Origin of the sequence: uncultured Microbulbifer sp. (genome assembly GCF_947498635.1) — a bacterium.
Taxonomy (GTDB): domain Bacteria; phylum Pseudomonadota; class Gammaproteobacteria; order Pseudomonadales; family Cellvibrionaceae; genus Microbulbifer; species Microbulbifer echini.
Map to the genome: position 1 here is coordinate 1 of NZ_CANMKV010000010.1, position 57,671 is coordinate 57,671.

Consider the following 57,671-nt stretch of genomic DNA (forward strand, 5'->3'; position numbering starts at 1 on the left):
TCTTTAATTACAGCGTATGATCTGCGGTGCAGCATGAGCGCCAAAGGTAATTGCTATGATAACGCTTGTGCAGAAACATTCTTCCACTCACTTAAAGTAGAAGCAATTCATGGTAACCGCTTTCCCACAAGGCGCCTCATGAGAGAAACCGTATTTGAGTATATAGAGATAGACTACAATCGAAATCGCCTACACAGCGCCAATGGCTATCTCAGCCCTGAGGCGTTTGAGGAACAACTAGTCGCTTAGTGGTGTGTCCGTCGTTGGTGGGTAGGATCACTTTAGTACAGCGTCAATGATGATCTTAGAAGAGTACTTGTCACCTAAAAAGGGATACGCAGATTGCTTAGGGTGTTTTGGCATTTCTGAGTATGCTTGGCATTCTTCCGGACTTCTCGATGGATCCCTATGTAGTTTTCGGCCATATCTTTAAAGCTGACGGCTTTTGCCTTGTTTTGTGCAATCGCTCTTCAGTGTCACCTTACCGATGTATTCTCTACTGGTTTCTGGCCTCTCATTGGGTTTTCCACTTGATCGTGGATTTGATAGGAGAAGCCTGGATGGTTTTGGATGAAATAAAATGTACACCCCTGGTTATTACTGGGTGTTGTGGGGCTGGAAGTCATTTTGGCAGGCGATCTAACCTCCAAAAGCCCGGCTTATGTCGGGCTTTTTTGTATTCAGTCCACGAATCCATCCGTATCAATACTCTTCCCGGATCAAACCTTTTAAGGATAGTGATGTAGAGGCGCCCTAAGCCAAAATATTGCTAGGGGCTGCAGTATTGCGCTGAAGTTACTGCGTAACCAGCGACAATGTAGTTTCTTTCTTAATCTGTGTTTTTGACGTGTGCCTCTGGTGGGTTGCTACGGTTCTGTCGGTTGCTTGCCAAGAAGGTAAGTGAATTAATGGTCTGGTCTAGTAGTAGCGGTGTCGCGCACTATTTTGGAGGAGGGTTTCAGTAGGTTTTTATTTTTAATAATTTGTATTGATTGATTGATTATAGAGCATTTGAGTTGTTAATTGTTTTGGTGTCAAGTGAATAGATTATGCCTGCCTGTAATGGATTTGATGAGTATCCTGTCTTGTTAATATGTCTTCTGCCTAGTTAACCCTCCTTGTATGGAAAGGGAGGAAATGAGTGAATTTTTGTTTTTATGTATTTAAAACTCTGCGTTAGTCAGACTGCTTATCAGGGCGAAGTGTTGCCTTGTAACGTTGGCTGGGGTGCATAATTGTATTCTCTGCTATGTGCTTAACCAGAAGCTTCTGCAGGTTAGGTTTCATGGAAGTAAACTTCAATTATGTTAATGGGGGTGCAAGTGAAAGCTCTAAATAGAGTCGCTGGAATTTCGGCCATATGTATGGCGTTGCTTTACATTATTGCGTTTATTTTTTTTGGTTTTGTGTGGTCGTTTCCTTCGGGTGGTAGTCCTGCTGAGAAAATGAATTTCCTTGTTGAAAATCAATTTTCATTCAATGTTATTTATACCTTGATGTACTTGGTATTTGCTATTTTTCTCTGCTGTATGGTTGTGGGGTTGTATGAGAAGTTTAAGGGTGAAAGTCCAGCGATAACATCTATAGGGTCTCTGTTTGGGGCCATTTGGGTGGGGCTAGTTATCGCTAGCGGTATGATCGCGAATATTGGATTGGCTTATGCCATCAGCCTTATGGAGGTCAGCCTGGAAAAGGCCTTTGATGCTTGGGGGATTATTTATCTCATGGTCGAAAGCCTCGGGGGAGGCAATGAGTTAGTGGGCGGGTTATGGGTGTTGCTAATCAGTATCGCGGCTCTGCGGGTAGGAGTGTTTTCTCGGTACCTGAATATACTGGGCCTGTTTGTGGGTATGGCAGGTATTGCTACCACCTATCCTGATGAAATTTTCACGGAAATATTTGGTATCACGCAGATAGGCTGGTTCATCTGGATTGGTGTCTCCCTGCTTGGGCGTGAAAGCGACAGCAAGGATTGGCAGCTGGCGAAGGTCGCTAAGGTATAAGTTTCACAGTGGAGGTTTGTGGGGGCGGGTAGCCAGGCACGAAAAGACTTTTCTTGGATAGTGCGCCAAAAATGAAAAATGCGTCTATTCTTTCAGTGGGCCAGGCAGTCTTTAAAAGGACGCCCTGGTTAGCGTTTCCGCTGTCATAGAGCTGGTGTGCAGGTTGGACTTTAGTGTTGGCGAGCTGTTCATTGCGCTTACTGAAGTGACCGATTGGTGCTCACTCACCAGCTCCAGGGAAGCGAGCGGATTGCACATTACCTGCAGTTGATTCACAGGGTTATACCCTGGAAACTTGGAGATTTTATTGTGAAAAGCACGTATTACATCCTTCCCTTGGTAATTGCCAGTCTTGCTGCTTCTGCTGCCTTGGCGGATAAACATCCAAAGAAGCCGGCAAAGGACTGGACCTGTGCAGATTTTCTGGCCATTGATGATGAATTCAAGCCGAAAGCAGTTTACTGGGCGGCGGCTTACTCAAAGCGTGGCAAGGAAGAGGGTGATATGTTGGATATCGATGGCACTGAAAAGGTGACACCGATGATTATTACCGCTTGTACTAAAGCGCCGAAGGAGTCCTTCTGGGCCAAGTTCAAGGATGAATGGCATAAGATGGGGCGTCACGATAAGAGTGGTAAGGATAAGTCGAAGCCGATGATGAATATGCAGGGTGGTAGCGGTAGCAACAATTCGGGCAATGCCCCAAGTGACAGTAGCGACAACAGCGGTAGCAATAACATGCAGAAGCAAAAACAGAAGCAGTAGCTGCTGTGAGTTGCTCAGCATAAATCGCTCTGGCGGTATAGAGGGAAACCCGGCTCAGGTCGGGTTTTCTTTATTCTGTAATGGGGCAGCCAGTGCGGTAATGACTGCGGTCTGCTGTCGAATTTTTATGCTGCTGGCAATTAAAGCTGCTATTGTTGCCCGATAGCACGGATCAAATGGAGTTGGGCTGTGGGGAAGACGGCAAGGGATGAGGTGAAACGGGGCAGAAGTATTAACCGCTCGGCTAGAATGTTTTGGGGCGGTGTGCTTTTGGCAGGCCTTTTTCTGGCGCTTTTTATGCACTCGGCGAAGGCGCTTGGGATATAGGCCAATTGAGCTATTGAAAAAGAGTGGCAGTAAATGGCGCCCCCGGGTGGACTCGAACCACCAGTCCGGACTTAGGAGGTCCGTGGTTTATCCTGTTAACCGACGGGGGCGGAGAGCAGCTGACTATGAAGGGCGGCTATTCTATCTGTTGCGGCGGTAAATGTCATGTCGTGTTTGAATCTCGCCTACCCCTGGGTTCATCTCCCTCCTTCTCACCAGAGAACAAATGCTTGTCACCTGGGGTAACATGGTGGCGGCTGAGTTACCGCATTTCCCGTCGTCTCTCCTTTCTTTTGATTTCGGCAAATCTTCATATTCCTTTCGTTAAATCCCGTTAAATTCATAATGCACTGAGCCCCTGCCGGCGGATAATTTTGCTTGATCAGATCTTCACAATGTCTGCAATAAGCCTGTCATAGTTCCCCTGTAAAATTCTGCTTGACCAGGATTGTTTGGCATCGCTAATCTGCTACTGCACCGTAAAGTGCGATAAGGATATTTCTGCTTTCACGGATCAAGATTATGGAGTTTCGTATGAACGTTAACGAAAAGCACATGGTTTTTGATAGTGTGGACATTCCACAAGTTGCAACTGAAGTACTAAGGCAAGCTACATCTCAACCACCGCGCGATGCACGTCGTATGATAGAGGATAAATTGGAGGAGAGGCGTTTAAGTCGTGAATTAATGGAATACGATTTTGATGCTTAGTAAAAAATAAGTCATTAAGTCTTGGGATCGTGCGGTACATACCAGGCTTGCGTAGTAGTTTCAAAACGTCAGCAGGATGTTCCGCACAGTCAAATCAATCACCTCCTTTCTTACCATTCCTTATAGTCTGAAGCTCTTTCGCAACAGCAGCCACTTCTCGATTCCTTCACCCAAAATGCTCTCTGTATTCTCTGAATAATTACCGGCGTGCTGATGGAATGACGCACGGAAAGGGCACGCATGCCGACTATGAGCCGGCATGCGGCTGCGAAATACCATGAATTATGCGTTCTGGGGCTACATTTCACGGGCAATAAAATAGGTGGGGCTCTCCTATTTTATTGCCGAGCTAGATTTACATTCGGGTAGCAGGATCTTTCTTTTCTTCTTTTTGATTGCCGCCAAGCCAGCCCATCAATTGCTTTAGCTTGTGTGAGAGCTTGCCCCGCTTGGCCTTGCGCTCCTTGTCGGCGGCGCTCACCAGCCAGGCAACTTGAATAACCAGCCGTTGGCCTTCAAAGGGGAGATGGCCGTGGAAGGAATTTTCCGCGCGTTTGAAGGCGGCGAGTGTGCCGTAGGAGGGGGGGACTTCGGGGGCGACAGTATCCTCAAAGTCATCGATGCGCTTCAGAAAGCGCAGACAGCCTTTGCCATCAAGGGTCCACTCTGGATTGAGGTAGAGCAGGGCGGTGGCAATCTTTGATTTGCCGTCGGTGTGAATTCTGCCGTGGCGTTTTTTTAAAGTGCGGCTAATAGAGACGTAGGTTGGATATTGGGAGAGTTTTTCAATGCCCAGGTTATCCCCAATCGTATCGGCAAACTCCGGAGTGATAAATTGTTCGATCAGGGTGTTGATAGAATCTCCGCACGCATCTTTTTCGTGGGGGAGATAACCGGCACCTTTTAGATGTGGGAAATCCTCCAGAAAGGAGGGCATCATCTCTTTGTTTAAAACATTACGGGCAACAAAAAACGGGAAGGGTTGGCGATTGATCAGGATATCGTCGTTGTTTATGGCGCGGGTATCGAGCCAGCGGCTGGTGTCCACAGCAGGGCTAGTCATTATTGTGCATCCTTACAGGCGGGTTCGGTGCTTTTATTAATCACCGGGTCACATCAAAAGTTTCTGTTGATGTCGACTACAGAGTTCCCCTAGGTCCACATAGAGGTTGTGGCGCAGGGGCCAACTCACGACCCAGCGAAAATATCAGAGCTTGGCCGCGGGGCCAATACTAGCGTACAAAAACGCAATGATTTCCCGCAGAGACTTGTTTGAAATCAAGCCATGAAAGATCGGTAGTGTTGAATATCATGCAATTAGCCCAAGTGCCGGTATAATGCCGTTCAGATTTTCGTCAGAGCGGTTTTATCCAAGCAATGTCTGTGACTAACAAGTCCCCAGCTGTATTGCAAGTGCGCGACCTGGCCTGTGAAAGGGACGGCAGGCGCTTGTTTGAGGGCCTTGACTTTACACTCGGCGCCGGCGCCGCAATTCAGGTGAAAGGCGGTAACGGCGCGGGTAAGACCACATTGCTGCGCACCTTGATTGGCAGTACCAGTGACTACAGTGGAGAGATCCTCTGGCGCGGCCAGGTATTTCCGCAGGGGCTTCGCGCTATGCGTGAAGCCCTGCTGTATATCGGTCATCGCGGTGGTGTCCGGGGAGGCCTCACGCCATTAGAGAATCTCACTTGGTATGGGGCTACAAAGACATCAGCCCTGGAGGCTCTGGAAAGAGTGGATCTTTTCGGCTTTGAAGACTCCCTGTGCAACAGTCTATCGGCCGGCCAGAATCGTCGGGTGGCGCTTGCGCGGATGTTCCTGCCGCAGGCGCCCTGCCTGTGGATTCTCGATGAACCTCTGACAGCACTGGATGTGGCTGGCGTTGCGGCACTGGAAAAGCAAATGACCACTCACCTGGGCGGCGGTGGCTCCCTTCTCCTGACCTCCCACCAACCCCTCAACATAATGGGGCTGAATTTTGTCGATCTCTCGGACTGCCTGGTCGAGGAATCTTTTAGCGATACCGGGGGAGAGCATGTCTTTAACTGATGTCCAATCTCCGGTGAGCGAAACGCGCGCGACCCCAGGTTTTCGGGCGCTTTTTAGGATTGAAATGCTCCTTGCCCTACGCAAGAGAGCGGATATTGCCAATCCACTATTATTTTTTGTAACGGTGCTGGCCCTTTTGCCATTAGGCGTGGGACCTGAGCCCGATCTGTTGGCTAAAATGGCGCCAGGCATGATTTGGGTTATGGCGCTACTCGCCACCATGCTCTCCCAGGAGAGTCTGTTTCGCGGTGACTTTGAGGATGGCACCCTGGAGCAGTTGGCGCTGTTGCCCCAGCCCCTGTATTTCGCCGTATTGGCGAAGTCGCTGGTGCATTGGATTGCAACGGGCCTCCCCTTGGCGCTCTTATCTCCGCTCTTGGCGTTGATGCTAAATCTGCCTACCGAGGGGTACTTTTGCTTGTTTGTGTCACTGTTTCTCGGGACTGCGAGTCTCAGTTTGATCGGCGCTATAGGTGCCGCTCTCACGGTAGCTTTGCGTCGCCCCGGACTGCTGTTGGCGCTAATTGTTATGCCGCTGTATGTGCCCGTGCTAATCTTCGGCACCGGTGCGGTGCAGGCGGCAATAGATGGCTATGCCTACAGCGCGCAGCTGGCGATTCTGGCCGCTCTGCTGGCTGCCGCCGCAGCTCTGGCTCCACTGGCTGCAGCGGGGGCAATACGTATCAGCCTGGATAATTGATTCGGAGGTCTTCTTGGCTTGGCAATGGTTTCACCGCTTGGGTTCACCCCGTTGGTTCTATCAAAAAACCAGCGGGTGGTTACCCTGGTTGGCACTGGTCAGTATTGTTTTGCTGGCAGCGGGTACGGTTTGGGGGCTGGGGTTTGCACCCGAGGATGCCAAGCAGGGCAATAGCTACCGCATTATCTTTATCCACGTGCCGGCGGCTTTTCTGGCCCTGGCGGGCTACTACATTATGGCGATCAGCGGCGCTATAGGCCTTATCTGGAAGATGAAACTCTCCTTCGCCGTTATGCGCGCTGCAGCCCCAATTGGTGCGGTGCTCACCTTTATTTCTCTCTTTACCGGCGCTGTCTGGGGCAAACCTACCTGGGGAACCTATTGGGTTTGGGATGCCAGGATCACTTCGATGCTGATCCTGCTCTTTTTGTATATCGGGGTGATGGCCCTGTCCCAGGCGGTCAGTCGCGAGCAGGTAGCGGATAAGGCCAGCGCGCTGTTGGCTCTGGTTGGCACTGTGAATATCCCGATCATCTATAAGTCGGTGGATTGGTGGTTCACCCTGCACCAGCCGGCGACTATTCGTCTGACTGAATCCAGCAGTATCGATCCCAGTATGTTTTATCCGCTGTTGATAATGATCATCGGTTTCTATTGCCTGTATGCCTGGACCCTACTCACGCATACTCGCACGCTGTTACTGCGCCGCGAGATCCGAACTCAATGGGCGCAACAGGAACTCGCCGGGGAGAATTAAAGTGCAGTTTCAGTTTTCTAGTTTCGCAGATTTTCTGGCGATGGATGGGCACGGCATTTATGTTTGGATTTCCTTTGCTGTAACTTTTATCGCCCTCGCCGCTATGGCCCTTTACCCGCGCTTGGCACGACGCCACCTACAGCGGGAATTACTCAATCAGCAGCGCATAGAGCAGCGCCGCCGTAAGGTAAAAGCGCAGCGGACGGTTGTGCAGGAGAATGCTTAGGCGCACGCCTAGCTGCAATCGATACGGATTTTAGCCCGGCGGCTACTTGCGGCCGGGCGGATAAGATCAAAAACTTATGGAGTTCACTCAAAAATGCATCCGGTACGCAAGCAACGCTTGATCTTGATACTTGTCTTGGTCGCCCTGTCCAGCGCCGCAGTCGGTTTTGTCACCTATGCGATGCGTGAGAATATGGATTATTTCTATGCGCCCAGCGCTTTTGCCGCTGGCGAGGTGCCTTTTGAAAAGCGCATTCGCGCTGGTGGCTGTGTCGTACCGGGCAGCGTACAGCGCGCGGGAAACAGTCTGGATGTGCAGTTTGTTATTACCGATGGTGAGGCAGAGCTGGCCGTAGTGTTTGACAAAATCCTACCGGATCTATTTGCAGAGGGTGAAGCTGCAGTAATTAGCGGTCAGTTGATGCAAAGTGGGATCATGCGCGCAGACCAGGTGCTAGCCAAGCACGATGAAAATTATACTCCGCCGGAAGTCGCGGAAAGTATGGTCTCCCAGAAAGGCTGCACCGATGGAGCGAAAATATGATCCCTGAACTGGGGCATTTTGCTCTGATTATTGGCTTACTGCTTTCTTTTGCTTTATCTGTACTGCCGATTGCAGGCAGCTATAGTGCGCGTCCCCTGTGGATGGAGGCCGGTAGGCCCCTGGCCCTAGGCGTTTTTACCTTTGTGTCGATTGCCTTTGCCTGCCTGACAATCGCCTTTGTGCAGAGTGATTTTACGGTCAATTACGTCGCGCAGAACTCCAATAGTATTCTTCCGGTGTACTACAAAGTTACCGCCGTGTGGGGTGGCCACGAGGGGTCAATTCTCCTGTGGTTACTAATTCAGGCGGGCTGGGCCGCGGCGGTTGCCCTGTTTGGACGCCAGTTGCCACCAGAGCTATTGGCTCGGGTACTCTCTGTATTGGGCATGGTGCTGATCGGTTTCTTCCTGTTTATCCTGCTCACTTCCAACCCCTTTGATCGCACTTTGCCATTTCCGCCGATGGAGGGTTCCGACTTGAACCCGCTGTTGCAGGATCCGGGTATGATTTTCCATCCGCCCCTGCTTTATATGGGCTATGTGGGATTTTCGGTGGCCTTTGCCTTTGCCATTGCGGCGCTTTTAGGCGGTCAATTGGATGCGGTGTGGGCACGTTGGGCCCGACCTTGGACGGCGGTTGCCTGGGCATTTCTTACCCTTGGCATCGCGCTTGGTAGTTGGTGGGCTTATTACGAACTGGGCTGGGGTGGCTGGTGGTTCTGGGACCCGGTAGAAAACGCTTCACTTATGCCCTGGTTGGTGGGTACCGCACTGATGCACTCTCTGGCCGTGACAGAAAAGCGCGGCCTGTTTAAGAGCTGGACCATTTTATTGGCGATTTTCGCCTTTAGCTTGAGCCTGCTGGGTACCTTCCTGGTGCGCTCGGGGGTGATTACCTCAGTGCATGCCTTTGCGACTGATCCGTTGCGCGGCAGCTTTATTTTGGCATTCCTGGCCGTAGTTGTAGGGCTTTCCCTATTGCTGTTCGCACTGCGAGCCCCCTCAGTCAGTGCGCGCAGTGTGTTCTCCTTCCGTTCATTGGAGACGTTCCTGCTCGGCAACAATATTCTGCTGATCCTGATTATGGCGATGGTATTGACGGGTACCTTGTATCCGCTGGTGGCGGACGCGCTAAACTTGGGCAAAATCAGCGTAGGTGCCCCCTTCTTTAACCTGTTCTTTGTGCCCCTGATGGTGTTGCTCTGCCTGTTACTGGGTATGGGGGTACACGCTAACTGGAAAGACAGCCGCTGGGACAAACTCTTCAGTGCCTGGCGTCTGCCATTTCTGGCAGCACTGGTGGTGGCGTTGGTCTGGCCTCTGGCGTTTGATCACTACCACTGGGGCGCAGTACTCGGCATCTTTGTTGGCGCCTGGGTATTTTGTGCATGCCTTGCGGATATCGTGGCCAAGACCCGCAATGCCAGTTCCTTTTTTGCCGGCCTCAAGCGCCAGCGGGCCAGTTACTACGGCATGCACTTTGCGCATATTGGACTCGCGGTGGCAGTACTCGGTGTGGTGCTGACTACGGTGTATAGCGTGGAAAAAGATCTGCGTATGGGCGCAGGGGACAGCTACCAGGTGGCGGGCTATGACTTTGACTTTGGGGGGGTGCGCCTCGCCCAGGGGCCAAACTACCGCGCTTTCGAAGGGGTCTTGCACGTGAGTAAGAATGGCGAGCCAGTTGCCGAGTTATATCCGCAGAAGCGCAACTATTTCTCCGGCGGTAACACCATGACCGAGGCGGCTATCGATACCGGTTTGTTCCGCGATATTTATGTGGCCCTGGGCGAACCGTTAGATCGCAGTAACCCCAGCGGGGATTGGGCGGTGCGGCTTCAGTACAAAGCTTTCGTGGTATGGATCTGGTTGGGCGCACTTTTAATGGCCATTGGCGGTGGTATCTCTGTGGCAGATAAGCGCTACCGCAAGGCCAAAGCGGCGCGCCAAGCATCGCTTAGTGGCAATTTGGCGACCGCTTAAGTTTTGGGAAGGACGAAATGTCGAGATTAAAATTATTTTTTCCCCTGATTATTTTTGTGGCTCTGGCGCTATTGTTCTGGCGTGGTTTATTTTTAAACCCTCAGGAAATGCCTTCGGCACTGCTGAATAAGCCGGTGCCGGAGTTCTCCTTGGATAAGGTTGCCGATAATAACCAGGTTATGCAAAAAGGTGATCTGCCGAAGGGCCCACATCTGCTCAACGTCTGGGCGACTTGGTGTGTAGCTTGCCGGGTTGAGCATCCCTACCTGAATGCCCTGGCTGAGGAGGGCGTGCCGATTATTGGTGTGAACCTCAAAGATGATGATTCCGCGGCGATAAAGTGGCTGGATAAATTCCACAACCCCTATCTGTTTAGTGTTGCGGATAGGGATGGACGCTTGGCGCTGGATCTGGGGGTGTTCGGCGCGCCGGAAACCTTCCTGGTGGACGCCGAAGGCACTATCCGCTGTAAACACGTAGGTGTAGTGGATGCGAAGGTTTGGCAGACCAAGTTGCAGCCTCTGTATGAAAAATTAAAAAGCCAGCACTGGGACGCATTTGCCGGTGACCTATCAGATTCCCTCGTCTCCCGTTGTCAGTGAGACTGAAGAGAAGAAAAGCCGTTTTATCTGTTGGCTGGGTCCAGTAGCGGATAAAGCGGCTTTTCTGCATCAGCTTAATCAAATTCGAGCGCGTTATCCGGACGCCAGCCACCACTGTACCGCCCTGGTAATCGGCAACCCCGCAAATCCTGAGGTAATGCAGGCCGATGATGATGGCGAGCCAGGTGGTAGTGCCGGGCGTCCAATGTTGGAGTTACTCCTAAAGCAGGGGGTGGGTAATGTGGGTGCCGTTGTCACTCGCTATTTTGGCGGAACCAAACTAGGGGTTGGCGGCCTGATGCGCGCTTACCGCGGCTCGGTGGGGGCCGCCTTACAGGCGGTGAACCTGGAGACTTTTGTGCCGCTGCAACATGTTTCCGTAGGCTGTAATTTCGCCCAGGAATCCCGACTGCGCTTTCTTGTGAGGCGTCACCTGGGGTGTTGTGGACAGGCGGAATATGCCAATAAAGTTACCGTGTCGATTGCTTTGCCCCAGGATCAGTGGGTTCCCCTGGTGAAGGTGCTTCAGGCAGAGGGTTTTGAGTTTCAAGAGCAATAAAGCACTTTCTGCAGTTTTGGGGCCGAGGACATTGATTCTCAGGTATTTTATTACTTGAAGCCGCAGCTGTTGCTCACCGTTAGATTTCGTATTTAAACACCGCTAATGTGGCGGCGCGATCAGAGTAAGAACGCCGTTATGTTGGAATTGGAAAATACCATGATATAAGTCACCGGCCCTGACATCAGGGCAGAGATCGCGAGTTAGGGTCAGTGTCAGCTTTTGCGCTAAAGGGTCTATATACAAGATTTCGGCATCGAGAAAGTCAAAATATTGCTGAACTTTGGCGTAGAGAGCTTTAAATAGGCTCTCCTTGATCGAGAAGGCGATAGTTAACCAGTGCTCTGGTGCGATGCCGGCTTGGGAAAATCGTATTTCTTCCGCCGTGCAGACAATAGTATTTTTAATCTCAGCGGCCGTTTCAGTGGGAATCGGTAATTCAAAATCGACACCAAGGGCAAGGGGTCCTCTGGTAAGTGCGCAGATAGCGATATCTCCGCCATGGGAAATAGAGCCGCTGATATCCGTGGGCCATAGAGGGCTGCGGTTGGGGCCAATGGGGACCTGAACATTTGCAAAGCCTAGCTGCTTCAGCGCCTGGGCTGCACAGTATCTTCCCGCCAGGAATTCGGCTTTGCGCTTTTTACAGGCACGTCGGATTTCCTCTGGTAGATGAACACTTAATGTGTCGAATAGGGAATCTTGGTAAAGCGCTAGATCAAAGCGACATTGTAAGAAAACCCCAAAAAAATCGATTGAGGAACCCGTTTCTAAAAAGGTAATAAATCCATGCCCACTTTCCATTAGCGGTTGTTGGATAGGTGGTTGTTCGAGAGGTTCCATCATGATGCGGTTACCCTGTAGGCTGCTTACTCTTATTAGTGTGAGTGGGTGGTTACACAGAACGGTGATCAATCAGCTTGGCTTGGGCAAAGTACAGAGTTTCTGAAAGTGAATCAAAACTTTCCTCAGGAGATTCATCCCAAGGTATAAGAGGTTGTCTCCAACAATATTCCAAGCTGCCACAGGTGGCCTGTATTAGGGTTTTAGGGATTGTGTTCGGCGCATCTAAAATCGGTTGCGCCGAACTCTGAGGCTTGTCTACCAAGGCTAAAAATCTAGCGGGTTACTTTGATTCTTTATACGTTTCGCAGGTCGGCTGTGATTGTGCCAAAGGTAGCGGCTTCCTCTTCGTGGATCGTCTCCCTCCACGGCTCTTGAATTGCATCCGTTAACCATTTTTTCATTGAGGGTAGGTTGTGGATCAGCGCTATATACTCCTTGGCGGTTTTGCCAAGGGGTAAATTATAGTTTTTTACCCTGATGGTAACCGGGGCAAAGAAGGCATCGACAGCGGTAAATTCCTGGCCGGCGAGAAATGGGCCCCCAAATTGTTGAATCCCCTCGATCCACAGTTCATCAACCCGTTTTAAATCTCTTTGCAGCGAATTTGAGATCTCATTCAGCGTTACCTTCAAACTGCAATTCATTGGGCACATATTCCTAAGGCTGGAAAAGCCGGAGTGCATTTCTGCCGAAGCACAACGAGACCATGCGCGGGCCTGTCGATCCGTTGCCCAGACTTGTGAGAAATCCTCCGCGAGATATTCGGTGATTGCCAGGGAATCCCAAACCGTAGTGGTATCTGTTTTCAAGCAGGGTACTTGTCCGGTTGGGGAGAAAGTATGAAATTTCTCCCAGCTGCCACCTTCCTCGAAAGTTACCAGCTTTTCAACAAAGGGGATTTCCAGGTGGTGCATTAACAACCAGGGTCTAAGTGACCAGGAAGAATAATTTTTGTTTCCAATAAATAATTGATACATAAGTGTCCTATCTGTGGGTGTTCTGAAGCTGAAGCCTTGGAAAATCAGCTGTCGATAGTTGAATCGGCGAGTTCCCGTCAATTTCATCGTCTGATCCATAGTCTCCTCGCAATTTACTTCGGCAGCGATTGGCTTGAAGGCCAATAATCGTTAACTTTGCGCCAGTTGCTCTTTTCCAAAGGGAATGGAGAGGAGTCGCGGGGCGGCTGACTAGTAAGAGGAGATTGTCATGCGTGTTGCCATATTAGCCCACAGCGAGGTTGCGCTATTTGAGTTGGGTTGTGCCACGGAGCTGTTTTGTCAGCGGCGCGCAGAGACTGAAGGCTTGTATTACGGTGAAGTAGTGACCTTTGCGGAGAGACCGCCCACAACGGCAGGTGGCCTGTCGCTACAGTGTCGGCAAGTAGAGGGTCTGATGGAGTATGACTTGTTGGTTATTCCGAATTGGCCAACAGTACCGCAGCCAATGGATGTCTATAGAGCGCGTGTGCATCGGGCAGTTACTGAGTTTGCGACCTGTGGCCGAAAAATTTTGACCTTTTGCTCGGGAGCTTTCCTGCCTGCGGAGCTCGGCCTGTTGGATGGTAGAAAGGCCACTACCCACTGGCGCTATGCGGAGTCCTTTCGGAGGCGTTTTCCCCTGGTTGAGTATGTGGGAGATGTTCTCTATGTCTGGCACAACCTATTGGCCTGTGCCGCGGGAAGTTCTGCGGCGATTGATTTGGGGATTGAATTTCTGCGGCAGACCTACGGCGTTGAGTTAGCCAGTTCAGTGGCCCGGCGCTTGGTGATGGCGCCCCACAGGCAGGGTGGGCAGGCCCAATTTGTAGAGACTCCGGTGTCAAAACGTCCCGACTTTTTTGCCAGTGCCTTAGATTGGGCTCTGGCTAACTTACAGGGTTCGATTTCAGTGGATGACTGGGCTGCACAGGCACATCACTCCCGTCGCAGTTTTGATCGTAAGTTTCGCCGGTCTCTAGGAGTTTCACCGAAGACGTGGTTAATCCAGCAGCGATTGCGTGTGGTGCAGAAGGCGTTGGAGTCAGGTGAGGCCTCTTTAGATCGGGCGGCGCAACTGGCGGGCTTTGCGAGCAGTACCACTATGCGCCACCATTTCCGCAAGGTATTTGGGGTTTCTCCCAGTCAGTATCGGCGCCAATTTTCCAGGAGGCCGGGCATTACTTGACGGGTAATACAAATATGACGGTCGAGGAAAGGGCGTGAGGGTGAAGAAAGGTCGATACCTTCGGTTGATACAACCCCGGCCACGAACAGGTTATGATTCCTCCTTTATTGCCTGAACTCAGTACGGAAAACGAAGGATTTATGAGCAAACAGCGCGTATTGACCGGTATCACGACCACCGGTACTCCCCACCTGGGTAACTATGTTGGTGCGATCCGCCCGGCCATTTCTGCAAGCCAGGACGAGAACAACCAGTCCTTTTATTTCCTGGCGGATTATCACGCGTTGATTAAGTGCCAGGACCCGGAACAAGTGCATCAATCCACTCTGGAGATTGCCGCTACCTGGTTGGCTTTGGGCCTCAATACCGACAATGTGGTGTTCTACCGTCAATCCGACATTCATGAAATTCCCGAGCTGACCTGGCTCCTTACCTGTATGACCGGCAAAGGCTTGATGAATCGTGCCCATGCCTACAAGGCGGCCGTAGATGCTAACCGCGCCGATGGTGAGGACTCCGATTTTGGCGTCACCATGGGGCTCTACAGCTACCCCATCCTAATGGCTGCAGACATTCTCATGTTCAATGCCAACAAGGTGCCGGTGGGTAAGGATCAGGTTCAGCATATTGAGATGGCCCGCGATATCGCTCAGCGATTTAACCATCACTATAGCGAGCACTTCGCTCTGCCTGAGGCGGTGGTCGATGACCATGTGGCTGTGCTGCAGGGGCTCGATGGCCGCAAGATGAGTAAGAGCTATGGCAATACCATTCCTCTATTTCTGCCAGAGAAAAAGCTGAAAAAGCATATCAACAAGATTAAGACCAATCTGTTGGAGCCGGGTGAGCCCAAAGACCCGGATACCTCAACGGTTTTCCAAATTTGGCAGGCCTTTGCGACGCAAGAGCAAACTGCGGAGATGCGCAAGGCGTTCGAAGAGGGCATTGCCTGGGGGGAGGCCAAGAAGCAGCTATTTGAGTTGGTAAACGAACAGATTGGTGAGGCGCGGGAGCGTTATAACAAGCTGCTTGAAAACCCAGCACAGATTGAAGAGGAACTGGAGAAAGGAGCGGCCAAAGCGCGGGCTTACTCTGCTCCATTTATCGAAAAGTTGCGACGTGCGGTAGGTATCCGCAAGATCGGGCAATAGTTTTTTTAAAAAAAATTGGGGGGCTATGGCTTCCGTAGCCGTCCCCTATCTATAAGAGTATTGATCAGAAAATAACACATATAAAAATAACCAAAATACAGGGCTTCATTATGGAAAATGTTCAAACAGACCCTGCCGCAGGCATTGATACCAATAAGAATGGTTGGATCAACCGGGCGCTTAATTTTATTGAAGTGGTGGGGAATAAACTTCCCGATCCAGCGGTACTCTTTCTTGTTTTGATGGTGGCTATCTGGGTGCTTTCCTGGATTTTGTCTGGAGTGAGTTTTGAGACATTGCACCCTGCGACGGGTGAGGCTATCCAAGTAACCAACCTTCTCTCCAGTAGCGAACTCGCTCGATTTTTATCCAGTATGGTCACGACCTTTACCAGCTTTGCGCCTCTTGGGGTAGTGCTTGTGGCTATGCTGGGTGTGGGGGTGGCGGAGCAGAGTGGCTTTATCAATGCGGTTTTGAAAAAGCTGCTGGCAGTGACTCCGCAGATGTTGCTCACTCCAATGCTGATTCTGGTGGCGATTGTCAGCCACACCGCCGTAGATGCGGGCTATGTCTTGGTGATCCCTCTGGGCGGAGTGATCTTCTATGCGGCTGGGCGTCACCCCTTGGCGGGTATTGCGGCGGCTTTCGCCGGTGTCTCCGGCGGTTTCTCCGCGAACTTTGTGCCCTCTGCAATCGATCCTTTGCTGCAGGGCTTTACTCAGACCGCTGCGCAGATTGTCGATCCAGAGATGCAGGTAAACCCGTTGAACAACTGGTTCTTCACCTCGGCGTCCTGCTTGGTGGTGACTATGCTGGGCTGGTGGCTCACCGACAAGGTGATCGAGCCCCGCTTGAAAAGTGTGGCTATCGATGGCGATAAAGACGATATGCCGGTGATGCAGGAGTTGGGCGCCCGCGAAAAGAAAGCCATGTATCTAGCGGCCACTGTCATGATTGCTGGGATTGTTGGTCTCATCACCTGGATGCTACCGGAGACTTCTGCCTTACGTGATGCCGAGGGTCAGTTAGCCTCCTTCGGTGCGCCGGTCATGAAGTCCATTGTGCCGTTAATCTTCCTGCTGTTTATTATTCCCGGGGTCGTGTTTGGCTTTGCCGCGGGCACCTTCCGGCAGAGTAAGGACGTGATTGATGCGATGTCCAAGACCATGGGTTCCATGGCGTATTACATCGTGATGGCCTTTTTCTGTGCGCTGTTTATTTCTGAATTTGCCCGCTCTGGGCTGGGCACCTTGCTATCGGTAGAGGGGGGTAGTCTGTTAGCGGCCATGGATATGCCGGGGCCCATCACCCTGATGGGGATCATTCTGCTGGTGGCATTTATCAACCTGTTTGTTGGGTCTGCTTCGGCAAAATGGGCGCTGCTCTCACCAATTTTTGTGCCCATGTTGATGCAGATCGGCTTCTCTCCGGACCTGACTCAGGCGGCCTATCGGGTTGGTGACTCCTCCACGAATATCATTACCCCACTAATGCCTTACTTCCCGCTGGTGGTGGTCTACTGTCAGCGTTACGTGAAAGGCACGGGTATCGGCACCCTGGTATCTATCATGCTGCCTTATTCGGTGGTGTTCCTGATCTGCTGGTCTCTGTTCCTGGTGATTTACTGGAGTCTTGGTATGCCTCTTGGGCTTCAAGCGAGCTACACCTACCCAACGCCTTAAGTACTGCCCCGGTGTGAAATATTTTGTTCCGGGGTACTTTTTTCATAGGCTCTGTCCAGGGGTGCTTCCGACAGCGGAAGCGCCTTCTCTCTCTAGAATTTCCTGCCGAGTTAAAAACCACTTGGAGAGTGAGCGCTGCTTTCTGCAACGCTCCATTAACAGAAAAATATCGATCAAACGCACTCCCTTGTTGGGTCGGTGCGGCGCCTAGGTCCAAGAGTCTTTTTGTTTAATTTCCCTCTCGTATAACGCGAAATGTGCCAGGTATTGCCGGTGCTGGCCCACACATTCCTCTGGGTTAAGCCTGCAGGGCGGACAGTGTTAGTAAAAAAATGTTCCAATAATATTGCAAGTGATAACGATTCCTATTAAGATCCGTGTCAGTTTATGTCGTCAGCTGTCGCTGCGACACCATAATTCCAATGAATGTTGAGGGATCTCAATGGGCACCGCTCGCTTCCAAGGTTTACGCCAAAACGCCTCTCCTGTTTTCTCCGGACTTAGCCGCTCACTATTGGCGCTGGCTATTGCTGCAGGCAGCTCTGCCTCTTACGCGGCGAACGAAAAAAGTGAGACTCTAGAAGAGGTTAACGTAACAGGCGAGCTGAACCTGTCCCGCCAGACTTCGATTGGCAAGCTGGATATTCCGGTTGATGAAACTCCCTTCTCTATCTCTCTGCGTGATAAAGACTTTTTTGATGTTACTGGCTCTAAGACTGTACAAGATATCCTGCAATATTCTGCTGGTGTGAATGGTGGCTTGTTTGGCGTTGATGCCCGCGGTGACTGGTCTACCGTCCGTGCCGTTGAGCCAATTATGTTTGTCGATGGACTCAAAACAACTTTCGGTAGCTATACCGGTTCACGTGCAAACCTCTTTGCCTTCGAGCGTGTGGAAATCCTTAAGGGACCTTCCTCAGTACTTTATGGACAGGGTTCTACAGGTGGTATCGTCAATCTGGTTTCCAAGCGCCCCAAAGAGGAGTTTGGTGGTGAGCTGATGGTGCAGGGCGGTGACTATGATCGCAAGGTAATTGCTGGAGATGTTACCGGGGCCTTGGACAGTGATGGAGAGTGGCTCTATCGCGTAGTGGGTTATGCCCGCGATGCCGATGCCCAGGTTGATCATGTCGATGACGACAGCACTTTGTTTATGCCTTCCATTTCCTGGCGCCCCAGTGCGGATACCGAGATTACTTTCTTGGTGAACCATCAAGAAGAAAAGACCGGTACCACTGCTGCCTTCCTACCCTGGGGCGGCACTGTTGTTGATAACGTAAACGGTGAAATCCCGACCGATACCTTTATTAGTGAGCCAGGTTGGGATAAATACAACACCGAGCAAACCGCTTATAGCTTGTGGATTGATCACCGCTTAAATGATAGCTGGGGTATCAATGCGGGTCTTCGTTATTCAAAAGGGGATGTCGACTACAACTCGATGTATGCTGATTATAATGAACTACGCATACAAAAAGATCTCCGTGAAGTATCGCGGACCGTCTATATGAAAGACGCGAAAAGCGATCTTTTGATTTTTGACCTGCGCCTGTCTGGCGAGCTGACTACAGGGGCTCTCGAGCATCAGATCACAGTTGGTATTGATAGCCAGAATGCAGAAATTGATAACAGTATTTTGAGAATGCGCGGCCTCGGTGGTGTTATTGATATTTTTGATCCGGTTTATGGCTATGTGCCAGAGGGGCTGGACGGAATGGGGAGAGAAAATACCGATGTTAATGCTGAACAAGTAGGTGTTTATTTCCAAGACCAGATTAGCCTTGGCAACTTTATTTTTAATCTGGGCTTGCGTGAAGATAGATTGTCATCGAGAACACAAAGTAATAATTCTGAAAAGTTAAGTGGCAAGCAGAGAGAGACGGAAGTCACGAAAAGATTTGGCCTAATGTACGCCTTCGACAGCGGTGTATCGCCTTATGTTAGCTATTCAGAATCTTTTGAGGCTGTTTTAGCTGACCCGAATAATCAGAGTAGTGTCTACGAGCCGGTTAAAGGGGAGCAAGTTGAAGTTGGTATTAAATACCAGCCAGAAGGCACTAATATCCTGATGACGGCTTCAGCTTTTGAAATCAACCAGAAAAATCGCTTAACTCTCGGTCTCGACAGATCCTTCCGGCAAATTGGAGAGGCGCAGATTGATGGATTTGAGTTTGAGGCCAGTGGGCAGTGGGGTAATCTGACGCTAGTGGCTAATTACAGCCAGATGGATACTGAAATACTTGAAAGCAGCGATCCATTTGAGGTTGGCACTGAAATTGAGACTGTGCCTGAGGAGCAATTCTCTCTTTGGGGGAACTATGACTTTAGTGAATGGGTTCCTGGTCTAAGCGTTGGAGTAGGCGCTCGTCATGTTGGTGAAAGTTATACCGGTATTGATAAAGTAACTCCATTGTACGCACTTTATTATGGCGACCTGGCTGCTGACTTAGCGGATTTTCCCACAGAGAATCCATCCTACACCTTATATGACGCAACCATTGGCTACGCCCTAGAGAGCTGGAAGTTCCAGTTCAATGTAAAGAACTTGACCGACGAAGTTCACACCACTTCCTGCTTGAGTCGTGGTGATTGCTTCTACGGCGAGCGTCGCTACGTGACTGCAGAGGCACGTTACACTTTCTAAGTTAGAGTAGACTGGGAGTTTGTCCGCAGGGGGAGTCTGTGGGCAAACTCCCTTTTTTGCGTTTCACCATCAGGTGGGAGCCAAAATCTCCCAGTGTGATATTTATGCCGAGTTCCTTCTACATCGTTGCCGGATTGGCCAGTATTTTTACCTTTGCGGGTATCGCCAGCCTGTATTCAGCCTGGCTTCGTAGCGGACCTCAACCACTGCGCAGCTGGCTCGGTTGGGGTTTGTTGTTGCTATCGGCTTTCGGCTGGAGTGCGGTGGTGGGGGTGGAATATGGAGTGAGTATCGCCACACTCCTGGTGATGATCGGTGCTCTCTCTCTGCTTGCTATAAAAGGTGACTGGCCGAGTGGCCCTCCCAGGCAGGAAAAAAAGCGAACAGGAAGTCCTGCTCCCTCTGAAGCCTTGCTCCAATTGTGGTTGCGAGGCACTTTGCGTTTCCTGGCTATCGCTTTATTGCCGACAGCAAGTGGCTTGCTGGCTGGACTTCTTTATTTCGGGTTTGCCAGTTCTGGTGAAAGTGCTCGCCTAGTGGGTGGCGCCTTCGTTTCGGTGATTGTTTGGACGCTGGCTATGGTCTGGTGCAGCGCAGATCGGAAGCTCCTGCGCCCCAGTGCCGGCCTCCTGATATTTTCACTAGCCAGTGGTTTGGTCTTAATGCCTACCGCGGCATAAGTATCCGACGCCCTTAGAACCCATGGATCCCTAGTAGGAACTCAACGTGAAATTTTCCCTAAAGCCAACGCCTGCTTTTGTGCGCGATATGACCGATGGACACTCAGTTCTAGGTCTGGCCGTATCGACACTGCTATATATTGTCTGTGTCAGCGGTACCCTCGCGGTTTTTTACAACGAGTTTGAACGCTGGGAGCAGGCTTCAGAGCTGGAAAATCTCGAAGTGAGTCCCTCTGCCTATCAGCTTGCTACAGAACAGGCAGTAGCGCTGGCGAAAGAAGAAAAAGAAGAGTTCGACTCGATAAAATTCACAATCCCCAATACCGATATGCCCAGGCTAACGGTTGAGGTGGGGGATATTGAGCGCTACGTTGCTGCCGATGGTTCTCTACTGGGGAAAGTTGAGCACGAGTGGACGCACTTTCTCGCCTATTTGCACTTTGCCCTCAATCTTCCCTTGGGCCTGGGTGTGCCGCTAGTTGGTCTAATTGGCGTTCTGATGGCAGCGCTGATCCTCTCTGGGTTGCTGGCGCACCCTAAAATCATTAAGGATGCTTTCTCTTTCCGGCTGACAGGTTCAAAGCGCTTGCAGCAAGTGGACTTGCACAACAGGTTGGGAGTCTGGGCGTCACCCTTCCACTTGGCGATCGCCATTACTGGTGCATTTATTGGTCTCTCCCAGGTCGCGGCCTTTGCGATCGCGGGCCTTTTCTTTGATGGCGATACGGAGAGAGTTGAGCATATTCTCTATCGCGAACACCCGATCATGGAGGAGAATGCCCCGGAGATGCCGCTTCCGGATTTTGCAGAAATTCTTGCGCAAATGGAGCGAATTGCTCCGAATGAGGAGCGCACGAAGCTGGAAGTAGCTTTCCCTGGCCGCGAGGGGCAGGTTGTGGAAATCTGGACTCGTGTCCCCGAGAAGCTGGTTTGGGGCGAGCGCTACCACTTTAACCCGGATGGCAGTCTGATTGAAAAAGAGGGGTGGTCTGAAGGGGATGCGGCCAAGCAGGTATATCTATCCACCTTCCGACTGCACTTTGGCCACTTTTCTGGTTTCCCGGTAAAGATTGCCTATTTCCTGCTAGGCATTGGTATGTGTGTGCTGGTTGTGTCCGGCATCAATATCTGGTTAGTGCGTAAGCGCCAGCGCGGCCAGCCTGCCAAGCGACTGGAGCGCGTCTGGATGGCTCAGGTTTGGGGGATCCCTTTTGCGATCGCTTTAAGCGCCGTAACCTATCTGGCCTTCGCAGTGCCTGCAGCTCAGGTGTTCTGGGGGACCACCGTGGTGTTGAGTGTGGTCGCTGCCTTTGCGGGAACGGTTGCCGGTTGGTCAATGTTGCTCCGCGGGGCGACCATCGCCGCCTGCGTGCTGGCAGTGATCGTCCACACTTCGATTTTTGGTGCAGACTCCTTTGTACACGCATCTCTGGTTGCCAATGCCGTGTGGTTACTGATTGCCGCGGGGATTGCCGCCTCGTGCCTTTATACCTGGGTGCGGCGCCGGGATGGCGCCTTTGCTTCATCGGTAGGCAGTGCTGTCGGAAGCCGCTGAAAACGAAGATGCCCGGTATTATTCTGATGCCGGGCGCAGCATTTCTATATGGGGTATACCGTCTTCATCGTAAGGGGCGGATACCCGCTCAAAGCCAAACGCCCCATAAAACCTGTCTAGGTGTTCTTGCGCAGAAATACGAATGCTCATGCCGGGGTAGGTCGCCTGAGTTTGTTCAACGGCACGGCGAATGAGCTCTTTACCCAGGCCTGTACCACGGCTGGGCTCTGTAGTAAGCACCCGGCCTATGGAAGGCTCCGGGTATTTTTTTCCGGGAAATACTACGCGCAGGTACGCCATCAGCCGAGGGGGTTCGTTGTCTTTATCCCAGCAGATCAGGTGCCATGCAGACTGGTCTTTACCGTCGGCATCCTGATAGGGGCAATCCTGCTCCACGGTAAAGACCTCCTGCCGCATCCGCAGAATTTCGTAGAGTTGATCAATAGAGAGTTGATGAAAGCTACACCACTGCCACTGCACTTTGTATGCCTCTATATTTGGGGAGCTGGAATTTCTAAAGTTTGCTTATCCAGATATTAAACTGGCTTGGTGGGGAAAAAAAGCCAGTGCGAAGCGGGTCGATGGACTTTCCCTCGACCCGATGGCGGTAGGTTGTAGCTTAGTGAGCTTGGGATTTTGGGGGGCTTCTTGCAAAGGTGCCGTGCTCCAGGTAGTGGAGTACCTGGGCAATCACTTTTTTGTCCTTCATCATAAAGACATGGGTTACAGGCATTTCCAGGTGGTCTTTCATACCCTCTAGCTTGGTGCTTGTAACGGAGACTTTGCCATCATCGGTCTCGGGAATCAGCCGTGAAAGTATCAGATTGATGCTGCGTGTGCCTGCGATGATGCCCACATCAAAATCAGCCCTCCCCAATTGATTGGGAACACTCAGCTCACCAGTGCCAAGCTGTAAGCCCGCATCCCCAAAGGCAAATTCGAAGCCAGGAAAATCGCCGAGTTTATCTACCACTTCGCTACCTTTGTTGGGCGGGCCCAGCATCACGACGCGATTGAGGTTTTCAATTTTCACTTGGCTGAGATATTGGCGCACCAATATGCCGCCCATTGAATGGGTGACAAAGTTGATTTCACTATGGCCAACACAAGCATCGAGTGCGGGGGCGATGGCGCTGCCGGCCAGTTGTTCGATAGGGAAGCGAGTGGAGGGATAATCCACATTGACAGTCTTGTAACCGGCGTCACCGATCGCGCGTTCTAACTTGGCCATGGAACTGTCTGATTTAGCCAGGCCGTGCAGCAGTATCACGCAGGCGGAGTGGGCGTTCGCTGAGAGAGAGCCCAGGAGTATTGAGCCCATAAGTAGCGTGAGGGTTAAAAGCAGCTTTTTCATTGATGTCCTGTTAATGGCGGCCTTACCGTCGGCAGTATGCGGCGACATCAAAAAAAATCCAAGATACCGGCTTGGGTTGGTTGAGTTTCACCGAGCCGGCTACCGGGTCACTCGATTTTCTGGCGCAGCATTTCGATCATGCGTGCGGGATTATCTGGAGTGATTACTAGGGTTTTACCGGGGAAGCGCAAAACGACAGCCTTCTGCTGGTCTGTGGCAAAGGCGCGAAAGCGGCCTAGCGGTTTATTCTGGAACAGGCCGATATAGCCAAAGAGGCCTGAATTACCAAAAATACGGACCGATCCTTGCATAGCTGCAGGGTCGGCTTTAGCCTCGTGTAGCCCCTCCAGGGAAATCGAGGTCTTCCAGCCGGGTCTCAGAATTTGCAGGCGATTGTGGTCCAGGCTGTAGCCACGAATGGAGAAACCAGCACCCAGAAGTAAAATCACCGGAGGTAGTGCAATGGCCAGGCTAAACAGGAGTGAGGGTGTTTGCGGGGACTTGGCCAGCAGGATAACTGGGATTGCTAAAAGCAGCGCAGCGCTCAACAGGCTGATTATTTTCAGCTGGCGGCTCCAGGGGGCTTGAAAAACAACAGGGTGCATAGATAACTCAATAAACAATGGGCGGTTTGAATGCCTCAATCATAGTGCTGATGGAATCCGCTTGGCAAAGCCGCAGTGAAAAGTACTGTTCTTTGGTTTGCTGAAAGGATTCAAAGTCCCGTGGAGGGGTATGTCATCGGCGTGTGGCATGAGTTTTGAGTAGTAGTAATTTTTCAACGATGGATGAATGATGGCAAGTGGGATTAAAGAGCGGGAGCGACAGTCGGCCCTGGTCGTAGAGGGTGGGGCTATGCGCGGTATTTTTGCCGCAGGTGTGTTGGATGCTTTTATTGAGGTGGATTTTTACCCCTTTGACTTCGCTATCGGTGTTTCCGCAGGTTCAACCAACCTGATTGGCTACTTGGCGGGGGATCACGGACGCAGCCGCCAGATTTTACTCGATCACGCCACGCGAGCAGACTTCATTGATTGGCGGCGCTATCTGAGAGGAGGGCACTTTTGTGATATCAACTGGTTGTGGCACGCGTCCTATAAGGATGTTCCTCTAAGTATTACGCGCTATACGGAAAATGGTGTTCCCCTTTATGCGGTAACTACCAGTATCACCAGTGGGCAGCCTCACTATGTGTGTGTGACGCCTGAGAATATGCACGAAGTTTTTCCTGCATCATGCGCGATTCCCATGGCCTACCGGGACTTTCCGTCAGTTGCTGGAGAGCCCATGACCGATGGCGGCCTTGCGGATTCGATCCCGGTTATTCGAGCCTACGAACAGGGTGCCCGCGATATCACTGTGATCCTGTCGCGCCCTTTGGGCTATAGAAAGCCTGTCGGCTCGGCCCCGAAATTCATCAAGCAGTTTTTCCACGACCATGCCCGTTTGTTTGAGGCGGTACTGGATAGGGGGGAGCGCTATAATCGTGCCCTGGATTTTATTAAGGCGCCACCGAAGGACTGTCGAGTGTCGGTGATTGCACCCCCCGCGGATTTCCCGGTAAAGCGCTTTACCCAGGAAATTGAATTATTGGAAACGGGTTATGAAATTGGCGGTGCATTGGGCAGACAGTTTTTGAGTAACCCTGTTGATGAGGCGCCGCCGCTAACGCCCAAGAGCTAGCTAAGTGAGGGGCAGGTAAATCCTTGTCTATCAGGAGTCGCTCCTGATCAATCATTTTGAGGTATTTATCTTGGCTCTTAATTTAGGCTGCCCGATTATTGGCATTTACTTCCTTTGTCGCTTGTAGGAGTCTTGTGTGAGGAGTGGATAATATTGCTAACCTAATACGATTTCGCGCAGGATTTTGAATAACAAACTGAAGGGAAGGAGGGAGGTATGAATGGAAAGTGCCTTTGTGGTGCTGTTGAGTTTCAATTGGATGGGCCCTTGCCGGACCTCTATCAGTGTCACTGCTCGCTTTGTCGCAAGCTGAGTGGCTCTGCCTCAGATACGGCCATGTTTATTGGTCGGGATCAGTTTCGCTGGGTGCGCGGGCTGGATAAAATTTCCTCCTATCGCAAAACTACGGGCTTCAGGGCGGACTTTTGTGGCAGCTGTGGCAGTACGGTCCCCCACCTGATGAGTAACACTACGCACTTCTGGGTCCCCGCGGGTCTGCTTGATGGGGAGTTCTCCGGAAAAGTGGCGGTCCACCTGCATGTTAATTCCAAGGCCTGCTGGGATGAAATAGGCGGGCAGGGGGAGCACTTTGCGGAAATGCCAGAAATAGAAGAATTGAGCCGGCTTCTACATGAAGATGTTGAAAAGGTGGAGGGAGAATTGGTGGAAACTTGAGGTGGGGGTTTTGTAAAAATTTTTAATGCTTACCTTTAAATATGCTTTAAGTACATACAAAAAAGCCCCGCTCTTGCGAGCAGGGCTTTTTTGTATGTGGCGGACCGGACGGGACTCGAACCCGCGACCTCCGGCGTGACAGGCCGGCATTCTAACCAACTGAACTACCGGTCCGCATTCCTGCTTCTCTTTAAATATCTTGCCGGGCAAGAGTAAGAGAAGTGGTGGGTGGTACAGGGGTCGAACCTGTGACCTACGGCTTGTAAGGCCGTCGCTCTCCCAACTGAGCTAACCACCCCGTGTCAGGAGCTGCGTATCTTAATGATATTTTTTTTACGGTCAACTGCTTTCACAAAAAAATTCTTAAAAATAATTTTTGAATAAAAATTAATCAAGTCCCTGTAATAATTTTGAGGCATGCCTGGCTGAATTTTTTTCGACACAAAAAAATAGTTTTTTATTTTTTTAGTACGCGGCGACAAATTGACCGCAAAAAATATATTGCGAGTTAGGGTCCACTATTTTTTGAGGTCAAATACATTTTTGTTGGTGGAGTTGCGGTTGCATTACCACTCAAGGACAGCTCAATTGGGTGGGGTTACGAATATACCGCTTAAGTGATCGTGGGGATTTGCAGTTTGTTTTTTGGGGAGCGCGAAGTGGGGTGAGTGCACATACAAAAAAGCCCCGCTCTTGCGAGCAGGGCTTTTCTGTATGTGGCGGACCGGACGGGACTCGAACCCGCGACCTCCGGCGTGACAGGCCGGCATTCTAACCAACTGAACTACCGGTCCGCATTCCTGCTTCTCTTTAAATATCTTACCGGGCAAGAGTAAGAGAAGTGGTGGGTGGTACAGGGGTCGAACCTGTGACCTACGGCTTGTAAGGCCGTCGCTCTCCCAACTGAGCTAACCACCCCGTGTCAGGAGCTGCGTATCTTAATGATATTCTTTGCTGCGTCAACGCCTTTTTTGAATTTTTTTTTGTCTTTCAATGAGTTAAGGCATTTACGCAGGTGTAGTTGGGCGTGTCCGGCGGGAGGTGACACTGCTATAATCGCGAAAATTTCCAGGGTATAAGCGTGGAACAAGCCGTGAAAGAAAAGCGTTGGCTGGGGCAATTTCTACTTGGACTTGGTGCGTTGTGCCTGTCTGTGGTCGTGCAGGCCGTAGTGGAGACGGAAAAGCTGTCCTCTCCAGAATTGGAAGCACGCTATCGGGTGCTGATTGAGGAAATGCGTTGTCCAAAATGCCAGAACCAAAACTTGGCTGGCTCGGATGCGTCAATTTCCGCAGACCTGCGCCGGGAGATCCGTCGCCTGCTGGAAGAGGGGTTTACGGACCAAGAAATAGTCGACTACATGGTGGCCCGTTATGGGGACTTTGTACTCTATAGGCCCCCGGTACAGCGCAACACTTTGGCATTGTGGTTGGCCCCCGGCGTTTTTGCCTTGCTGGGTCTGTTGGCCCTTATTGTGATTGTGGTGCGCTCCCGCAGCGGGACCGGCGCCGGGCAGGACGATGCCAGTGGCGAGTTGACGGAAGATGAAAAGCATCGCCTGAAAAAACTCCTGGGCGATGACGGGGATGATTTGACTGAGCGTGGGAAGAAAAGCAAATGACTGATATTTGGTTTGGTTTGGCGATCCTGCTGTTATTGCTGGCTCTTGTTTTTCTCTTGCCGGGCCTGCGGGCTGCGGGGGCACGCCGTGCGGGTGTAGATAAGCGCGCGGCATTGGCGGAGATTTATCGCGAGCGCTCCCGTGAGTTGCGTGCCGCAATGCAAAGTGGCGCTATCGATGAGCAGCAGTTTAACCAGCTTGAGGCGGAAATGACTCGTGAACTCCTCAGTGCCGAGACGGAAACCGCTGCTGCGGCTCCATCACGGCGCGGTGCAGGTCTGCTAATAAGCTTGGCTGTTTTGTTCCCAGCGATGGCGGTGGGCGCCTATGTTCTATCCGAGCGCCCTGCAGAGGTGTCTCTGTATCGCGAGATGATGGCCAGTCAGCAGGGGCAGACAGACCCGTCGAGTGAAGAGCGTATCACCCAGCAACTGAAACAGCGTGCCGAGTCTCACCCAGAGGATTTGAGTAGTCGCTTCGTATTGGCGCAGAGGCTCCTGGTCAGTGGCGATATAGCCGGTGCCGTGGATGGCTATCGCTTTGTGTTGGAGCGTGAACCCGAGGCGGTGTCGGTCAAAGCCGAGCTGGCCCAGGCCCTGTTCTTTGCGGGTGGTTCCAAAATCACGGACGAGATTCGCACGCTGATCCATCAGGTACTAGAGGCTCAGCCCAACAACGGCACTGCTTTGGGTCTAGCAGGCATCGCCGCTTATGAAGATAAAAATTATCGCCAGGCACGCGATCATTGGCAGGGTGCCCTGGTGCAATTAGCTCCGGGAACGGCCGCGGCCGAGGCTTTAGCGGCGGGGGTGGCCCGTGCAGAAAAGGCCCTGGCAGAGCGCGGTGAACCGGTCGTTGCCGAGACCGCAGTTGAGGTCCAGGAAGGGGCGCAGATTCGCATTGCGGTGAGTTTGAGTGGCAACGTTGCCGCGGATCCTTCGACTCCAGTCTTTATTTACGCTCGCAGTGCTGATAGCCCGATGCCTTTGGCGATTGTGCGATTGACTGCGGGACAGCTGCCGGCGGAGGTGGTGCTGGATGAATCACGGGCGATGATGCCGGGTCGTTCAATTTCTACGGTGGACTCTGTGCAGTTGGTTGCGCGTTTGGCTTTGCGCGGTGACGCGCGCCCCGCATCGGGCGACTGGCAGGGCACCATTAAAACTCTGCCCAAGTCGCGCTGGGGTGATCAGCAGTCCATCGTGATTGACCGGGAACTCTAGGCTTTTAGGTAAATACAAACCGCGCCGTTCAGGGCCAATATTCTAAAGGATATGGTGCCCTGAGAACTATTTTACGCGTTGGTGGTCACAGGCGCGCGCGGCAAAAATAGAGGTTTTTCTTTTCCCTGCCGCTGGCGATTTCATACAGCTTGAGATGTTGGCATTGGGTACCAGTTGCGGCGGTTGTGCGATCTTGACTTGACCATCGGCCATTCCGGCCGATAATCCGCCTGCAACGATACTGTGAAGAATCGCGCTGAAAGCCCTGGTGGCGCCATGTACAATTGAGCGTTTGGTGATCGGGCCGGCAAAGATAAAAAATACCGAGTTTAAGAATACATGCGTCTGAAGTGCATCAAGCTTGCGGGTTTCAAGTCCTTTGTTGACCCCACCACTGTTTATTTCCCGACAAACCTCAACTCGGTGGTTGGTCCCAACGGGTGCGGCAAATCCAATACGATTGATGCCGTGCGCTGGGTGATGGGGGAGTCGTCGGCAAAAAACCTGCGCGGCGATTCGATGACCGATGTGATATTTAATGGCTCCAGCGGGCGCAAACCCGTTGGCCAGGCCTCTATTGAATTGGTATTCGATAATTCTGCCGGAAAATTAACCGGCGCTTATGCCGCTTTCACCGAGGTCTCTGTGAAGCGCAAAGTGACCCGCGAAGGGCAGAACAATTACTACCTTAATGGAGAGAAGTGCCGGCGCCGCGATGTGACCGACCTGTTCCTTGGAACTGGCCTCGGACCGCGCAGCTACGCGATTATCGAACAGGGCATGATCTCAAAGTTGATTGAGGCCAAGCCAGAAGAGCTCAGGGTTTTTATCGAAGAAGCCGCCGGTATTTCCAAATACAAGGAGCGTCGTCGCGATACAGAAAATCGCATGCGTCGGACTTCGGAAAACCTGGAGCGACTCACCGATATTCGCGATGAGCTGGAACGACAATTGTCGCGTTTGGAGCGTCAATCTGCCGCAGCCGAGAAATACAGTCGGTTTAAAGGAGAAGAGCGCAGTCACAAAGCAAATCTGCAGGCGCTGAAATACCGCGATCTCAATGAAAAATCCTCCGCCAAGCAGCAACAGATCGGCGAGCTGGAGCTGACTGTGGAGGAGCTGGTAACCCGGCAGGTGAATTGCGATACGGGCATTGAGCAAAAACGCGTGGGCTATCACGAGTTGTCCGACAGTTTTAATGAGGTACAGGGGCGCTTCTATGCTGTGGGCGCGGATATCGCCCGCCTCGAACAGAGCATTGCTCACGCTCGCGAGCGCTCGACCCGCCTGCAATCAGACCTGGGACAGACGGAACAGGAATTCCGCGAGGCGGAAACCAACCTGGAGGTGGATCGCGAGAAAGCCGCCCAGTTTGAGGAAGAGCTGGAAATTATCGTGCCGGATCTTGAGATGGTGCTCGCTGCGGAGGAAGACTCCGCCAGTGGTCTGCTCGAAGCCGAGGAGCAGATGCGCAACTGGCAAAACGAGTGGGATCAGTTTAACCAGGGGGCCTCCGGCTCGCGCCAAATGGCGGAGGTACAGCAGTCGCGTATCCAGCACCTGGAAACCTCTGGGCAGAGACTGCTAGAACGAATTAACAAGCTTGTCGCAGAGCAATCTGGCCTACAGGTCTCCGAAGATGATGAGGAAACCCTGCAATTAAATGAGCAACTCGCCGAACTGGAAATGCAGGTGCAGGAGCGCCGCGAAGAAACTGCTGAGCGTGGTGAATCTCTGCAAGAGCGGCGCAGTCGAGAGCGGGAACTGGCTAGCGAGCTGGACCAGCTGCGCCTTCAGTTACAAACCAGCCGGGGCCGCCAGGCATCCCTTGAGGCACTGCAGCAGGCCGCGTTGGGGCAGGGCAAAGCCGTAGAGAATTGGCTGCAGCAACAGTCGCTGGCCGATAGGCCCCGACTCGCCGACCAGATCCAGGCGGAAGCCGGCTGGGAGACTGCCGTGGAAACGGTACTGGGCCAGCAGTTGCAGGCGGTTTGTATCGAGCAGTTGGAAAATTTGGCCGAGGGTTTGGATCAACTGCAAAGTGGTCAGGCGATCTTTATCGATGGCAGTGCCGTAAACCCCACGGCTGTCGGACAGCTGCCATCTTTGACCCGTGTGGTGCAGGGGCCGGCATCTCTCACCGGCCTGCTCGCCGGCATTTACACAACGGAAACTCTCAATGAGGCTCTGACACAGCGCAGTGCTCTGCAGCCCCATGAGTCCATAGTGACTCGTGACGGACTCTGGCTCGGCCCCAACTGGCTGCGGGTGAGTCGCGCCAGCGACGCGGAGTCCGGCGTCTTGGCTCGCAAGCAGGAGCTGGAAATCCTGGAGAGAGAGATCTCCCTGTGTGAAGAACAGATAGAGCAGGGTACCGAGCAGCGTGAGACACTGCGCAATCAGGTCACTGACCTGGAGCGCGCGATTGAGCAGGCGCGCAATGATTCCGAACAACTCGCTCGCCGCGAAGCTGAAATGCGCAGCCAACTCTCTGCCCGCCGCGCTCGCGCCGAGCAGATGAGTGAGCGTCGCCATCGGATTGAGCAGGAAATTGCCGAGGTGCGCGAGCAGCAGGAACTTGAAGGCGAGTCTCTTTCGGAGGCGCGCCTGATGCTGCAAGAAGCTGTTGAAGCCATGAGCGATGATACCGATCGCCGTGAAACGCTTATGGCGCGGCGCGAAGAATTGCGCGAGGCCCTGGATGCCGCGCGGCTGCGTGCCCGCGAAGACAAGGATCGCGCCCACGAACTGGCTATGCGCGAGCAGTCGGTGCGCACTCAAATGGTTTCCCTGGAGCGCACCCTACAGGTGATGAGTGAGCAGCTTGAGCGCCTGCGCACCCGCCGTACACAGCTGCAGGAGCAGATGGCCGAAACCCAGGATCCCTCCCAGGATTTCCAGATGGAGCTGGAGGAAAAACTGGGTGAGCGTATCGAGGTGGAAACAGAGCTGGTCGAGGCGCGTAAAAAACTTGAAGAGGTGGAAACCGGCCTGCGTGAGCAGGAGCAGGAGCGACACAAAGTGGAGGCGGCCCTGCAGGGGGTGCGTGTCCAGTTGGAGCAGGAGCGCCTCTCCGCACAGACGCTCGATGTGCAGCGCAACGGTCTGGTGGAGCAGCTGCGCGAGAGTGACCACGATGTGGACCAACTACTCGAGCAACTTCCGCGGGATCTGAGCATCGCCCAGGTACAGGAAGATCTGGAGCTGGTCGCCGCACGTATCTCTCGCCTGGGGCCGATCAACCTCGCGGCCATTGATGAATACAAACAGGAGTCTGAGCGCAAAAACTACTTAGACCGCCAGCATGGCGATCTGATGGAGGCGCTGGAGACTCTGGAAAATGCAATTAAGAAAATCGACAAAGAGACGAGAAGCCGCTTTAAAGAGACCTTCGATCAGGTCAATGCGGGTTTGCAGGAGCTCTTCCCGAAAGTCTTCGGGGGCGGTAATGCCTACTTGGAGCTAACGGGTGAAGACCTGCTCGATACTGGTATCGCGATCATGGCGCGCCCGCCGGGTAAGCGCAATAGCACGATTCACCTGCTTTCCGGTGGGGAAAAAGCGCTGACCGCGATTGCCCTGGTATTTTCGATTTTCCGCTTGAATCCAGCACCTTTCTGTATGCTGGACGAGGTGGATGCTCCTCTCGATGACGCTAACGTAGGTCGCTACGCACGAATGGTTAAAGAAATGTCAGAACATGTTCAGTTCATCTATATTACTCACAACAAGATTGCAATGGAGATGGCGGATCAGCTGTTGGGTGTAACCATGCATGAGCCGGGTGTATCTCGCCTGGTGTCGGTCAATGTGGAAGAAGCTGCAGAGCTGGCTTCTGCATAAGGCGTAAAAGGAGGGGCGCTTAAATGGATAACTGGCTGGTTACAATCCTCGTTGTGGTGCTGCTTGTAGTGGTGCTCGATGGCATACGCCGCGCAATCTTGCGGCAGAAAGCTGCAGTGAAGGTATCCCGGAATCTATCCAAGGCTATGCAATCCGATATCGGGGCCGATGCGGACCCCCTTATCCGGGAGCCGAAGCACTCGCCCGAGGTGAGTGAGAGTAGCGACGATTTTGAAGAGGAGCCCAAACCACGGGCGGCAACCAGTGAGTTGCCGGGGCAGGTGCGGGTTGTGCAGCGGCGTGCCCTGGAGGATGCGCTGCATGTGAATCGCCAGGTACAGGAGAGTTTTATTTCCTCGCGCAAACCTCTGGCCGGAAGTGCGCCGCAGCGCAGTGCACAGGAACAGGGGATGCTGGATCTGGATGATCAGGTGCCCACCCTGATGGATTCTGTAGGCGAGGAGTCTCGCTTTGAGCCCGAGCTGAATGAGTCCCAAAGCCTCGATGTGTTCGGAGCGGAGCACGCTGTACAGAGTGAGGAGCCTGAGTACTTTCGCGAGTCCGCTGCACAGGTATCCCCTGGCGCAGGCCCCTCAGCAGAAAAAATGCCGGTGCGCGATGAGGTGCTGGTGATAAATGTTATGGCCCCCGAGGGAGATTTTTTCGAAGGCAATGACCTTCTTCGGGTGATGGTGGCCTCGGGCATGCGCTTTGGTGAGATGAATATCTTCCACTATCACGAGGGTGGCGGTGCCGATGGTGCGGTAATTTTCAGCCTGGCGAACATTGTTGTGCCGGGGGTTTTCGATCTCGCACAAATGGAGGAGTTTGCCACTCCGGGGGTCAGCCTATTCCTGGCGCTGCCAGTTGAGGGTGAGGCGATACAAGCTTTCGATCAGTTGCTCTCCACCGCTTACAAAATTTCCGAACTGCTCGGTGGTGAGCTAAAGGATGAAAATCGTAGTGTTTTTACGGCACAGACTGCCGAGCACTACCGTCAGCGCGTGGTGGAATACCAGCGCCGCCGTGCCCTGAGCCAGGCGCAAAGCTGACAGTCCTGATATTTGCAGCAACGTAATAGCGGCCCCAGGCCGCGGTTGAGCCCGAGGGGGCTTTCCGCGAGCTGGGGCCGCTGTTGCATCTGAACTCTATTTTTTGATTTATTTTCACTTGAACAATCGATGACCAATCAAGTTATTCCCGAATCGGTACGCGAACGGGTGCAGGCGTTGCACGAGCTGCTTCTCCGCGCTAATTATCAATATTATGTACTGGATAACCCCGAGTTACCGGATGCGGAATACGACCGTCGTCTGAGGGAGTTACAGGATATCGAGCGGCAGTATCCCGAGCTGCTGAGCCCGGACTCCCCCAGTCAGCGGGTTGGTGCCGAGCCGCTGTCCTCTTTTGCCGAGGTGCGTCACGAGGTGCCTATGTTGTCCCTGGACAACACCTTCAGCGATGAGGAACTGCTCGAGTTTGATCGCCGTGTTGGCGAGCGCCTGAATAGCCGAGAGCCGATTCAATATGCCTGTGAGCCGAAGCTGGATGGCATTGCGATCAGTCTGCTTTACCGCGATGGTATTCTCGAGCGTGCGGCCACGCGCGGCGATGGCGCCACGGGTGAGGACATTACTCAAAATGTGCGCACTATCGGTTCGGTGCCTTTGCGATTGCGCCGGGATAAGAGCATTCCCAAGCCCCCGGCAGTGCTGGAAGTGCGTGGCGAAATCTATATGCCCAAGGCGGGCTTTGCCGAATTGAATCGCAAAGCGGCTGCAGCCGGCGAAAAGATATTTGTCAACCCGCGCAATGCGGCCGCGGGCAGTTTACGTCAGCTGGACTCCCGCATCACTGCGCAGCGCCCTTTGGAACTCTGTGTTTACGGAGCAGGTCTAGTGGAGGGGGCTTCCCTGCCGGCAGAACATGTGGCAATACTCGAGTTGCTGGGGCAGTGGGGGTTTCGCATCAATAGCGAAATGCATGTGGCGGCAGATATTCAGGACTGTATTGAGTATCACCGCGCGCTCGGAGAGAAGCGCGCGGCGTTGCCCTACGATATCGATGGCATTGTTTTTAAGGTCAACAGTATTCCCCTGCAGCGCCGCCTGGGCTTTGTTGCCAGGGCGCCGCGCTGGGCCATGGCTTACAAGTTTCCCGCCCAGGAGGAAATGACACAGCTTGAAGATGTGGAGTTTCAGGTGGGGCGCACCGGTGCGGTGACTCCGGTAGCCCGGCTCAAGCCGGTATTTGTCGGCGGCGTGACTGTCTCCAATGCAACCTTGCACAACCGCGATGAAATTGAGCGCCTAGGTGTGATGATTGGCGATACCGTGATTATTCGTCGCGCGGGCGATGTGATTCCCCAGGTTGTCTCCGTAGTGGAGAGTAAGCGTCCACAAAATGCCCGTGTAATTGAGTTCCCCATCCATTGCCCGGTGTGTGATTCGCCGGTGGAATCAACTCCCGGAGAGGCTGTGGCCCGCTGTAGCGGCGGTTTGATCTGCAGTGCCCAGCGCAAGCAGGCGATCAAACATTTCGCTTCACGCAAGGCCATGGATATTGATGGCCTGGGGGATAAACTGGTGGAGCAGCTGGTAGATGAGGGCCTGTTGCACTCAGTTTCCGGTCTTTACCACCTCAATTTTGAGGCGTTGGTGGGGTTGGAGCGTATGGGGCAAAAATCCGCGCAAAACCTGCTCGATGCTCTAGAGCACAGTAAAGATACGACCTTGCCAAAGTTCCTCTATGCGCTTGGTATTCGCGAGGTGGGAGAGGCCACGGCGCGCAACCTGGCGCGCTATTTTGGCAAGTTGGAATCTCTTGCGGGGGCCACGGAGGAAGCACTGCAAGACGTGGAAGATGTGGGCCCGGTCGTGGCGCACTTTGTCGCAGAGTTTTTCCAACAATCCCACGCTCAAGAGGAGATTGAGGCCCTGCGTCAGGCGGGCGTGCACTGGCCGGCGGAGGAAAGTGCCGGTGAAGAGCAGCCTCTGTCGGGCCAGACCTGGGTACTCACCGGTAAGCTCGAGACCCTATCCCGCAGCGAGGCCAAGGATTATTTACAGCAACTTGGCGCTAAGGTGGCGGGCAGTGTCTCGGCAAAAACCCACCATGTTGTGGCGGGCCCTGGAGCTGGTTCGAAATTAAATAAGGCGCGGGAGTTGGAAATTCCGGTGATGGATGAAGAGGGTCTGATGGAAATGTTGCGCGAGCGGGGTTTCGAAATTTAATCTCAGGTCCGCGGGCACTGTGAGGTGGTGCCCGTTTTAGCCGTTAAACCCCGCAATAAAATTATGGGTAAAGCGCTGAATTTCCATGCAATGTCGGTGATCGCCCGTGGAGTTATGGCTTTCTGTCTGCTTCGCCGTTAAAGTGCATCTCCTAGATCTTTTTTGCCCTGGGTACCTGATGTCCGGCGGCGCTGCGGTAAGGAATGGAATTAATGCTTCAGGGCGATCAGGAATCCATAGTCTACGGTTGTATCAAAGACAGCAACAGCCTCGCCGGAGGCAGTGAACGCCGTCGAATAAACCGCAATGCGGTGCTCGCCCTGCCCAGTGCCGACGAGTGGCCTTTTCTCTGTCGCGACATGTTTTCCATTCCGACCATCAAGATGAAACAGTCCCAGTACCAAACCGATGTTATTCATTTTGGCGCATCCTATCGGGCGGTAGAGTACGAATGGGATATGTGGATTCAGAAATTTGAAGAGTTGCTGAAAAGCATGTACTGGGTCTCCGCCACGGTGCACTTAGAGACCGAGCTTTCCGGTTTGCACTCCTTCAGCTGGGAAGCAGCCGGCCTCTATCACGAACCGGGTAGCGGCGATATGCAGGTGCGCTGTGAGTGGACCCAGGAGGGCCGGGTGAGTGTCTGACGGCACGGTCTCCCGCCCATAAAGTACCTAAATATCCCCGCAGCTTTTCCATCCCCCCATCCACCTCCCTTACTCGTTCCTGCCCGTTGGTATTTCTGGAGGCGTCAGTCACAGATTTCAGGGCTGAACTACCATTCGGCAACTATATTCCCTGGAAACCCCTTTCAGTGGGAACTTGGTCTGGTAAAGTGCTGTTTGCCTCCCCGCCACAGAATGTGGGGTTGGTTGGCTGTTCAGCCAGATGATAAGAATTGGCACCACGGGTGCCCTATCAGGAAGGAATGATTATGATCAAAGTAAACTCACTACTTTTCGCCAGCGCCCTGATGCTGTCTCCGCTGCTGCACGCTGCAGAGCACGATAGTAAGGCTGACGCTGTAAATAAGGCCCAGCAGGAAACCAAGCTGTACATTATTTCCCCAAAAGATGGTGAAAAGGTGCCGCAGACCTTTACCGTGAAGTTTGGCCTGTCTGGCATGGGGATAGCTCCTGCGGGCGTAGAACGCGAGAATACCGGGCATCATCACTTGTTGATTGATGTGGACAAAATGCCGGACCTGAGTAAACCCCTGCCTGCGACTAAAAATATTATTCACTTCGGTGGTGGTCAGACCCAAACTCAAGTGACTTTGCCGCCCGGTAAGCATACGTTGCAATTGGTGCTCGGCAACTATATGCATGTGCCGCACGAAAATCCGATAGTGTCGAAAAAAATCACCGTTGAAGTCGAATAGTTTCCGACACATTCCACACTTCTAAATGGTGCACAGGGGTGCACCCTAAGAGACACAAATGGGCGACAAATTCCGCATTGAAAAGGACAGTCTCGGCGAAATCCAGGTGCCACAAAAGGCGCTTTACGGACCCCAGACCCAGCGTGCCGTAGAGAATTTCCCGGTCAGTGGCAATCGCCTGCCAACTGAATTTCTTCGGGCCATAGTGCTGATTAAAAAGTCGGCGGCGGAGGCCAATAGGGATCTGGAATTACTGGATAAGGCGCGCGCTACGGCGATTATCAGTGCCTGCGACCGTCTCGGCGATGAGGAGTTTGCGCACCATTTTCCGGTGGATATCTACCAGACCGGTTCCGGCACCAGCACCAATATGAACGTGAATGAGGTGCTTGCGCACCTCGCGGCAGAGGGCAATGGTCTATCCATTAGCCCCAATGATCATGTCAATATGAGCCAGAGCAGTAATGATGTGATCCCTACTGCGATCCATGTGGCCTCGCTACTTGCTGTGCGCGATCAGTTGTTGCCGGCACTGCGCCATTTGCATACTGGCCTGTGCGAAAAAGGTGTGGAGCTGGAGAGCGTTGTCAAAACCGGTCGCACCCATCTGATGGATGCGGTCCCCATGACCATGGCGCAGGAGTTGGGCGGTTGGGCGGCACAGATAGAGAGCTGTCGTGAGCGCATTCGCGGCTGTATGCCTCGCCTGGCCCAGTTAGCTCAGGGGGGCACGGCGGTGGGGACAGGCCTCAACGCCCACGAGAATTTTGCAGAACTGTTTGCTCAGAAGTTGAGCGCACATACCTCCCAACAGTTTCGGCCTGCGGATAATTTCTTTGAAGCGCTCTCCAGTCAGGACACTTCTGTGGAGCTTTCCGGGCAGCTAAAGGTTTTGGCCGTGGCGACCATGAAGATTGCCAACGATCTGCGCTGGATGAACAGCGGCCCTCTGGCCGGGCTGAAGGAAATTGAGCTCAAGGCTCTGCAGCCGGGGAGTAGTATTATGCCGGGCAAGGTCAACCCGGTCATCGCGGAGTCCGCTGCGATGGTGGCGGCTAGGGTGATGGGAAATGACACGACAATCACCGTGGCCGGACAGAGTGGCAACTTTCAGCTAAACGTGATGCTACCGCTGGTGGCCAGCACACTGCTCGAGAGTATTCACCTTCTCGCCAATGCCGCGCAATTGCTGGCGGACAAGGCAATTGCGAGTTTCACGGTGAACCGTGCCCACATTGAGGAGACCCTGGGGCGGAACCCGATTCTTGTCACGGCCCTGAATCCGGTAATCGGTTATCTCAAGGCTGCTGAAATTGCCAAAGCCGCCTACAAAAGTGGCAGGCCAGTACTGGATGTGGCGCTTGAAATGACGGATCTCGACCGCAAAACACTGCAGAAACTGCTGGACCCGGCACAGCTATCCAAGGGGGGAATTGTGGGCGAATAGCCCAAATTCAGGCAAAGATCGCAACGCCCAGCATGATCAGGGTAATTATTGCTGTCATGAACATCATCCCGCGGAATAGGCGCAGCAGGGTGGCCTGATCCTCAGGTTCCAGCATTCTTCTGGGCATTCACGCCTCCTGCGGCGTTGACAGATACCTGCCGATCCCTCACGATTCGACGCCGCGTCGGTACCTAGGGAACTTCTGAATAATCCCGTAATGTCTCTGCGGGGCTTGAAACTGCAGGCTCCAGGCGCAGCTCAAGCGAATGGCTCTGGTCCTTTGCGGCTGTTGCGACGCAGAGGATGTGGCTCTAAAAGACCCACCGGGTGAGGCTTTTAGAGCGGCTCACCCTCTGAAAGCCAGGGCTCTTGCGGAATTACTCAGAGGTTTTTTAGTGCCGACCATACAATGGTAGTGCTACACAAAGTGGCTATCTCACCTGTTTTGAAATCAATGTATCCAGATCACCATGGCCAATAAAAGTCGCCGCTCCTTTATTACCAGTGTGCTCGCCTGTGTCGCATTTATTGCGGCGGCGATCTTTAGCTGGGACCTGCCTGTCAAGGATGTCCTTTATTACCTGGCCCTTTTGCTGGTAGCGCTGTTTGTCATTATTGCAGCTGCGGTGGGGTTTGGGGCTGTGTTGAGCTGGTTGCGCAGGCGAAAGTAGACAGATGGCGTCAACAACAGAGGATATTCGCATACCGATTGCTTACCTGGAGCGACTGCTACAGGAAGCGACACGTCACGGCTGTGACCGCAAGGAATTACTTGAGTCGGTCGGCATCGATGAGCGAGAGTTGGATGGGGTCGCCGCATTCTCGGCGATCAGGTACGGTCGTCTGTATCAGCGGGTCATGTGGCTGGCGCAGAACGAGTGGTTTGGCATGCTCAGCGGAGGGCGTGTTCGTTCGGGCTCTTTCCGGCTGCTCTGTATGGCGGTGGTCAATTGCGCGACACTTCGCCAGGCGATTACTCTCTGTGCCGAGTTCATGGAAATCTGTCGCGGCTTTAAGGTGAAGCCGGAGCTCGAGGATGGAGATCGTAGTCGGGTGCGGGTGGAGATTCGTGGAATCAGTTCCCTGGACGAGGGGGAATTTGAAAGGTTGCTGGCCTCAACCAGCCCCAGTGTTGTACGCACCACGTTGGCGGTTTGGCACCGTTTTTACTGCTGGCTGGCTGGGCGCGAGATTCCCCTGGCTCGGTTGCACTTTTCCTTTGCCTGCCCGGAAGAGTTTCGCAGTTTGGCTCAGAGCGAAGCCGGTGAACTGTCATTCGAGCAGCCTTTTAATGCTCTCGAATACGATGCGCGCTATCTCGATTATCCGGTGGTACAGAGCCCCCAGATGGTCGAGGACTTTATCCGTACTGCGCCCTATCACCTGGTGATCAGTGATGGTAGTGCAAACAGCATCAAGACCAAGGTCAAGACGATTTTGAATCGGGACGTCAGTGAGTCCATGCCAGCTGCCGAAGCCGTGGCGGAGCGTCTCAATATGTCGGTGACAACCCTGCGTCGCCGCCTACAGCAGGAAGGCACCTCCTATCAAAAGTTGAAAGATGAATGCCGCATGGAGGCCGCGTTCCACTATCTGAGCTGTCCGGATCTCTCCAATGGGCAGATTGCCGAGATGCTCGGGTTCGACGAGTCCAGCGCTTTTTTCCGCGCATTCAAGAAGTGGACGGGGATCACGCCAGGCGAATACCGCCGGGGTGGCCGCGCCGCTGCCGGTCTGGATATTTGACTGTGTTGGTCACATTTTTTTGAATTCCCGCCTCGATTTGTCACCGCTTTGGACGGATTTCGCCATAGAGGGTGCGACAGCCTTACTACTATGATGAACCAATCTTAGTAATTAGTCACAAATATGACTGGCTGGTTTCTGGCTGGTCCTAAACATAACCGAATTGAGGGTATCAGGATGACCGATATCAAAGTGCCACTGCGTGATATGCGTTTCGTTATGCGCGAAATGCTCGACACAGATAAGCATTACGAATCACTGGGATTTGAGGAGGCAACTCCTGATGTCGTGGATGCCATCCTGGAAGAGGGTGCCAAGTTTTGTGAAAACGTATTGGCTCCGCTGAATCAGATTGGCGATCAACAGGGTTGTACCTGGAAAGATGGTGAGGTCACAACTCCCGAAGGTTTTAAAGAAGCCTACCAGCAGTTTGTAGAGGCCGGTTGGCCGGCACTGCCTCACGACCCTGAGTACGGCGGTCAGGGCTTACCAGCCTCACTGGGTACCATCATGAGCGAGATGGTGGGCATCGCTAACTGGTCCTGGGGTATGTACCCGGGCCTATCCCACGGCGCTATGAACACCCTGGAAGAGCACGGTACAGAAGAACAGAAAAGCGTTTACCTGACCAAGCTGGTAGAGGGTAGCTGGACTGGCACCATGTGTCTGACCGAGCCGCACTGTGGCACTGACTTGGGTATCCTGCGCACTAAAGCTGAGCCTAATGCAGACGGCTCCTATGCGGTTACCGGCACCAAGATCTTTATCTCCGCTGGTGAGCACGATATGACGGATAACATCGTGCACATCGTACTCGCGCGCCTGCCGGGCGCACCCGCAGGCACCAAGGGTATCTCTCTGTTTATCGTGCCCAAGTTTGTCCCTAATGCCGATGGCTCCCTGGGCGAGCGCAACGGTGTAGTTTGTGGCTCTCTGGAGCACAAAATGGGTATTCACGGTAACGCCACAGCAGTACTCAACTTTGACGGCGCCAAAGGCTTCCTAATCGGTGAGCCCAACAAAGGTCTGAACTACATGTTCACCTTTATGAATACCGCGCGCCTGGGTACCGCTCTGCAGGGGGTGGCCCACTCTGAAATTGGTTTCCAGAAGTCTCTGGCCTACACCAAAGATCGCCTGCAAATGCGCTCTTTATCCGGCACCAAAAATCCGGAAGGCCCCGCTGACCCAATCATCGTTCACCCCGATGTACGCCGCATGCTGATGACCCAAAAGGCCATCGCGGAAGGTAGCCGCATGCTGGTTTTCACTTGTGCGCAGCTGGTGGACATCACCCATAAGGGCGATGAAGAGGCCAAGAAAGAAGCGGAAGATACGCTGGCATTCCTCACTCCGATTGCCAAGGCATTTATTACCGAAGCCGGTCTTGAATCTGCCAACCTGGGTCTGCAGTGCTTTGGTGGCCACGGCTACATCGCCGAGTGGGGCATGGAACAAAATGTGCGTGATGCGCGTATTTCCACCATCTATGAAGGCACCACTGGTATCCAGGCTTTAGACCTGCTGGGGCGTAAGGTACTGATGAGCCAAGGTGAACTGCTGCGTCGCTTCACCAAGAAAGTACACAAATTCTGCCAGGCGGAAATCGATAACGAAGCGCTGGCGCCTTTCGTTAGCAAACTGCAGGAGCTGAACAAGCAGTGGGGTGACCTCACTCTGCACGTGGGTGGCAAGGCAATGGAAAATCCAGATGAAGTCGGCGCGGCTTCTGTGGACTACCTGATGTTCTCCGGCTACACCGTGCTGGGTTACCTGTGGGCGCGCGCTGCTAAAGTCGCCAACGAAAAACTGGCCGAAGGTACTGCCGAAGAAGATTTCTATCAGGCCAAACTGAAGACTGCCCGTTTCTACTTTGAGCGCATCCTTCCGCGTACTGCAACCCATGCTGCGACCATGCAGAGTGGTGCGGCCAACCTAATGGATCTGGACGCTGATCACTTCGCGTTCTAACTCCAATCCCACTAAAAAACCGCTGGTTATCACCGGCGGTTTTTTTTACCGGCGCCGAAGTGGCCAATGACGGAGAGATTCCGATGCAATTGCCGGATTCAGTTCAGGAGCGCCTGCAGCGCATAGCTTGTTTGCACCCACTCGCTCGGGTACAGTTTCGCCTGCCGGATGCCTGTGACTTTTATGTTTACGTAAAGGGAGCTCCGAATACCCTCGAAGTGGTTTCTGAGTTCGGGCAAACGGAAGAACCGGCACTAATATTGGTAATGGCCAATCACACGTTGAGCGCGATTCTAGAGGGTCATTTAAACGCTCGGCACGCTTTTTTGTTGGGAGATGTCCAATACTCTGGAGATAGAGAGTTGGCCGCTGCATTGGCAGGTTTATTCCCTGCGCAGAGTAAAGAGGGAGATTTGTTTGGAGAGGCATAAATAAGCCTCTTTTTTATTGTCTCGCAACATACTACAAACAATAAATAAATTCTCGCTGGCTCCGAAAAATGGCAGGTTTCGTCTATAAAGACGGGAGGTGCGGGCAAGCGATAACAACAATCAGGAATGGGAGAAGAGAGTTGGATATTGATCGCAGCATTCTCGAAATATTTAAAGGCGCTTGCGCCAAGTTTGGTGACCGACCGGCTTTCACCTGCCTGGGGCGCACTCTAACGGTCGGTGATATCGACACCCTGAGTGCAAAGTTTGCATCATATCTGCAAAATCACACCAATTTGAAGCCCGGCGATCGCGTTGCTATTCAGCTGCCTAATGTACTGCAGTACCCTGTAGTTGTATTTGGCGCTATGCGGGCTGGACTTGTGGTGGTAAATACCAACCCGTTGTATACACAGCGTGAATTAAAGCACCAGTTGAATGATTCCGGGGCCAAGGCGTTGATCGTCTTGGCGAACATCGCCGACACCGCTGCCTCAATCGTTGCAGAGACCAGCGTCGAGAAAGTGATCGTTACCGAGATTGCGGATCTGCACAGCCCATTCAAGCGGGTTCTTATCAATAGCGTCGCAAAATACATCAAGAAAATGGTCCCGGAGTTCTCCTTTGCCCAACAGGTGAGTTTTCGTGAAGTTCTCGCTCTTGGCGCACAGCAGCCCCTCAAAGATGTTGAACGAGCTTCCGAAGATATTGCCGTACTGCAATACACTGGCGGCACGACCGGCGTAGCCAAGGGCGCGATGCTGACCAATCGCAATCTGGTTGCGAATATGCAGCAGGTTCTCGAAGCGTTTGGCAGCGGTATGAAAGAGGGTGAGGAGTTTTATATTGCCCCGCTGCCGCTCTATCATATTTATGCTTTCACCATTCACTGTATGTGTCTGTTCTCCACCGGAAACCACTCGCTGTTGATCCCCAACCCGCGGGATATTCCGGGTTTTGTTAAGGCCCTCAAGGGACAGCGTTTTACCGGGTTTGTTGGTCTGAACACCCTGTTTAATGGCTTGATGCTCAACAAAGATTTCGGCGAGCTGGATTTCAGCAAGCTGCACTCAACCGCATCTGGCGGCATGGCGCTAACACGGGATACCGCCAAGCGCTGGGAAGAACTGACCGGTTGTGTGGTTATGGAAGGTTACGGCATGACCGAGACCTCTCCGGTTGTATCTTTCAACCCTGCCGATGGCGTACAGCTGGGTACCGTGGGTATTCCTGTTCCCGGCACTGAAGTCAAAGTCGTGGATGAGAACGGCAATGATCTGCCGAATAATTCTCCCGGCGAGCTGTGTGTACGAGGCCCTCAAGTAATGAAGGGTTATTGGCAGCGCCCTGAAGCCACTGCGGACACCCTCGATAGTGATGGCTGGTTGAATACTGGCGATATGGCGGTGATTCAGGATGATGGTTACATCAAAATTGTGGATCGCAAGAAGGACATGATTATCGTGTCGGGCTTCAATGTTTATCCCAATGAGATTGAGGACATTGTCAGCGCCCATCCAAAAGTGACAGAGGCTGCGGCGATTGGTATCCCCGATGACAAGAGCGGTGAGCAGGTTAAACTTTTTGTCATTAAGGCCGACCCCTCTTTGACTGAGAAAGAAGTCATTGCCTTCTGTCGTGAAAATATGACCGCTTACAAGGTGCCGAGACAGGTGGAATTCCGGGAGGACCTGCCGAAGACCAATGTTGGCAAAATTCTGCGTCGTGAACTGCGCAATGAAGAGCTGAAGAAGAAGGACGCGATCGGCGCCTGATCAACGGTTAACCCGACCAGCAAATAAGTTGGTTGTGTAACTTGGCACAGGGATGTGCTGCAGTTGGTCAATGCTCTGCACACTAAAATCTATCTTGGTGCCACCCCCCCCCTCACGAGGGTTGCCCCACTAAAAAGCCCGGCTGGAAACAGCCGGGCTTTTTAGTGGGCGCCAGAAGTGGACTCGATAACGCAGTTGATAAATTGCAGGCGGTTTTACGGCGCTGTACAAGGGCTTTGGCTGGTTGAGGTAGGGGGAAATTGGGCGTTTGAGATTCTGCCGCGACGATTGGAGGCCCATCGCCGCGGCAGATTGTTGCGTAGTCGGAGTTATTTGCGGGATTCGGCACTGGCGTCGCGAATCGCACGGAACTCATTGCCCTCGTACCAGTTGGGCCAGTCGCGGCCGTTGGCTAATTGCAGGCCAAGTTTCAGGCCTAGCTGCAAGTCCATTGCCGAACCCTTCAGGTTCCAGGATGGGTCGTACTCATCACCCGGCTTGTGATAGTGCTGGCTGACGTACTCAGCGCCCTTTGTCTGAGCCCATTCACGGCCGTGCTCAAAGTTGTCGGTTCCGGAATCGAAATACAGCATGGGAACGCCTTTCTTGGCGAGGCTGAAGTGATCTGAGCGGTAGAAGTAGCCGCGCTCGGGGTGCTCCTCTGGAGCCAGGTAGCGGCCCTGTCCTTTGGCTGAGACTTCCAACAGCTGTTCCAGCTCGCTGCTGCCATAACCGATCACCGTAATGTCACGGGCGGGCCCCAGAACATTCATGGCATCAAAATTAATGCCGGCGACGGTTTTTTCCAGGGGGACTACCGGTTTTTCCGCATAGTATTTGGAGCCGAGTAAGCCAGATTCTTCTGCGGTTACGGCAACGAACAGCAATGAGCGCTCGGGGCGATCCAGCTTCACGGCCTCAGCTGCCATGGCGATAAGCCCGGCAGTGCCAGTGGCATTATCCACAGCGCCGTTAAAAATACGGTCTTCCCCTTCCGCATTCTTGTTTACGCCCAGGTGATCCCAGTGTGCAGTGTAAACGACCACCTCATCCGGGTACTTTTTACCCGCTAGTTTGGCGACCACATTGCGTGAATTGGATTTTTTAAGGCTGTTTTTCAGCTGTACGCTGGCAGTGGTTCCAAGAGCTTTTGGTTTGAAACCCTGGGTTTTGGCTGCATCCATTTCCTGCTGCAAATTCAGGCCTGCAGCGTTAAATAGTTCGCTTGCCGCTTGGCTGGTTATCCAGGCTTCAACGGCAACACGGTCGGCATTTTTGTTCTCGGCCTCAAGGCTGACTTGTGCTCCGGACCATGAGCCACTAACCACTTCCCATGGATAGCCGGCGGCACCGGTCTCGTGGATGATAATCGCACCGTCGGCCCCCTGGCGGGCGGCTTCTTCAAACTTGTAGCTCCAGCGACCGTAGTAGGTCATGGCATTGCCATTGAACAGGGCCTTATCTTTGCTTGCGTAGCCGGGGTCGTTGACTAGGATGACCGCCGTTTTGCCTTTCATGTCCAGGCCGGCATAGTCATTCCAGTTATTCTCTGGGGCGACAATGCCGTAGCCAACAAAGACCAGTTCGCTGTTATCCAGGGAGGAGGCGCCTGTCTGCCTTTGCGTGAAGGTCACCATATCTTCGATTGGCTGTAGCTGTTGCTCGAATCCTTTTCCGGCGAGTTTGAGGGGAGTGGTTTCTATTTCCATCTCCACGATAGGCACCTGTTGGAACCAGCTGGGCTCGCCCGCATCATCAACTGCGCCGGGCACTAGGCCCAGAGCCTTAAATTGATCCGCTAGATAATTAACGGTGAGCTCCTCGCCTTTGGTGGCGGGTGCGCGCCCTTCGAATTCGTCGGAGGCGAGGATTGCAATGTGTTTGTGCAGATCAGCGGCTATGGCATCGACCTGTGCCTGCTCAGCATCGCTCAGAGACAGCTTGCTATCGGCAGTATGCTGATGCTCGGCATGAGTAGCGCTATGTTCTGCTTCCGGCTTGTTAGTTTCGGGATTGTCTTTACCACAAGCGGTCAGTGCGCTGCTGACGGCAATAGTGAGGCCGAGGCGGCGCCAAAGGGAGGGGGTTCGCATAATTATGTCCTGTGAGTCTTGCCCATAGAGGGATTATGCCCGATCTGGTGCAAACTAACGACTATTGGACAGGTGGCGAAGGGTGAGATGATAGAGAGTGCTGAGCCCGCTGCTGTCGCAGGCGGGCTCTTACTGGGTCTACGATCTTTCCGCTCGGAAGGGTTACTCGCTGCGTAGCCACTGGCCCTCGTTGGATTGATCTTGGTAGTTGACCCACACCTTATCGTAACCGGTGGTTTCTTTTGCAGCTTTCAAGGCTTGGTTGTCTTTGCTATTGGTGGGAACTTCAAAGGCATATTGGCTGCCGAGGGCTTGGCAATTGGCGCTACCGTAGGCCCAAGGCCCAGCGGAGGCGGTGACTACCCAGCTGCCATTAACGACATTCTTACAGGCGAAACTGTATTGGTTGCTGCAATTGGCATCGTTCCAACGTCCATTCCCCCGCTGCATTGCACAATCTTCATTGTTGAGGTTATTGGGTTCGTTTTGATCCCAGGACCAGATGGCGGCAGCAATGCGGCCGTCACTCGTGTTCATGTTGTCCAGATTGATAATGTTGTGACCCAGGGCAAAGCCGTTGCGCACATCATTGGTGGTAATTCTCTCGATACCGCCACTGAAAATTTCGCCAATGGTGCCGATGGTGGTGCTGTCTTCCCACACCCGGCCAATGTCGCCGAGCCCAGTAAAAGCCATATTTTGTATGCTGACGTTTCCCGAGCAGCCGCCATCTTTCCAGACGACGACCTGCTTGCCTGCCGCTAGAACCATGTTTTTTGTCAAAGTGCTGGGAATATTCTGACAGCCGCCGCTGTAGAAAATTTTGTCTCCAAAGCGGCTGGTGATTTGGTCATAGAGATCCTGATGGCGACCATCCGAATGGTCCTCTATGTATAAGATGATGACTTCATCTCGATTGGCACTGTCATTTAGCCAGTCTTTCACCTCATTGAAACCTTCTGTCGCATATTTGTCATTCAGGCTGCAGAAGCCATGGCAAAGTAGCAGGCGTTTGGGGTAGGAGAAAAGGTTCTCCATTTTTGCCGTCCAGTGGACATCCAGTTCGATAAATCTTGCCCCCATCCGCAATTGATCCTTGATGGAGTATTCCTGTTGAGGGTCAAGATAGCGACAGCCTACGGAAAAATTACAGGCGCGATAGACTTCAGAATTGTAGGAGTTGTGAGTGCCAAGAATATTGTTCTCACTCATAGGAGTGTGGTTATCGATTTGGCGCTGTAAGTCCAAAGCTCGGCCTGCCCAGCTGTTTTGAAAATCGGAAACGCTGTCGGCTAAGAGAGGAACACTGAAAAATAATAGGGCGAATGCTATTGCCTGAGTAAACTGCTTGATAGGGCGTGTCATTATTATTCTCCGGAGAGGTTTTTGTGAGGAATGGCTGCCCCTTAAATTCAGAAATTTGAATTGCGAGGGGAGTCAGTTGATTTTTTTTGATTTAGTTTTTTTTATGTTTTGATGCAGGGGTGGATTTTTATTGTTTTTTTTTGGTTTTTACTATGAGTTGCTGGTTCTGTCTATAGGTGGCGGGTCGCGCCGCAGGTTTTTGTGGGTTTCGTTGGTTTTTTGCTGGTTTTTGGGGTGGGAAGTTCAAATATTACGTTAAGAACGTTTTTACGTAATTGACCGTTTTTCTCTTTGGGTTTGTCCGAGAAGAAATTTATCGATGTGGGGGTGGCGGTTTTTCAGATTCTTATGCGCAGCTTTACATCGCACGATCAGTGATTGGTTACGCTTAAAGTTAAGGGTGTGTTGAGTGGAGGCTCGCAGGGGTGATCGCCAGTGAAAGTGTCAATGATTGTTGTGGCTCAAGACGGCTTGTCGGCATTTCACGTGATTCAGCTGTGCTTGGGGAATTGTTGGAGGTAAGTCGTATTAATAAATACGTAGTTGGTATTTTTTAGGGGGCAGGAATTTTTTTTGTGATCAAGTGGCTTTTAGGCCATTGGTTTATCAGGGTGCTGCCCTCTCTACTGGTCAATTATGGGTTTCGATAGGTAAGGTGTTTGTACCCCAATGCCTGCGTAAATAGAAAAATTTTCTCAATCCTCTATAGGCTTGGCTGGTCATTGGACTTTTATGTCCGGAATTAGGTTGCATCCTCATGGCCACCTCTGAAGTTAACACTTGGAGGCGGCCACTGCGCGCTATTCGTTTTATTTATTTAATATTCTTTAACACTTCGCGGATAGGGAACAGGATATCGCGGGCCAACTGCTGGCTGCGGGCCGGCGACCAACCTTCCACGGGATCTGGCAGGTTATCATTATCCTTAAACGGCATTTCCAGAGTTAACGCCAGGGTGCGGAATTGATGACCAGCCCAGGCGGTACCAATAGTGAGATTGGCTTCGCCGGGCTTATCCAGTTCATAGCCGTGCTCGGTTTGGAAGTCGGGGCTAATCGTCTCATAAGCCTGCTTAAAGGCCTCTTCTAGTTTGGCATGACGTTCATCATACCCTGGTACTCCTTCGCAAGCGGCGACAAAGTTGTAGGGTAGGGCTTCATCGCCATGGATATCGAGGAAGATATTCCCACCCAGCGCTAGCATCTTCTCCCTGACCAGGAAAACCTCTGGGCTGCGCTCCATGGTGGGGTTGAGCCATTCCCGGTTGAGGTTGGCGCCGGCGGCATTGGTGCGCAGGTTCCCACGTACACTGCCGTCAGGGTTCATATTGGGCACCACATAGAACACGGTGTCCGCCAGCAGTTGTTGAGCCAGGGGATTGGCGTCATCCAGTAGCGTTTCCAGGAAGCCCTCCACAAACCATTCGGCCATGGTTTCCCCAGGGTGTTGACGGGCGATCATCCAAACACGGTGCTTTGCCGTTTCGGCATCGCCGATGGTCAGCAGGGTCATGTCGCGCTGATCCAGGGTTTTGCCGAGGGTTTGCATGTTGACTCGGTCATTACTTTGAGCCCAGGCCAAAAGGTCTAGGTGGCGCTCCCAGGAGTAGGGGGCGAAGTAAGCCAGGTAAATACTGGGCTCGTCGAGGGTCACGGTGAAATCGAGTGATTTACCGTCGTAGTTAGCGCCGATTCGGAACCAATTCTGGCGGTCGTAGGAGGCGCATACACGGTAGTTTTCCCAGCCCTCCGGGTAGGCGGATTTGCCGGCATTGACGATGCTCAGCGGGTAGCTGGCCCCAACCTCACCCTCTAGTCGAAAGTGAAACCACTGATAGAAATCGGAGTTGTTGTCCTGGCGTATGGCCAGCTCGATAGGGCTGCTGTCAGCATTGACTACTTCGATATTGCCGCTGTCAAAGGCACTGGTGATATACATGTAGAGAGCTCCACGCTTGTTGTTGGGCGCAGGATACAGCTCTGGGGGGATTTTTTCAGGTGGAAAGGGGGGGATTTCGCCACTATTGGGTGCAATTTCGCGCTTACAAAATTAAAAAAGCACGGTACCGAATTCGATACCGTGCTTTCGCCATTCCCTGGCTGCACCCACTACGACTACTGCTCCCTGAAATTTCCGGTGTCGGACCCCTGGCGACTGCTCACTGCCCGGCCTGATCACAAGTGCGTCATTCCACACTGTCAGAAATAGACTACATCTCCTTGACATACCGCAACAAGTGCTGGTTAAAGTTTAGGCAGTCCGGCTGGCCAAATGTTGTACGTTTGTGCAGATAGGCGTAAATTTGGTTATCTTTCGCTACAGCTTAATTAGGGGCTGATGTTTAGGCGGGAGTTCGCAGGGCTGGTCGAGCGCATTCGTGGGTTTGCGGGCAGCCGGGAAATATTTTCAATCAAGATAGAAGAGTTTGGCCATGAATAGAAATATCAAGCGTGGCATTGTGTTCAGCGGCTTGCTGACAGTGATGATCAATATGACTGCTTGCGGTTATTTTCTATACCCGGAGCGCAAGGGGCAGGGAGGAGGTCGTGTTGATCCGGCTGTAGTGTTATTGGATGGGGCAGCCCTACTATTTGGTATTATTCCTGGGGTTGTCGCTTTCGCCGTGGATATTACCAATGGCACTATTTACTTGCCGCCGGGCAGTAGTTCTGCGGTTGACCGGCACTTAACCACTCTGGATAAAGGCGCAGTGCGCCAAGTGGTCGATGAGGAAGGTCAGGCTTGGCTTGAGGTGCCGATAGGCACTCCCGATTCAAAAGAAAAGAGCCTGCAGGGCCTCAGTGCCACTCTGTCTGATGTCACCGAAAGCCAGATTGAGGCTGGCGATATTATATGGCTGCAGGATTCGGCGGCTCTAAGAGCGGCCACTGCGAGACAGACGGTGTCCCGCTAAGCCCAGCTCTAGTTTATTTTCGACCTTTAAGAGCCACCGATTGAATAAAGGTGGCTCAACTTTTGACGCTTCTTACCACCTACCACCTGCCACCTGCCACCTGCCACCTGCCACCTGCCACCTGCCACCTGCCACCTGCCACCTACCACCCATCTTCTTTATTACAGATGTTCTTACGCTAATGGAATTAGGCTAAGCGCCAGTATAAACCCATGCGGATATTAAATTGGGGTGGGCACTACTGTCCTAAAGAGGGTGCAATCAACGGGTTGTTGGGGGCGGGGGTGGTATTGGAGGAAAAGACAAAACGAGCGGTGAATAGCCAGGTTTCTAGAAAAGCAGTTTCGGAGTCCGTTGCGAGCTTCGTGCTAAGATACAGGCAAAACCAGAGAAGCATTCGTGAAATTGATTGATAGCCACTGTCATTTTGATTTTGAGATTTTTAATCATGATCGGGCTCAGGTTTGGCAGCGCTGTGTTGATGCCGGGGTCTGCCGTCTGGTTATTCCTGGTGTTAGTGCTTCACAGTGGCGACCACTCGCGCTTTTGGTCAATAGCCAGCCGCAATGGTCTGCCGCTGTAGGTATTCATCCCTGGTGGGTGAAAAAAAATCTTGTACAAGTCGCTGGTTCTACGAGCACGACCCAATTGGGTAAGGGGCTTACCGAGCATCTCAGTCAGAATCCATGTGTTGCGATTGGGGAGTGTGGGTTGGATGCTGCCATTGATACTCCGTTGGAATTACAGGTGGCTGTATTTAAGATTCAGTTAGAGATTGCCAGCGAGCTGCGCTTGCCACTGATTTTGCATGTGCATCGGGCTCACAATGAAGTGCTAAAGCTACTGAAGCAATACCATCTCCCGGGGGGAGGTGTGGTTCATGCATTTAGTGGCAGTGAGCAGATGGCTAGGGACTATTGGAAAATGGGCTTTTATTTGGGGGTTGGGGGCACTATTACCTATGCGCGTGCAGTCAAAACCCGTCGAACCTTTGCACAGATGCCGCTAGAGAGTTTAGTGCTGGAATCTGATGCGCCGGATATGCCCCTATCGGGCGGACAAGGGCAAAGAAACAGCCCGGAAAATCTACCGTTAATCGCGGCTGAGTTAGCGGCATTGCGAGATGCATCCCTGCAAGAAGTTGCCGCTGCAACAAGAAAAAATACTGAGATTTTATTTTCCCTATGAGTTTTTCTGCGGAACAATTTAAAAAGCAATTTCCCCTTTTTGCTCAAGAGGAAAATGCGAGCTTAGTTTATCTGGATAATGCAGCCACTACCCAAAAACCGTTACCGGTAATTAACGCGGTGCGTGATTACTATATGCATAGCAGTGCCAATACGCATAGATCCAGCCACAGGCTCGCGCGCAGGTCGACCGATATGGTCGAGCAGGTGCGCGATAAAGCCAAACAGTTTGTAAGTGCTGCCAGTACAAGAGAAATTATTTTCTGCCGCGGCGCAACGGAGGCACTCAATCTACTCGCTCATTGCCTCTGCTGTGAATTACAGCCGGGTGATGAAATTGTTATTTCCACGGCCGAACACCACGCGAATATCGTGCCCTGGCAGATGGCGGCCGCGCGCCATAACTTGACTCTGCGTTATGTGCCACACATAGCCGGGATCCCCCAGTTTGATCGACTTGAAGAGGTATTGAACGAGCGTACTCGGGTGGTATCCCTGACGGGTGGCTCCAACGCAATAGGCCTTCGCCCGGATCTATCGGTAATTCGTCAATTATTACGGCGAATGCAGGTTCTGTGGATTGTGGACGGTGCCCAGTTGGCAGCTCATGAAAGAATTGATGTGCAGAAAATTGGCTGTGATTTTTTTGTGTGCTCTGCGCATAAATTTTATGGGCCAAGTGGAGTCGGTTTTCTCTATGGGCGGGAAGCACTTTTGCAGTCGATGCCCCCCTGGCACGGTGGTGGTGAAATGATTGCTGAAGTGGAATTTCAGCAGAGTCGCTATGCCGATTTACCACATAAGTTTGAGGCCGGCACATCTCCGCTGGCTGCCCTTGCCGGTTTGGGGGCTGCATTGGATTTCCTCGCCAGGCAGGACCGTACCGCTATGGTTGAGCACGAGCAACGGTTGACGCGTTGGTTGCACCGGGAATTAAGTGCCTCACCGAACTTTCGCCTGATTAGCCAGGAGCGCCACAACCTGGGCATAGTTGCCTTTGTACCGATCCATGGCAGTGCTGCCGATTTGATGCACTGGCTGGATGAGCGGGATATCGCGGTGAGGGTGGGACATCACTGTGCGCAATTGCTCGGGCAGACCAGTGGTCATCAGGTGACAGTTCGTGCATCTGTGGCGGCCTACAATACCGACAGCGATATACAAGCATTTTTACAGGCTCTGGATGAATATTGTGAAGTTCAGCAGCTGGTGGGGTCCGGGCAGGAAAGTGCATCGAATCGTTGGGCGAGTGATGATTTTTCCCAACTGCAGCTGGAGCGCTTGGCTTCTCACCGCAACTGGCAGGGGCGCTACCGCGAGTTATTGCTGTGGAGTAAGGTGGTTACCCGCAAGCCAGGTATTCGCAATCCGGAAAACCTAGTTCGAGGTTGTGAGTCCGAGGCTTGGTTGGTGCACAGAGAAATGGGCGGGCGCCATTTCTTTGGGCTCGACAGCGATAGCCGGGTAGTCAAAGGGCTTGGAGCACTCCTGCTTTCGCAAATTGACGGCTGTACTGTCGGGGAGATTCAAGCCCTAGATTTGCCTCTGCTTTTCCAGGAGCTGGGATTGAGCAAACACCTTAGCCAATCCCGCAGCAACGGGTTCTACGCTTTAATGCGCCGTGCCTTTCATCAGGTTGATGGGGGTGAACCTGAATCCAGATGAGGTGAGGTACTTTGGGCCTGGGGGCTCGTGTTCCTTGCACTGCTGGGTTTCATGGGCTTGAGGCCAAACAACACGCGCAGCAGAGGCTGCCGCCGAACTAACAGCTCGTGAATGATTAAGCATCCTACGACAGTGATCGTGAATACTAGCAAAGGCTCGATAACTGGTCCCAGCGATAGACTTCCCAGCTCAAATATTGCAGTGACGGTGATGGTCTGGTGCAGAATATACCAAGGGTAAACGGCTTCCGTGGCGTAGGGTAACCAGGTGAAAGGGCGGTTGAGGTAGTGATACCCCCAAGCCAAAACGGCCAGTAGCCATAGCCAACGGTTGGCATAAATAATAATTAGGTTAATCCGTGTTTGTCCGGCGAAGGAGCCATCCTCCAATACTCGGTTGAACAGTAGGTATAGGCCAAAGCTCAGTGGTGCGGCAACCAACAGGTAGATGCGCAGACGCTTCAGTAGTCCCCAAGGGGCTTCAACACTGACAAGTAAGTAGCCGATTAAAAAGAAGGTAAAAAACTGTGCATGGGTATACCAGTCGCCAACCACGGAGTGATTAATACCGCCAAAAAGTGGGAATAGGTACAGGCCATAGAGAGTGAGGGGCAGTAGCGGGAGAAGCAGGAGTTGCCAGGCCTGAATACCGCTTACCCAGCTTTCCAGGCTACCCCATACAGTTTGTAGTAACCAGGCGACTGGTATCACAACCAGGGTGTAGCAGAGTAGGTAGGGCAGGTACCAGAGGTGATTCCAAGTGATGCCGATATGACTGCCGGCAAAGCTGTCGGCAGGCCAGGGTCGAAAGGAGAAATAATCCCACAGGAAATTTAGATAGCCTGGTTCAATCACTCCGTTGCTGAGGGCTTCGTAGTAGGCTTGCGGCGGCACTATGACAAGCATGCCAAACACCAGGGGAATAAGTAACTGTCGCAATCTGCGCATTAGGAATCGACCGCTTCCTAACTTGCGGAATAGGAAGTAAGTCGCGGCGCCTGAAATCAGAAATAGCAGAGGCATACGCCACTGGTTTACGGCCAGCATGGCTAATTGAAGCGCCTCACTCTGGTGGACACTTTTTACATGCCAGCCCCACTCGGCCACATAGGCCATGCCCTGGTGGTACAGGATCAGAAGGGCAAAGGCCAGTACACGCAAGGCGTCGATATCGTGGCGGCGTTTGGTCACTTTTTCCATTTTTCCCTCTTATCTTATGAATTGAGTCGCCGTTATGCTCCCCCTAGGAGATACCGCCCGCCACTATAAAGGGCCAATCGGCACTGCTTTAGGTATCAGTGGTGATTTTGGGGGGTGAATGGCAAGCAGTTGCTGCTGAAATTTTATACAGGATGGGAATTGATGACGGTGCAGATGTACCTGGCGCACAGACGATGGTTCGAAATGGGCTTTTGGGCACTGTTTTTTCTGGTGCAGTGGTGGGCGCAGTTTACCGTGGTGTACCTCGAGCACCGCAATGGGGAGTCGGGCTTTGAAGCTTGGGAATTTCTGGTCTGGGAGGGCACCAGTATTTTGTCGGTGGCTATGTTGCTCCCTCTATTATTGGTTTGGGACCGTCGCTTCCCCTTGAGTCAAGGCAGGGTATGGCGCCATCTGGCCATACATCTACAGCTCACCCTGCCGTGGTCACTGCTACATGTTATTAGTATGGTGGCCATGCGAACTGGGATCTATCAGCTGAGGGGCGGTACCTACGATTTTGGCAATTGGCCAGTTGAGTTTTTTTACGAGTACCTCAAAGACTTCCGCACGTATGGATCTCTCTTAAGCGCAGTCTATCTATACCGTTTCCTGCTCATTCGTATGCAGGGAGAGGCACGTATGTTACAGCTTCCCGATGAGGGGCAGCCGGTAGAACCGGTTGAACGCCCTGAGCGCCTGTTGGTGAAAAAACTGGGAAAAGAGTTTTTGGTGAATGTGAGGGATATTGAGTGGGTGGAGGCTGCCGGCAATTATGTGAACCTGCATCTGGGTGACAGGATCTATCCTTTGCGGGATACCATGACAAAGTTATTGGAGCGCCTGGATCCGGAGGCCTTTGTGCGTGTTCACCGGTCATTTATTGTGCGGTTGGATTCAATTGCTGAGATTGAACCCCTGGAAAGTGGTGATGCACGTGTTTATTTGAAGGGTGGCCGGCAGATCCCCGTGAGTCGTCGATACAGGGATCAGCTTAGGGCTCAACTGGCGCCTGCCTAATTTTTTGACTGCAGGAGTCGTTCAATAGCGCGGGTGGCTGTTGTAAAACCGAAGGTACCCGTGACCATGGTGGCGGCGCCAAAGCCGCCACTGCAGTCCAGTTTAACCCCATCCTGCATAGTGCTTTTCTGCTGACAAACCCCACCGTCGGGTTTTGGGTAAACCATGGCCTCACTGGAGTAGATCGCATCTACGCCGAATTGTCGTTTGCTACTTTTTTGGAAGTTGTGGTGGCGATAGAGATGCTGACGCACTTTCGCCAGCATGGGATCGTTGATCGTGCGACCTAGGTCCACACATTCAATCGCTTGTGGGGAGCGCTTTCCTCCGGCGGAACCCACCGTGATCAAGCGCAATTTGCGTGCTTTACAATAGGCCACTAGGGCGGCTTTGACTCGCGCATTATCTATAGCGTCGATCACTACATCTATTGGCGCCGAATCCGGGTCGATAAGCTCAGCTAAGTTATCGGTGGCGATAAAGTCATCAGCAGGAGTGATCTTTATCTCGGGATTGATTTGTTTCAGGCGCTCAGCCATAACCTCGATCTTCATACGGCCGATGGTAGACGCCAGCGCATGGCACTGACGGTTGGTATTGGTGATACAGATATCGTCGAGATCGATTAGCGTTAAAGCACCCACCCCACTGCGGGCAAGGGCTTCTGCGGTCCAGGTGCCCACCCCCCCGATACCGATGACCACCATATGAGCTCGGTTCAATATTTCCAGGGCGTGATTACCATAGAGGCGGCCGATACCACCAAAGCGTTGCAGGTATTGTTCAGACAGGCTCATTAGGATTCTTTTCCGATACTTCTTCCAGAAAACGATGTTTGTCTGCGGCAGAGGGCAGCAGGCAGCTACTGCGCCGACCAAACCAGCGGTAGCGGTTGCGCGCGACCAGATCGTATAGCCAGTTTCGCACTGGGCGTGGAATGTAGCGCAAAAATGCAATATAGCGCCAGTAGTTACCCAGGCCGTTTGTGATGCGTAAGACGGCATCGCTCTTGTGATATTGGCACAAAGCCCCCCCGTGGCGCTCCAACAAAATAACGCTTTCAAAGGTATGCAGGGGTAAGCCCAGTTTCTTTAAATAGTACTGTCCAGCCGGTGACTGCACCCGGCAAAGGGTAAAGCGATAGTGCTTATCATACTTTAGAAGTAGGCGACTCCAGCCGTTACACAGGTTGCACTGGCTGTCGAAGAGTACAATTTTTTCTGTGGAAGAAGAGGACATGAGGGAGAGAAGGCGGCCCGAAATGGGCCGCTATGCAGTTTAGTGCACGTGACCGTGGTCGATCTCTTCCTCAGTCGCATCACGTACAGAGACAACTTCAATATCAAAGTGCAGCTCTACTCCCGCCAGCGGATGGTTGCCATTGATGGTGACTTCATCGCCATCGATATCGACAACTTCGACTTCAATGGGATGGCCATCGGTGCTTTGAGCGTGAAAAGCCATGCCAACCTCAAGGTCTTCAACGCCACCGAAGGCGCTGCGCGGCATGGTTTGGATCAGCTCGGGGTTCTGCTGGCCGTAGCCATCTTCAGGAGCGATTACCGCAGTGAATTTGTCCCCGGGTGCCTTTTCCAGCATTTCCCGCTCGAGGCCGGGAATGATATTGCCCACGCCCTGCAGATACTTGAGCGGTTCCCCATTGGCGGAGGAGTCAATGACTGTTCCGTCTGCATCTTTCAGGGTGTAGTTAATCTCCACAACTGTGTGGTTGGCAATCTTCATGAATAGTCTCTGATTCTGATATAGAAGTAGCGCTTACCGTTGCGCTGGAAAACGGGAGGTAAAGGCTGTGAGGGAGCAATTGTATTGAGAGGTTGCACGCGCCGCAACTGATGCGGCGCGCTGTGGTTCAGCAGGCGATGGAGAGGTCCTGTTC

Annotated in this window: 52 protein-coding genes and 5 tRNA genes (1 of these 57 running past the window's edge); 37 read left to right on the forward strand and 20 right to left on the reverse strand. The window is 52.6% G+C overall.

Annotated features, from left to right (window positions below):
- Both Q1A69_RS06900 and Q1A69_RS06905 read left to right on the forward strand, forming a co-directional pair.
- On the forward strand, window positions 1-249 hold a 249-nt coding region (locus Q1A69_RS06900), incomplete at its 5' end, for an IS3 family transposase (RefSeq protein ID WP_299583105.1).
- A gap of 1,073 nt (window positions 250-1,322) precedes the next feature.
- Window positions 1,323-2,003 carry a hypothetical protein gene (locus Q1A69_RS06905; protein ID WP_299583108.1) on the forward strand — a complete coding sequence of 227 codons (681 nt, stop codon included), beginning with the start codon at window positions 1,323-1,325 and terminating at the stop codon, window positions 2,001-2,003.
- A 111-nt stretch (window positions 2,004-2,114) separates the two neighbouring features.
- Here the strand turns inward: Q1A69_RS06905 and Q1A69_RS06910 are convergent, their stop codons facing one another.
- Window positions 2,115-2,279, reverse strand: coding sequence for a hypothetical protein (locus Q1A69_RS06910; RefSeq protein ID WP_299583111.1), 165 nt, complete (start codon window positions 2,277-2,279; stop codon window positions 2,115-2,117).
- A gap of 33 nt (window positions 2,280-2,312) precedes the next feature.
- Between Q1A69_RS06910 and hdeA the strand changes: the two genes are divergently transcribed.
- Entirely contained in the window at window positions 2,313-2,768 is a 456-nt protein-coding gene (gene hdeA, locus Q1A69_RS06915; protein ID WP_299583114.1) for an acid-activated periplasmic chaperone HdeA, read from the forward strand.
- A gap of 361 nt (window positions 2,769-3,129) precedes the next feature.
- Here the strand turns inward: hdeA and Q1A69_RS06920 are convergent.
- Window positions 3,130-3,205, reverse strand: a tRNA-Arg gene (locus Q1A69_RS06920).
- A 424-nt stretch (window positions 3,206-3,629) separates the two neighbouring features.
- Here Q1A69_RS06920 and Q1A69_RS06925 point away from each other — a divergent pair.
- Window positions 3,630-3,806: a PA3496 family putative envelope integrity protein gene (locus Q1A69_RS06925; RefSeq protein WP_299583117.1), complete on the forward strand. Its 177-nt coding sequence runs from the start codon at window positions 3,630-3,632 to the stop codon at window positions 3,804-3,806.
- Window positions 3,807-4,161: 355 nt separating this feature from the next.
- On the opposite strand, the gene Q1A69_RS06930 is transcribed toward Q1A69_RS06925, so the two are convergent.
- Complete coding sequence (locus Q1A69_RS06930) at window positions 4,162-4,869, reverse strand: 2OG-Fe(II) oxygenase (RefSeq protein ID WP_299583120.1); 708 nt, start codon at window positions 4,867-4,869, stop codon at window positions 4,162-4,164.
- 314 nt (window positions 4,870-5,183) lie between these two features.
- Here Q1A69_RS06930 and ccmA point away from each other — a divergent pair, with 314 nt between their 5' ends.
- The 8 genes from ccmA (at window position 5,184) to Q1A69_RS06970 (ending at window position 11,227) form a co-directional block, all read left to right on the forward strand.
- On the forward strand, window positions 5,184-5,858 hold the full coding sequence (gene ccmA, locus Q1A69_RS06935; protein WP_299583123.1) for a cytochrome c biogenesis heme-transporting ATPase CcmA: 675 nt from the start codon (window positions 5,184-5,186) through the stop codon (window positions 5,856-5,858).
- Window positions 5,845-6,558: a heme exporter protein CcmB gene (gene ccmB / locus Q1A69_RS06940; RefSeq protein WP_299583126.1), complete on the forward strand. Its 714-nt coding sequence runs from the start codon at window positions 5,845-5,847 to the stop codon at window positions 6,556-6,558. The genes ccmA and ccmB overlap by 14 nt, the downstream gene beginning before the upstream one ends.
- Window positions 6,559-6,571: 13 nt before the next feature.
- Window positions 6,572-7,315, forward strand: a complete 744-nt coding sequence (locus Q1A69_RS06945; protein WP_299583129.1) for a heme ABC transporter permease — start codon at window positions 6,572-6,574, stop codon at window positions 7,313-7,315.
- Between the two features lies 1 nt (window position 7,316).
- Window positions 7,317-7,541 (forward strand): heme exporter protein CcmD, encoded by a 225-nt coding sequence (gene ccmD / locus Q1A69_RS06950; protein ID WP_299583131.1) that lies wholly within the window; start codon window positions 7,317-7,319, stop codon window positions 7,539-7,541.
- A 93-nt stretch (window positions 7,542-7,634) separates the two neighbouring features.
- Window positions 7,635-8,084, forward strand: a complete 450-nt coding sequence (gene ccmE / locus Q1A69_RS06955; protein WP_299583134.1) for a cytochrome c maturation protein CcmE — start codon at window positions 7,635-7,637, stop codon at window positions 8,082-8,084.
- Window positions 8,081-10,066, forward strand: a complete 1,986-nt coding sequence (locus Q1A69_RS06960) for a heme lyase CcmF/NrfE family subunit (RefSeq protein WP_299583137.1) — start codon at window positions 8,081-8,083, stop codon at window positions 10,064-10,066. The genes ccmE and Q1A69_RS06960 overlap by 4 nt, the downstream gene beginning before the upstream one ends.
- Window positions 10,067-10,083: 17 nt before the next feature.
- Window positions 10,084-10,668 carry a DsbE family thiol:disulfide interchange protein gene (locus tag Q1A69_RS06965; RefSeq protein WP_299583140.1) on the forward strand — a complete coding sequence of 195 codons (585 nt, stop codon included), beginning with the start codon at window positions 10,084-10,086 and terminating at the stop codon, window positions 10,666-10,668.
- Window positions 10,631-11,227 carry a YigZ family protein gene (locus Q1A69_RS06970; RefSeq protein ID WP_299583143.1) on the forward strand — a complete coding sequence of 199 codons (597 nt, stop codon included), beginning with the start codon at window positions 10,631-10,633 and terminating at the stop codon, window positions 11,225-11,227. The genes Q1A69_RS06965 and Q1A69_RS06970 overlap by 38 nt, the downstream gene beginning before the upstream one ends.
- Window positions 11,228-11,329: 102 nt before the next feature.
- Here Q1A69_RS06970 and Q1A69_RS06975 read toward each other — a convergent pair whose 3' ends face one another.
- Window positions 11,330-12,073, reverse strand: a complete 744-nt coding sequence (locus Q1A69_RS06975) for a 4'-phosphopantetheinyl transferase superfamily protein (RefSeq protein WP_299583146.1) — start codon at window positions 12,071-12,073, stop codon at window positions 11,330-11,332.
- A gap of 293 nt (window positions 12,074-12,366) precedes the next feature.
- The gene (locus Q1A69_RS06980; RefSeq protein ID WP_299583149.1) at window positions 12,367-13,050 is read right to left on the reverse strand and encodes a glutathione S-transferase family protein; all 684 of its coding nucleotides are present in this window, start codon (window positions 13,048-13,050) and stop codon (window positions 12,367-12,369) included.
- A gap of 229 nt (window positions 13,051-13,279) precedes the next feature.
- Here Q1A69_RS06980 and Q1A69_RS06985 point away from each other — a divergent pair, with 229 nt between their 5' ends.
- The 6 genes from Q1A69_RS06985 to Q1A69_RS07010 all read left to right on the forward strand — a co-directional run bounded on the left by Q1A69_RS06985 (window position 13,280) and on the right by Q1A69_RS07010 (window position 21,948).
- A complete protein-coding gene (locus Q1A69_RS06985) occupies window positions 13,280-14,236 on the forward strand; it encodes a helix-turn-helix domain-containing protein (protein WP_299583152.1) in 957 nt (318 codons plus the stop codon).
- 140 nt (window positions 14,237-14,376) lie between these two features.
- Complete coding sequence (locus Q1A69_RS06990) at window positions 14,377-15,387, forward strand: tryptophan--tRNA ligase (RefSeq protein WP_299583155.1); 1,011 nt, start codon at window positions 14,377-14,379, stop codon at window positions 15,385-15,387.
- A gap of 110 nt (window positions 15,388-15,497) precedes the next feature.
- The gene (locus Q1A69_RS06995) at window positions 15,498-17,069 is read left to right on the forward strand and encodes an AbgT family transporter (protein ID WP_299583158.1); all 1,572 of its coding nucleotides are present in this window, start codon (window positions 15,498-15,500) and stop codon (window positions 17,067-17,069) included.
- Between the two features lie 442 nt (window positions 17,070-17,511).
- Window positions 17,512-19,713, forward strand: coding sequence for a TonB-dependent siderophore receptor (locus tag Q1A69_RS07000; RefSeq protein ID WP_299583161.1), 2,202 nt, complete (start codon window positions 17,512-17,514; stop codon window positions 19,711-19,713).
- Between the two features lie 104 nt (window positions 19,714-19,817).
- A complete protein-coding gene (locus Q1A69_RS07005; RefSeq protein ID WP_299583164.1) occupies window positions 19,818-20,393 on the forward strand; it encodes a hypothetical protein in 576 nt (191 codons plus the stop codon).
- 46 nt (window positions 20,394-20,439) lie between these two features.
- Complete coding sequence (locus Q1A69_RS07010) at window positions 20,440-21,948, forward strand: PepSY-associated TM helix domain-containing protein (protein ID WP_299583167.1); 1,509 nt, start codon at window positions 20,440-20,442, stop codon at window positions 21,946-21,948.
- Between the two features lie 18 nt (window positions 21,949-21,966).
- Here the strand turns inward: Q1A69_RS07010 and Q1A69_RS07015 are convergent, their stop codons facing one another.
- The 3 genes from Q1A69_RS07015 to Q1A69_RS07025 all read right to left on the reverse strand — a co-directional run bounded on the left by Q1A69_RS07015 (window position 21,967) and on the right by Q1A69_RS07025 (window position 23,907).
- Window positions 21,967-22,428, reverse strand: a complete 462-nt coding sequence (locus Q1A69_RS07015; RefSeq protein WP_299583170.1) for a GNAT family N-acetyltransferase — start codon at window positions 22,426-22,428, stop codon at window positions 21,967-21,969.
- Window positions 22,429-22,567: 139 nt separating this feature from the next.
- Entirely contained in the window at window positions 22,568-23,350 is a 783-nt protein-coding gene (locus Q1A69_RS07020; protein WP_299583173.1) for an alpha/beta hydrolase, read from the reverse strand.
- A 59-nt stretch (window positions 23,351-23,409) separates the two neighbouring features.
- Window positions 23,410-23,907 carry a PH domain-containing protein gene (locus Q1A69_RS07025; RefSeq protein WP_299583176.1) on the reverse strand — a complete coding sequence of 166 codons (498 nt, stop codon included), beginning with the start codon at window positions 23,905-23,907 and terminating at the stop codon, window positions 23,410-23,412.
- A 190-nt stretch (window positions 23,908-24,097) separates the two neighbouring features.
- Between Q1A69_RS07025 and Q1A69_RS07030 the strand changes: the two genes are divergently transcribed.
- Both Q1A69_RS07030 and Q1A69_RS07035 read left to right on the forward strand, forming a co-directional pair.
- Entirely contained in the window at window positions 24,098-24,985 is an 888-nt protein-coding gene (locus Q1A69_RS07030) for a patatin family protein (protein ID WP_299583179.1), read from the forward strand.
- 216 nt (window positions 24,986-25,201) lie between these two features.
- Window positions 25,202-25,660 (forward strand): GFA family protein, encoded by a 459-nt coding sequence (locus Q1A69_RS07035; protein WP_299583183.1) that lies wholly within the window; start codon window positions 25,202-25,204, stop codon window positions 25,658-25,660.
- 97 nt (window positions 25,661-25,757) lie between these two features.
- Here Q1A69_RS07035 and Q1A69_RS07040 read toward each other — a convergent pair.
- From Q1A69_RS07040 to Q1A69_RS07055, 4 genes are all read right to left on the reverse strand, one after another.
- Window positions 25,758-25,834 (reverse strand) — tRNA-Asp (locus Q1A69_RS07040).
- Between the two features lie 48 nt (window positions 25,835-25,882).
- Window positions 25,883-25,958 (reverse strand) — tRNA-Val (locus tag Q1A69_RS07045).
- 419 nt (window positions 25,959-26,377) lie between these two features.
- A tRNA-Asp gene (locus Q1A69_RS07050) sits at window positions 26,378-26,454 on the reverse strand.
- Window positions 26,455-26,502: 48 nt separating this feature from the next.
- Window positions 26,503-26,578: transfer RNA gene (locus Q1A69_RS07055), tRNA-Val, on the reverse strand.
- A 175-nt stretch (window positions 26,579-26,753) separates the two neighbouring features.
- Here Q1A69_RS07055 and Q1A69_RS07060 point away from each other — a divergent pair.
- From Q1A69_RS07060 to Q1A69_RS07120, 13 genes are all read left to right on the forward strand, one after another.
- Window positions 26,754-27,281 carry a cytochrome c-type biogenesis protein gene (locus tag Q1A69_RS07060; RefSeq protein ID WP_299583186.1) on the forward strand — a complete coding sequence of 176 codons (528 nt, stop codon included), beginning with the start codon at window positions 26,754-26,756 and terminating at the stop codon, window positions 27,279-27,281.
- Entirely contained in the window at window positions 27,278-28,504 is a 1,227-nt protein-coding gene (gene ccmI / locus Q1A69_RS07065; RefSeq protein WP_299583189.1) for a c-type cytochrome biogenesis protein CcmI, read from the forward strand. The genes Q1A69_RS07060 and ccmI overlap by 4 nt, the downstream gene beginning before the upstream one ends.
- Before the next feature lie 339 nt (window positions 28,505-28,843).
- Window positions 28,844-32,347, forward strand: a complete 3,504-nt coding sequence (gene smc / locus Q1A69_RS07070) for a chromosome segregation protein SMC (protein ID WP_299583192.1) — start codon at window positions 28,844-28,846, stop codon at window positions 32,345-32,347.
- A gap of 23 nt (window positions 32,348-32,370) precedes the next feature.
- Window positions 32,371-33,399: a cell division protein ZipA gene (zipA, locus tag Q1A69_RS07075; RefSeq protein WP_299583195.1), complete on the forward strand. Its 1,029-nt coding sequence runs from the start codon at window positions 32,371-32,373 to the stop codon at window positions 33,397-33,399.
- Between the two features lie 129 nt (window positions 33,400-33,528).
- Window positions 33,529-35,580, forward strand: coding sequence for an NAD-dependent DNA ligase LigA (ligA, locus tag Q1A69_RS07080; RefSeq protein WP_299583198.1), 2,052 nt, complete (start codon window positions 33,529-33,531; stop codon window positions 35,578-35,580).
- A gap of 212 nt (window positions 35,581-35,792) precedes the next feature.
- Window positions 35,793-36,227: a hypothetical protein gene (locus Q1A69_RS07085; RefSeq protein WP_299583201.1), complete on the forward strand. Its 435-nt coding sequence runs from the start codon at window positions 35,793-35,795 to the stop codon at window positions 36,225-36,227.
- A gap of 287 nt (window positions 36,228-36,514) precedes the next feature.
- Window positions 36,515-36,961, forward strand: a complete 447-nt coding sequence (locus Q1A69_RS07090; protein WP_299583204.1) for a DUF4399 domain-containing protein — start codon at window positions 36,515-36,517, stop codon at window positions 36,959-36,961.
- A 58-nt stretch (window positions 36,962-37,019) separates the two neighbouring features.
- Window positions 37,020-38,408, forward strand: coding sequence for a class II fumarate hydratase (locus Q1A69_RS07095; RefSeq protein WP_299583206.1), 1,389 nt, complete (start codon window positions 37,020-37,022; stop codon window positions 38,406-38,408).
- 470 nt (window positions 38,409-38,878) lie between these two features.
- Entirely contained in the window at window positions 38,879-39,079 is a 201-nt protein-coding gene (locus Q1A69_RS07100) for a hypothetical protein (RefSeq protein WP_299583209.1), read from the forward strand.
- 4 nt (window positions 39,080-39,083) lie between these two features.
- Window positions 39,084-40,154, forward strand: a complete 1,071-nt coding sequence (locus tag Q1A69_RS07105) for an AraC family transcriptional regulator (protein ID WP_299583211.1) — start codon at window positions 39,084-39,086, stop codon at window positions 40,152-40,154.
- 177 nt (window positions 40,155-40,331) lie between these two features.
- Entirely contained in the window at window positions 40,332-42,125 is a 1,794-nt protein-coding gene (locus tag Q1A69_RS07110; RefSeq protein ID WP_299583214.1) for an acyl-CoA dehydrogenase C-terminal domain-containing protein, read from the forward strand.
- Window positions 42,126-42,208: 83 nt separating this feature from the next.
- A complete protein-coding gene (locus Q1A69_RS07115) occupies window positions 42,209-42,556 on the forward strand; it encodes an SCP2 sterol-binding domain-containing protein (protein WP_299583217.1) in 348 nt (115 codons plus the stop codon).
- 140 nt (window positions 42,557-42,696) lie between these two features.
- Entirely contained in the window at window positions 42,697-44,331 is a 1,635-nt protein-coding gene (locus Q1A69_RS07120) for an AMP-binding protein (RefSeq protein WP_299583220.1), read from the forward strand.
- A 329-nt stretch (window positions 44,332-44,660) separates the two neighbouring features.
- Here the strand turns inward: Q1A69_RS07120 and Q1A69_RS07125 are convergent, their stop codons facing one another.
- The 3 genes from Q1A69_RS07125 to Q1A69_RS07135 form a co-directional block, all read right to left on the reverse strand.
- Window positions 44,661-46,424 carry a M28 family metallopeptidase gene (locus tag Q1A69_RS07125; protein WP_299583223.1) on the reverse strand — a complete coding sequence of 588 codons (1,764 nt, stop codon included), beginning with the start codon at window positions 46,422-46,424 and terminating at the stop codon, window positions 44,661-44,663.
- 162 nt (window positions 46,425-46,586) lie between these two features.
- Entirely contained in the window at window positions 46,587-47,789 is a 1,203-nt protein-coding gene (locus tag Q1A69_RS07130) for a phosphatidylinositol-specific phospholipase C domain-containing protein (RefSeq protein ID WP_299583227.1), read from the reverse strand.
- A gap of 813 nt (window positions 47,790-48,602) precedes the next feature.
- The gene (locus tag Q1A69_RS07135) at window positions 48,603-49,727 is read right to left on the reverse strand and encodes a M14-type cytosolic carboxypeptidase (protein ID WP_299583230.1); all 1,125 of its coding nucleotides are present in this window, start codon (window positions 49,725-49,727) and stop codon (window positions 48,603-48,605) included.
- 493 nt (window positions 49,728-50,220) lie between these two features.
- On the opposite strand from Q1A69_RS07135, the gene Q1A69_RS07140 reads away from it, so the two are divergent.
- The 3 genes from Q1A69_RS07140 to Q1A69_RS07150 all read left to right on the forward strand — a co-directional run bounded on the left by Q1A69_RS07140 (window position 50,221) and on the right by Q1A69_RS07150 (window position 53,555).
- Window positions 50,221-50,703: a hypothetical protein gene (locus tag Q1A69_RS07140; protein ID WP_299583233.1), complete on the forward strand. Its 483-nt coding sequence runs from the start codon at window positions 50,221-50,223 to the stop codon at window positions 50,701-50,703.
- Window positions 50,704-51,102: 399 nt separating this feature from the next.
- Entirely contained in the window at window positions 51,103-51,891 is a 789-nt protein-coding gene (locus tag Q1A69_RS07145; RefSeq protein ID WP_299583236.1) for a TatD family hydrolase, read from the forward strand.
- Complete coding sequence (locus Q1A69_RS07150) at window positions 51,888-53,555, forward strand: aminotransferase class V-fold PLP-dependent enzyme (protein ID WP_299583239.1); 1,668 nt, start codon at window positions 51,888-51,890, stop codon at window positions 53,553-53,555. The genes Q1A69_RS07145 and Q1A69_RS07150 overlap by 4 nt, the downstream gene beginning before the upstream one ends.
- Here the strand turns inward: Q1A69_RS07150 and Q1A69_RS07155 are convergent.
- Window positions 53,522-54,754: an acyltransferase family protein gene (locus Q1A69_RS07155; RefSeq protein ID WP_299583242.1), complete on the reverse strand. Its 1,233-nt coding sequence runs from the start codon at window positions 54,752-54,754 to the stop codon at window positions 53,522-53,524. The genes Q1A69_RS07150 and Q1A69_RS07155 overlap by 34 nt on opposite strands.
- 162 nt (window positions 54,755-54,916) lie before the next feature.
- Between Q1A69_RS07155 and Q1A69_RS07160 the strand changes: the two genes are divergently transcribed.
- Complete coding sequence (locus Q1A69_RS07160) at window positions 54,917-55,774, forward strand: LytTR family DNA-binding domain-containing protein (RefSeq protein WP_299583245.1); 858 nt, start codon at window positions 54,917-54,919, stop codon at window positions 55,772-55,774.
- Here Q1A69_RS07160 and tcdA read toward each other — a convergent pair.
- The 4 genes from tcdA to Q1A69_RS07180 form a co-directional block, all read right to left on the reverse strand.
- The gene (gene tcdA / locus Q1A69_RS07165; protein WP_299583248.1) at window positions 55,771-56,571 is read right to left on the reverse strand and encodes a tRNA cyclic N6-threonylcarbamoyladenosine(37) synthase TcdA; all 801 of its coding nucleotides are present in this window, start codon (window positions 56,569-56,571) and stop codon (window positions 55,771-55,773) included. The two genes, Q1A69_RS07160 and tcdA, sit on opposite strands and share 4 nt — an antisense overlap.
- Window positions 56,558-57,013 (reverse strand): DCC1-like thiol-disulfide oxidoreductase family protein, encoded by a 456-nt coding sequence (locus tag Q1A69_RS07170; RefSeq protein ID WP_299583251.1) that lies wholly within the window; start codon window positions 57,011-57,013, stop codon window positions 56,558-56,560. Before Q1A69_RS07170 ends, tcdA begins: the two co-directional genes overlap by 14 nt.
- Window positions 57,014-57,052: 39 nt before the next feature.
- On the reverse strand, window positions 57,053-57,517 hold the full coding sequence (locus Q1A69_RS07175) for a peptidylprolyl isomerase (RefSeq protein ID WP_299583254.1): 465 nt from the start codon (window positions 57,515-57,517) through the stop codon (window positions 57,053-57,055).
- 127 nt (window positions 57,518-57,644) lie between these two features.
- Window positions 57,645-57,671: the 3' portion of a hypothetical protein gene (locus Q1A69_RS07180; protein WP_299583257.1), read on the reverse strand. The gene runs 333 nt beyond the window's last position; 27 of the gene's 360 nt are visible here — the last part of the coding sequence; its start codon lies beyond the right edge, outside the window — the gene reads right to left on this strand; the stop codon is at window positions 57,645-57,647.

Coding starts and splice junctions, on each gene's coding strand:
- Q1A69_RS06960 (WP_299583137.1), top strand. CDS start 8,081: ATGATCCCTGAACTGGGGCATTTTGCTCTGATTATTGGCTTACTGCTT.
- tcdA (WP_299583248.1), bottom strand. CDS start 56,571: ATGAGCCTGTCTGAACAATACCTGCAACGCTTTGGTGGTATCGGCCGC.
- Q1A69_RS07130 (WP_299583227.1), bottom strand. CDS start 47,789: ATGACACGCCCTATCAAGCAGTTTACTCAGGCAATAGCATTCGCCCTA.
- Q1A69_RS07150 (WP_299583239.1), top strand. CDS start 51,888: ATGAGTTTTTCTGCGGAACAATTTAAAAAGCAATTTCCCCTTTTTGCT.
- Q1A69_RS07100 (WP_299583209.1), top strand. CDS start 38,879: ATGGCCAATAAAAGTCGCCGCTCCTTTATTACCAGTGTGCTCGCCTGT.
- ccmI (WP_299583189.1), top strand. CDS start 27,278: ATGACTGATATTTGGTTTGGTTTGGCGATCCTGCTGTTATTGCTGGCT.
- Q1A69_RS07085 (WP_299583201.1), top strand. CDS start 35,793: ATGCTTCAGGGCGATCAGGAATCCATAGTCTACGGTTGTATCAAAGAC.
- Q1A69_RS06965 (WP_299583140.1), top strand. CDS start 10,084: ATGTCGAGATTAAAATTATTTTTTCCCCTGATTATTTTTGTGGCTCTG.
- ccmA (WP_299583123.1), top strand. CDS start 5,184: ATGTCTGTGACTAACAAGTCCCCAGCTGTATTGCAAGTGCGCGACCTG.
- Q1A69_RS06995 (WP_299583158.1), top strand. CDS start 15,498: ATGGAAAATGTTCAAACAGACCCTGCCGCAGGCATTGATACCAATAAG.
- Q1A69_RS07020 (WP_299583173.1), bottom strand. CDS start 23,350: ATGTCGCCGCATACTGCCGACGGTAAGGCCGCCATTAACAGGACATCA.
- ligA (WP_299583198.1), top strand. CDS start 33,529: ATGACCAATCAAGTTATTCCCGAATCGGTACGCGAACGGGTGCAGGCG.
- Q1A69_RS07005 (WP_299583164.1), top strand. CDS start 19,818: ATGCCGAGTTCCTTCTACATCGTTGCCGGATTGGCCAGTATTTTTACC.
- Q1A69_RS06990 (WP_299583155.1), top strand. CDS start 14,377: ATGAGCAAACAGCGCGTATTGACCGGTATCACGACCACCGGTACTCCC.
- Q1A69_RS07000 (WP_299583161.1), top strand. CDS start 17,512: ATGGGCACCGCTCGCTTCCAAGGTTTACGCCAAAACGCCTCTCCTGTT.
- Q1A69_RS07155 (WP_299583242.1), bottom strand. CDS start 54,754: ATGGAAAAAGTGACCAAACGCCGCCACGATATCGACGCCTTGCGTGTA.
- Q1A69_RS07095 (WP_299583206.1), top strand. CDS start 37,020: ATGGGCGACAAATTCCGCATTGAAAAGGACAGTCTCGGCGAAATCCAG.
- Q1A69_RS06985 (WP_299583152.1), top strand. CDS start 13,280: ATGCGTGTTGCCATATTAGCCCACAGCGAGGTTGCGCTATTTGAGTTG.
- ccmB (WP_299583126.1), top strand. CDS start 5,845: ATGTCTTTAACTGATGTCCAATCTCCGGTGAGCGAAACGCGCGCGACC.
- Q1A69_RS07135 (WP_299583230.1), bottom strand. CDS start 49,727: ATGTATATCACCAGTGCCTTTGACAGCGGCAATATCGAAGTAGTCAAT.
- Q1A69_RS07030 (WP_299583179.1), top strand. CDS start 24,098: ATGGCAAGTGGGATTAAAGAGCGGGAGCGACAGTCGGCCCTGGTCGTA.
- Q1A69_RS07160 (WP_299583245.1), top strand. CDS start 54,917: ATGACGGTGCAGATGTACCTGGCGCACAGACGATGGTTCGAAATGGGC.
- Q1A69_RS07175 (WP_299583254.1), bottom strand. CDS start 57,517: ATGAAGATTGCCAACCACACAGTTGTGGAGATTAACTACACCCTGAAA.
- Q1A69_RS07115 (WP_299583217.1), top strand. CDS start 42,209: ATGCAATTGCCGGATTCAGTTCAGGAGCGCCTGCAGCGCATAGCTTGT.
- ccmE (WP_299583134.1), top strand. CDS start 7,635: ATGCATCCGGTACGCAAGCAACGCTTGATCTTGATACTTGTCTTGGTC.
- Q1A69_RS07170 (WP_299583251.1), bottom strand. CDS start 57,013: ATGTCCTCTTCTTCCACAGAAAAAATTGTACTCTTCGACAGCCAGTGC.
- Q1A69_RS07110 (WP_299583214.1), top strand. CDS start 40,332: ATGACCGATATCAAAGTGCCACTGCGTGATATGCGTTTCGTTATGCGC.
- Q1A69_RS06925 (WP_299583117.1), top strand. CDS start 3,630: ATGAACGTTAACGAAAAGCACATGGTTTTTGATAGTGTGGACATTCCA.
- Q1A69_RS07105 (WP_299583211.1), top strand. CDS start 39,084: ATGGCGTCAACAACAGAGGATATTCGCATACCGATTGCTTACCTGGAG.
- Q1A69_RS07090 (WP_299583204.1), top strand. CDS start 36,515: ATGATCAAAGTAAACTCACTACTTTTCGCCAGCGCCCTGATGCTGTCT.
- Q1A69_RS06930 (WP_299583120.1), bottom strand. CDS start 4,869: ATGACTAGCCCTGCTGTGGACACCAGCCGCTGGCTCGATACCCGCGCC.
- Q1A69_RS07025 (WP_299583176.1), bottom strand. CDS start 23,907: ATGCACCCTGTTGTTTTTCAAGCCCCCTGGAGCCGCCAGCTGAAAATA.
- smc (WP_299583192.1), top strand. CDS start 28,844: ATGCGTCTGAAGTGCATCAAGCTTGCGGGTTTCAAGTCCTTTGTTGAC.
- zipA (WP_299583195.1), top strand. CDS start 32,371: ATGGATAACTGGCTGGTTACAATCCTCGTTGTGGTGCTGCTTGTAGTG.
- Q1A69_RS06980 (WP_299583149.1), bottom strand. CDS start 13,050: ATGTATCAATTATTTATTGGAAACAAAAATTATTCTTCCTGGTCACTT.
- Q1A69_RS07035 (WP_299583183.1), top strand. CDS start 25,202: ATGAATGGAAAGTGCCTTTGTGGTGCTGTTGAGTTTCAATTGGATGGG.
- Q1A69_RS07125 (WP_299583223.1), bottom strand. CDS start 46,424: ATGCGAACCCCCTCCCTTTGGCGCCGCCTCGGCCTCACTATTGCCGTC.
- Q1A69_RS06975 (WP_299583146.1), bottom strand. CDS start 12,073: ATGATGGAACCTCTCGAACAACCACCTATCCAACAACCGCTAATGGAA.
- Q1A69_RS07140 (WP_299583233.1), top strand. CDS start 50,221: ATGAATAGAAATATCAAGCGTGGCATTGTGTTCAGCGGCTTGCTGACA.